Origin of the sequence: Streptomyces sp. NPDC057702 (assembly GCF_042799315.1) — a bacterium.
Lineage (GTDB): Bacteria > Actinomycetota > Actinomycetes > Streptomycetales > Streptomycetaceae > Streptomyces.
This window is the reverse complement of the sequence record NZ_JBHVJC010000042.1, coordinates 1-57,671: the sequence shown is the minus strand read 5'-3', so window position 1 is coordinate 57,671 and position 57,671 is coordinate 1. Positions and strand designations below refer to the sequence as shown.

Genomic DNA, 57,671 nt, shown 5'->3' with positions numbered 1-57,671 from the left:
ACTGCCGGCCGCCGTCGCGCGGGCCCACCGGGGGCTGACGGCGGCGCGGGACGGCGGCCGGGTCGAGGCGTACACCTACCCGACCGCGAACGCCGAGCTGGACAACGTCGCCGACATCCTGCGCCGCGCGCACCTGGAGGACGGGGTGCCGTGGAGCGAGATGGCGGTCCTCGTGCGCGCGGGCGCGCGGGGGCTGCCGGGCGTGCGGCGCGCGCTGACCACCGCCGGGGTGCCGGTGGAGGTGGACGGCGACGACATCCCGTTGCGTACCGAACCCGCCGTGGCCCCGCTGCTGACCGCCCTGCGCGCGACGGCGAGCGCCGCCCTGGCCCGCCACCCGGACCAGCCCGCCCGCGTGCCCCACCCCCGCCCGGCACCGACAACCGAGCCCGCCGACGCGACCGACCACACCCCCCCGGCCCACGCCACGGACCCCGAGGCGCGGACCCCCACCGACGGAGCCGACGCCGGCACGCCGGCCGGTGACGGCCCGGGCGGGGCCGCCGGCTGGCTCTCCGTGGAGACCGCGCTCACCCTGCTCGGCTCGCCGCTGGGCGGCATGGACGCGGCCGACCTGCGACGCCTGGGCCGGGCGCTGCGCGACGAGGAACGGGCCGCCGGCAACGCCGTGCCCCGCCCCTCGGACGTGCTGATCGCCGAGGCACTGGCCGAGCCGCAGCGGCTGGTCGCGCACGACCCCGCGTACGCGCGGGGCGTGCGACAGCTCGGCCTGCTGCTGCGCTCGGCGCGCGAACTGCTGGCCGGCGGCGGCACCGCCGAGGAGGCGTTGTGGTGCCTGTGGGAGGGCACGACCTGGCCGCGCCGCCTGGAGCGGGCCGCCTGGCGCGGTGGCGCCGCCGGGCGGCACGCGGACCGGGACCTGGACGCGGTGTGCGCCCTGTTCGAGACGGCCGCGCGCGCGGAGGAGCGCACCGGCGGCCGGGGCGCGCTCAACTTCCTTGAGGAACTCGACGCCCAGGACATCGCCGCCGACACGCTGACCCGGCGCGCGGTACGGCCCGACGCCGTGCGGCTGCTGACCGCGCACCGCTCCAAGGGCCTGCGCTGGCGCCTGGTGGTCGTCGCGGGCGTCCAGGAGGGCCTGTGGCCCGACCTGCGGCGGCGGGGTTCGCTCCTGGAGGCGGACCGCATCGGCCGCGACGGCATCGCCGAGCCCCTGCCGCCGGGCGCGCTGCTCGCCGAGGAGCGGCGGCTGTTCTACGTGGCGACGACGCGGGCCAGTGAGCGGCTGGTGGTCACCGCCGTACGGGCGCCCGCCGACGACGGCGACCAGCCGTCGCGGTTCCTGACCGAGCTGGGCGTGGACGTGGTGGACGTCCTCCACCGCCCGCGCCGCCCGCTGTCGGTGCCCGCGCTCGTCGCCGAACTGCGCGCCACCACCGTCGATCCGACCGCCTCCGACGCGCTGCGCGACGCCGCCGCCCAGCGGCTCGCCCGCCTGGCCGCCCTGCGCGACGAGGAGGGGAGCCCGCTGGTGCCCGCCGCGCACCCGTACCGCTGGTGGGGCCTGGCCGAGCGCACCCGTGGCCAGGTCCCGCTCCGCGACCGCGAGACCCCGGTGACCCTGTCGGGCAGCGCGCTCGACCAGTTGGTCAACACCTGCGCGCTCCAGTGGTTCCTGGGCCGGGAGGTGAAGGCGGAGCCGCCGTCGACCGCCGCGCAGGGCTTTGGCAACGTCGTGCACGTGCTCGCCGACGAGGTGGCCTCCGGCCGCACACCCGCCGACCTCGCGGTGCTCATGGAGCGGCTCGACTCGGTGTGGGACGCGCTCGCCTTCGACGCGCCCTGGAAGTCACGGCAGGAGAAGGAGAACGCGCGCGCCGCCCTGGAACGCTTCCTGCGCTGGCACGTCATGGAGCGCGGCGGGCGCACCGTCGTCGGCAGCGAGCACGCCTTCGACGTGACCCTGGACGTGGCGGCGTACCAGGTGCGCATCCGGGGCTCCATGGACCGGGTGGAGACGGACGCCGACGGGCGCGCGTACGTGGTCGACTTCAAGACCGGCAAGCAGACGGTCACCCGCGACGCGGTGGCCCACCACCCGCAGCTCGCCGTCTACCAGCTCGCGGTGCGCGAGGGCGCCGTGGACGACCTGTTCGACGGCGTCCGTCCCCGGCCCGGGGGCGCGGAACTGGTCCAGCTACGCCAGGGGGCGCCCCGCAAGGAGGGCGGCGAGAGCCTGCCGAAGGTGCAGGCACAGGAGCCGCTGCCGGCCCGCCCCGCCCCACGGGCCCCGGAGACCGGCCCCGCCGAGGCCGCGCCCGACCCGACTGACCCGGCGTCGGGCGCGGCGCACGGCGAGGCTGTCGACGAGGCGCACGACGGGGCGACCGACGGGGCGGGCTGGGTCGGCGAACTGCTCGCCACGGCCGCCGGGCGCGTGCTCGACGAGCGCTTCGCCCCGACGACCGGCGAGCACTGCGACCGCTGCGCCTTCCGCGCCTCCTGCGGCGCCCGCCCCGAGGGCCGCCACGTCGTGGACTGACCCCCGGCTCCGACCGGCCCGGACGCGGCCCCGGCCGGTTGCGGCCCGGCCCGACCTGGCCCCGGCCCAGGGGTGTAGGCATAGACGTAGGGCTCGTGTCCGGCGCGACGAGGGCGATCCGACCGCCCGCCCCGACGAGGCCGCCTCGGGCGTCCGCTCCCACCGGCCCGGCCGGTCACGGCTGACCGCGTGCGCCCGCGCCCCGACCGTAGGCGGCGCCGCGCCCCCGTGCGGCTCCCGGGCGGGCGGATGGAAGGGCGCACGCGTCCCACGGTGTCCCGGGGGGCTCCCCGGCGTCTTCGCGCGTATGGCCCAGGAGCGCGGTCGGCGCACGAGCGGTCCGCACAGGACACGGGCCCGATGGCCGCCGCACGGGCAACCCCGCGCCCGCCCCCGCGTGGGCGCGGCCAGCCCCTCTCGTACGACGCCGGTGCGACGCCCGCCCCCGCGGGCTCCCGGCACGAGGCCCGTGCGGCGGGTCGGCCTTCGGGGTGGCACTGGTCACGCCGGCGGGCCCGAGGGGCGACGGCCCGCCGCTCCACCGCTGGGCGGGGTGTGGGGCGGGGGAGCGGGGCGGTCTCGCGGGCGGCGGGCGCTGTCGGTGCGGGGCGTTAGCCTCACTGGGGTGTCAGCACACCTCACCGACCCCGCGCAGCTCAAGGAGTTGCTCGGCATCCCGTTCACGCCGGAGCAGATGGCCTGCGTCACCGCGCCGCTCGCCCCGCAGGTGATCGTGGCCGGCGCCGGCTCGGGCAAGACGACGGTGATGGCCGCGCGCGTGGTCTGGCTGGTCGGTACCGGCCAGGTCGCGCCCGAGCAGGTGCTGGGCCTGACGTTCACCAACAAGGCGGCCGGCGAACTCGCCGAGCGGGTGCGCAGGGCGCTGCTGCGCGCCGGCGTCGGCGACGGGGCGGCGGGCGCCCAGGCCGGGGCGGGCGATGTGCGGGACGAGGTTCCGGGGGAGCCGAGGATCTCCACGTACCACGCGTTCGCGGGCCAGCTGCTGAAGGACCACGGGCTGCGGATCGGTGTCGAGCCCGGCGCGCGCCTGCTCGCCGACGCCACCCGCTTCCAGCTCGCCGCGCGCGTGCTGCGCACCGCGCCCGGCCCCTATCCGGCGCTCACCCGCTCCTTCGCCGACCTGGTGACCGACCTCCTCGCCCTCGACGGCGAGCTGGCCGAGCACCTCGTCCCGGTCGAACGCCTGCGGGAGCACGACACCGCGCTGCTGACCACCCTCGACGGCGTCCGGCTCAGCAACGAGGACCTGCGCAAGGTGCCCGACGCCGCCCGGGCCCGGCTCGAACTCCTCGACCTGGTCGAGCGCTACCGGGCGGAGAAGCGCCGACTGGACCTGCTCGACTTCGGCGACCAGATCGCCCTGTCCGCGACCCTGGCCCGTCGCCACCCCGAGGTCGGCCGGGCGCTGCGCGCGGAGTTCGCGGTAGTGCTCCTCGACGAGTACCAGGACACCTCGGTGGCCCAGCGCCTCCTGCTGTCGAGCCTGTTCGGAGCGGGTGAGGCGGACCCGGACGACCCGACCGCCGGCCCGTCGGCCGACCGCGCGGCGGGAGGCGGCACGGGCCACGCCGTGACCGCCGTCGGCGACCCCTGCCAGGCGATCTACGGCTGGCGCGGCGCGTCCGTGGCCAACCTGGACGACTTCCCCGAGCACTTCCCCCGCGCGGCCAGCCACCCTGACACCCACCCCGAAACCAGCCCCGAAACCAGCCCTGACACCCACCCTGACACGCACCCCGAGGCCGTCCGGCCGGCCTCTGACCCGCAGGCCGTCGGGGTCGCCCGGGGCGGCCCGGCCGAGCGGTTCGCGCTCAGCGAGAACCGGCGCAGCGGCGGCCGGCTGCTGGCGCTCGCCAACCGGCTGGCCGCCCCGCTGCGCGCCCGGCACGCGGGCGTGGAGGCGCTGCGTCCCGCGCCCGGCGCCGACCGGGACGGCCTAGTGCGCTGCGCGCTGCTGCCCACCCACGCCGAGGAACTGGCCTGGCTCGCCGACTCGCTCGCCCACCTGGTGCGCACGGGCACCCCGCCGGGCGAGATCGCGGTGCTGTGCCGGACGGCCGTGGACTTCGCCGGGATCCAGGGCGCGCTGGTGGACCGGGGCGTGCCCGTCGAGGTGGTGGGCCTGTCCGGGCTGCTGCACCTGCCCGAGATCGCCGACCTGGTCGCCGTGTGCGAGGTGCTCCAGGACCCGACGGCCAACGCGGCCCTGGTCCGCCTGCTGACCGGCCCGCGCTGGCGCATCGGCGCGCGTGACCTGGCGCTGCTCGGCCGCCGCGCACGCGCCCTGGTGCGCCGCGACCACCCGGACGCCGACGGGGACGCCGACCGCCGTCTCGCCGAGGCCGTGGCGGGCGTGGACCCGGCCGAGGCCATCTCGCTGGCCGACGCCCTCGACACCTTCGTCCTCGACCCCGCGTACACCGCGGACCTCGCGCCCGCCCCGCACGCCGTGGACCCCGCGTACGTCCCCGCCCCCGCGCACGCCCCCGAGGCCGACCCCGAGCCGGCCCCCCACACCGACCACCCCGCGTCGGGGGACGACCCCGCGTCGGAGAGCGGTCCGGAGCCCGGTGCGCCCGGCGGCCCGGAGACCGCCCCGGACCCGGACCTGCCGTTCTCGCCGCAGGCCCGGGTCCGCTTCGCGCGGCTGGCCGCCGAGCTGCGCGAGCTGCGCCGCTCCCTCGGCGATCCGCTGATGGACGTACTGCACCGCGTCCTCACGGTCACCGGGCTTGAGGTCGAACTGTCCGCGTCACCCCACGCGCTGGCCGCCCGGCGCCGCGAGACGCTCGGCAACTTCCTGGACGTGGCCGCCGGGTTCGCCACCCGCCAGGGCGGCGCCTCGGCCCTGGACGGCGAACCCACCCTGCCGGCCTTCCTCGGCTTCCTGCGCACGGCCGCCCGGTACGAGAAGGGCCTGGACAACGCGCTGCCGGGCGGCGAGAACACGGTCAAGGTGCTCACCGCGCACAAGTCCAAGGGCCTGGAGTGGGACGTGGTCGCGGTGCCGGGGCTGGTCACCAAGACGTTCCCGAGCGAGCAGTCCCGCGAGTCGTGGACGGCGACCGCGCGGGTGCTGCCGCACGCGCTGCGCGGCGACGCCGACACCCTGCCCGACGTGTCGGACTGGGACGCGAAGGGGCTCAGCGCGTTCAAGGCCGCGATGAGGGAGCACCAGCGGACGGAGGAACTCCGCCTGGGCTACGTGACCTTCACCCGCCCGCGCTCGCTGCTGCTCGGTTCCGGCCACTGGTGGGGCCCGTCCCAGAAGCGGCCCCGTGGCCCGTCGGACTTCCTGACGGCGCTGCGGGAGCACTGCGAGGCGGGCGACGGCGAGATCGAGGCGTGGGCCCCCGAGCCGGCCCCCGGCGAGGAGAACCCGGCCCTGCGCGACCCGGACCCGCACCGCGCCGACCGCGCGTGGCCGCTGCCGCTGGACCCCACGGCCCTGACCCACCGCCGCCGCGCGGCCGACGCCGTCCGCGCCCACCTCGACCACCAGCCCACCCCCACCGCGCCGCCGCCCCACCAGCCCGCCCCGAACGCCCCGCACACCCTGTACGCCGAACCCCCCGAGGACCCGTACGACGATCCGTACGCCGACGCGTACGCCGACACCGATCCGTACGCCGACCCACCCGCCACCCCCGACGCCGCCCCGTACGCGAACCCGTACACCGCCCCCGACGACGACCCGTACCCCGACCCGTACGGCGACCCGACCGACGCGGCCCCGCCCACCGGCGCGCCCGCCGCCGCGCCCGGCCCCGACCCCGTGGACCCGTCCCGCCGCCCCCCCTCCGCGTCGTCCGCGCCGCGCCGCGCGCCGCGCGAGGCGTTGCCGCCCGAGGAGGCCCGGCTCGCCGCGTCCTGGGACCGGGATCTCGACGCGCTCACCGAGGAGCTGCGCCGGGCGCGGGCGACCGTGCGCGACGTGCTCATACCTCCCGCGCTCAGCGCGACGCAACTGCTGCGGCTGGCCGCCGACCCCGACGGCTTCGCCCGCGAACTGGCCCGCCCCATGCCGCGCCCGCCCCGGCCCGCCGCCCGCCGGGGCACCCGGTTCCACGCCTGGGTCGAGTCGCGGTTCGAGGCCCTGCCGCTGCCCCTGCTCGGCCCGGACGAACTGCCGGGCGCCGACGAGTACGGCACCGAACCGGACGAGGACGGGGAGGACCTGGAGGCGCTCAAGGAGGCGTTCCGCCGCACCCCCTACGCCCGGCGCACGCCGTACCGCGTCGAGGCGCCCTTCCAACTCACCCTCGCCGGCCGCGTGGTGCGTGGCCGGATCGACGCGGTCTACCGCCGGCCGCGCGCCCCCGGGCCCGACACCGGAAGCGGGCCCGCCTCCGGTGTCGCGGAGGTCGCGCACCCGTACGCGTACGAGATCGTCGACTGGAAGACCAACCGCGCCCAGGACGCCGACCCGCTCCAGCTCGCCGTCTACCGGCTGGCCTGGGCCGAACAGCACGGCCTGCCGCCGTCCGCCGTCACGGCCACCTTCCTCTACGTGCGCACCGGCGAGATCGTCCGCCCCGACCCGCTGCCCGACCGGGCCGCCATTGAACGCGTCCTGCTCGGCGAGGAGCCGCCCGCGCCGGACCGCGCGTAGCCCGGCCCCACCGGGAGCGCGGCCCGGCCCGACGGCCACACCCGAGGGCCGCGCCCCCTCGACCACTTCCGAAGGCCGCGCCAGCCCGCGCCGACCGTCGCCGCGAGGACGCCCACGCCGGCGGGCGAAACGGCACGCTCGGGCCCGCGACCAGGGGCGCGGCCGATCCCTGGCGAGGGCCCGCGACCCTGGCGAAGCGGGCCGCCGCAGGCGGATAGGCTCGACGTCATGAGCACCACCCCGGACGACGCTGTCCGCGCCTACGTCGAAGCCCACCGTGCCGCGTTCCTGGACGACCTGACCGCGTGGCTGCGCATCCCCTCCGTGTCGGCCGACCCCGACCGCGCCGGCGACGTGCGGCGCAGCGCCGAGTGGCTGGCGGACAAGCTGGCCGCCACGGGATTCACGACGACGGAGATCTGGGAGACGGCCGGCGCTCCCGCGGTCTTCGCCGAGTGGCCCTCCGACGACCCCGAGGCCCCCACCGTCCTGGTCTACGGCCACCACGACGTGCAGCCCGCCGCACTCGCGGACGGCTGGCACAGCGACCCGTTCGAGCCGCGGACCCACGACGGCAAGCTGTACGCCCGGGGCGCGGCCGACGACAAGGGCCAGGTGCTCTTCCACACGCTCGGCGTCCGCGCGCACCTGGCCGCGACCGGCCGCAGCGCGCCCGCCGTCAACCTCAAGCTGCTCGTCGAGGGCGAGGAGGAGTCCGGTTCGCCGAACTTCCCCGACCTGATCCGCTCCCGCGCCGACCGGCTGCGCTGCGACGCGGTCGTCGTCTCCGACACCGGCATGTGGGACGCCGACACCCCGACGGTCTGCACCGGGATGCGCGGCCTGGCCGACTGCCAGATCGACCTGTACGGGCCCGACCAGGACATCCACTCGGGTTCGTTCGGCGGGGCCGTGCCCAACCCGGCCATGGAGGCGGCCCGCCTCGCCGCGGGGCTGTACGACGCCGACCTGCGGGTCGCGATCCCCGGCTTCTACGACGGCGTGGTCGAGCTCACCGACCGCGAGCGCGAACTCTTCGCCGAGCTGCCCTTCGACGAGGCCCGGTGGCTGCGTACGGCACACTCGCACGCCACCTCGGGCGAGGCCGGGTTCACCACCCTGGAGCGCGTCTGGGCCCGGCCGACCGCCGAGGTCAACGGCATCGGCGGCGGGTACCAGGGGCCGGGCGGCAAGACCATCGTGCCCGCCACCGCCCAGCTGAAGCTGTCGTTCCGGCTCGTGGAGGGCCAGGACGCGGACAAGATCCAGCAGGCCGTCCGGGAGTGGGTGGCCCACCGGCTGCCCGCCGGCATCCGGCACGAGATCACCTTCTGGGGCGCCACCCGCCCCTGTCTGACCCCGCTCGACCACCCGGCCCTGCGCTCGGTCGTCCGCGCCATGGGCCGCGCCTTCGAGCGGCCCGTGCGCTTCACCCGCGAGGGCGGCTCGGGCCCGGCGGCCGACCTGCGTGACGTGCTGGGCGCGCCGGTCCTGTTCCTGGGCATCTCGGTGCCGTCCGACGGCTGGCACGCCCCGAACGAGAAGGTCGAACTCGACCTCCTCATGAAGGGTGTGGAGAGCGCCGCGTACCTGTGGGGCGACCTCGCCGAGAATTGGCAGGTACCGGTGGCGGGATAGCGAGAGAAACCACCGCCCGCCTCCCGGCGCACGCCGGGCGTGCGCTCGCGGCGCCGGCCGAGACGCCGACCGCCGGGCGCGTACGACACGGGGCGGGCTGGCCGGGGCGCCACCCGGACGCGGGGCGGACGCCAGCCGACGCGCCGGGCGCACGCGCGGAGCCGACACCCCGGCCCGAAGCCCCACCCGCCGCACCGGGCTCACCGGCCACGCGCGATCGCGGGCCACGCGCGGGCCCGGCAGCCGGGGGAGGCCCGCCCGCGTGGGGAGGAGAGCACAGCCATGAACCGTTCACATAGGGGGAGTTGGAAGTAACGTGACCACCTGGACCGAACGACCCAACGGCCACTCGATCCCGCTCACCGCCCCGAGCGGTGTGGACCGCGCGGCGCACCACCGACTCGACGAGGCGTGGCTGGCCGCCGCCTGGAGCCACCCGACCACCCGCGTCTTCGTGGTCTCCGGAGGCCAGGCCCTGGTGGACGACACCCCCGACGGCCGCACGGAACTGGTGATGACACCGGCCTTCGAGGCGCCCCTCACCGAGACCCACCGGTACTTCCTGGGCACCGACGCCGACGGCGTGCGCTACTTCGCGCTCCAGAAGGACACCCTGCCCGGCCGCATCGACCAGTCGGCGCGCCCGGCCGGACTCCGCGAGGCGGGCTCGCTGCTCTCCGAACGGGACGCCGGCCTGCTGGTGCACGCCGTGGCGCTGGAGAACTGGCAGCGACTCCACCGCTTCTGTTCGCGCTGCGGCGAGCGCACCGTGATCGCCGCGGCCGGCCACATCCGCCGCTGTCAGGCCTGCGGCGCCGAGCACTACCCGCGCACCGACCCCGCGGTCATCATGCTGGTCACCGACGACCAGGACCGGGCGCTGCTCGGCCGCCAGGTGCACTGGCCCGAGGGCCGCTTCTCCACCCTGGCGGGCTTCGTCGAACCGGGCGAGTCCATCGAACAGGCCGTCGTCCGCGAGGTGGCGGAGGAGGTCGGCGTCCAGGTCGGCAGCGTCGCGTACGTCGGCAGCCAGCCCTGGCCCTTCCCCTCCAGCCTCATGCTCGGCTTCATGGCCCGCGCCACCACCTCGGAGATCCAGGTGGACGGCGAGGAGATCCACGAGGCCCGCTGGTTCTCCCGTGAGGAACTCCGCGCGGCCTACGACTCCGGCGAGATGCTCCCGCCCTACGGCATCTCCATCGCCGGCCGCCTCATCGAACTCTGGTACGGCGAACCCCTCACCCCCTGACCCCGCCCCCGCTTCCTCGGCGAGCGCGGCGGTCGCGGAGTGCGGGGCGGCGTGGGGCGCCCGGATTCCTGATGCGGGTCGCAGGCGCGGGCCCCGGGTGCGGTCACGGCGTGGCCTGCCGGCCAGGGCGAACGTCAGGCGCCGGGCCCGCGCGAGGAGGCCGACCCGCGCTCATCGCCGCCGCTGTGCCGGCTGACCGCCGCGCCGCTGTACCGACCGCGGTCGCGGTCGCGGTGAAGTGGCCTCGGGCCTGGTCGGGCTGGCACGGCGCGCGAGTGGGATCGCGGTGGTGGCGTGACTCTGCCTGTTGGGCTGAGGCGGCGTGCGAGCGGGGTCGCGGTGCTGGGTGCTGGGTGCTGGGTGCTGGCCCGAGCGCGTCGGGTGGGTGGCGGTGTCGGCCCGCTTCGCGGTGGTGGCGGGGTGCGCCTGACCGTGGTGCTGGTGCTGGTGCTGGTGCTGGTGCTGGTGCTCGCGCTGGGGCTGGTGCTGGGGCTGGGCTCGGGCAGCGGCGTCGAACGTTGACGTGAGCGGGTCGGCTTCGGTCGCGGTAGGGCGCCGACGCTCGCTGGCTGGGGGTGAGGTGGGCTCGGGGCAGCGGTACGAGTGCTGGCCCGAGCGCGTCGACCTCGGTCGCGGTGGTGCGCTGCTTCCGCCCGGGTTGTCGTCTGTTTCGACCCTGTGCGCGGCGGCGAGGCGACCGGCACCGGCCAATCTGGGCCGATATCGGGTCCCGTGCAGCGGTGGGCGCTGACACCGTCGAGTCGGGTGGCTCCCCGCCGGGGCCCAGCCCGGAGTGCGGTGCTGGGCGTCACCTCGCGCATGCCGGTTCGGCTCTCTCACCAGCGGGGGACCGTGGTGGGTGTGCTGCCGACTCCCCGCCAAGCCACCGTGTCGGCTGCGGTCGCGGTGCTGACGGGGCACGCCGGTCTGGTTGGGCTGAGGCGGCGTGGGAGCGGGGTCGCGGCGGTGGGTGCTGGCCCGAGCGCGTCGGGTGGGGCGTTGTTGGCCCGGTTGGGGTGGTGGGGGCCTCTGTCTGTGGCGCGGGGGCGGCGCGTGGGCTCGGGTCGTGGTGGCGAGTGTGCTGGCGCGCGTCTTTTGGGGCGGGTGCTGTGTCGGCTTCGCGGGTGCGGCTCAACGCGGGTCGCCGTCGGGCCTGGGGCGCGGGAGCTGACCTTCGCTGCCGGGCCGGCCCAGAGCTCGGGGCGCGGCCGGCCAGGCTGCCGCCGTCGGGTCGGGCCGGGCTGTCGCTCGTTCGGGCCGCGTTGGCAAAAGTGGCCCGTGCGGGGCGGGGGCGCGGCTCGCGATACGGGCGGACCGGCGCACGCTGGTCGGCTGGGGCCGTGACCTGCGAGGGGGCTGTGGCCCCGGCGGTCGGTGTGATCGAGGCTGGCTCGGTCTCCGCTGGCCGCAGTGGACGCGCTGGCGTGGGCGCGGGCTGCCGCGACCAAGGCCGGCGCGCGCCGAACGGCACCCGCCCGCGCTGGCCGACAGGGGGCCCGCCGTGACTCGACGCGCGCTGATACCGGTGGCCCGGCTCGCGTCGACGGGGCTCACGGCGGGTCGGCGCACGCTGGAGTGAGCCCGCTCGTGTCGCGGAGAAGCCCCCGGCGTCCACCGACGACCCGGCCAGCGCGAACTGCGCTCAGCACGCGCCGGAGGCGATTCGACCCGGCGTAGCGAACGCTGCCCCCGGCCGCGCCGGAACCGAGCGGATCACGTGCGAGGCGGCCCGTGTCGGCGCTGGCCTGACGGGGACTGCCCGGGTGATCGTCCTCCGAGCCGAGCCGAGCCGAGCCGAGCCGAGCCGATCCGGCTTCGGGCTGCGGTCGACGCGGCGCGGCGCCTCGGGTACGGGACGAAGCGGCCATGCCAGGCAGGCTCCCGACCAGGGCGACGCGAGCGCGCCCGCCGCAGAACGCGTACGCCACCCGCCCCTGACCAACGCGGCGCACCCCTGGCCGGAGCATGACAGGCGACGGCGCCAAACGGTGACACATCAGCGCTCCGACCCGCTCCGCAGGGCCTCGCCGGGGGAGGCGGACAGTCAGTCCACGCGGCGCGCGGCGTACGCCACGGCGCCCCGTTGCCGGGTCGCCCGACAACGGGGAACGCGCGGGGCCGACACGAGCGTCAGGCCGGTACGGCCGTCCGTGCCACCCGTGTCAGGCCAGTGCGGCCACGAGCACCCGCGTCAGACGCTGAGCTTCTCCTTCACCTGCGCCAGCGACGGGTTGGGGAGGGCCGAGCCGTCCGGGAAGAGCACGGTCGGAACGAGCTGGTTGCCGTTGTTCACCTGCTCCACGAACTTCGCCGACTGCGGGTCTTGCTCGATGTTGATCTCGGTGTACGCGATTCCCTCACGGTCCATCTGACCCTTGAGGCGGCGGCAGTAGCCGCACCAGCTCGTGCTGTACATCGTCACGGTGCCCGACATCGATCCTCGCGCTCCTTTGGCTTGGCGTCGCGTGATTACGGTCGTACAACGCGCACTCACCCTCCGCCATTCCCGACTCCCGCCCCACCTCCCGCGCCCCCTTCCCGCAAGGCCGACACCAGGGATCACCGAGGCGTCGGCCAGCCGCCACGCGCACGTCGGCCAGCGCCCCGCGAACGGCCATCCGCGATTCATACGACCGCAACCCCCGCGCTGTGGACAACGGAGACGCCCCCGCCCACACACCTGGCAGCATGGCGGGGTGACAGCAAGCAACGCACCCTTCGCCTCCGGCGGCGGCCAGCCCACCGCGCTCTTCCCGAGCGCCCCGGACTCCGCCGACGCGGTGCTCGACGGCCTGGACGCCGAGCAGCGCGAGGTCGCCACGGCCCTGCACGGCCCGGTGTGCGTGCTCGCGGGCGCCGGCACGGGCAAGACCCGGGCCATCACCCACCGGATCGCGTACGGGGTGCGTGCGGGCATCCTCCAGCCCGCCAGCGTCCTCGCGGTGACCTTCACCAACCGCGCGGCCGGCGAGATGCGCGGCCGACTGCGCCAGCTGGGCGCGGGCGGCGTGCAGGCGCGCACGTTCCACTCGGCGGCCCTGCGCCAGCTCCACTACTTCTGGCCCCGGGCGGTCGGCGGCGAGATGCCGCGGATCGTGGAGCGCAAGGCCCAGCTCGTCGCGGAGGCCGCCGCGCGCTGCACGATCCGCCTCGACCGCAACGAGCTGCGGGACGTCACCAGCGAGATCGAGTGGTCCAAGGTCACCCAGACCGTCCCCGAGGAGTACCCCGCGGCCATCGCCAAGTCCCCGCGCGAGGCTCCCCGCGACCCCGCCGAGACCAGCCGGATCTACGCGATGTACGAGCAGCTCAAGCGCGATCGCGGGGTCATCGACTTCGAGGACGTGCTGCTGCTGACCGTCGGCGTCCTCCAGGACCGGCTCGACATCGCCGACCAGGTGCGCGGCCAGTACCAGCACTTCGTGGTCGACGAGTACCAGGACGTCAGCCCGCTCCAGCAGCGCCTGCTCGACCTGTGGCTCGGCGACCGCGACAGCCTGTGCGTGGTCGGCGACGCCAGCCAGACCATCTACTCCTTCACCGGCGCCACCCCCGACCACCTCCTGCACTTCCGCACCCGCCACCCCTCGGCCACCGTCGTCAAGCTGGTCCGCGACTACCGCTCCACGCCCCAGGTCGTCCACCTGGCCAACGGCCTGCTGGCCTCCGCGCGCGGGCGGGCCGCCGAGCACCGCCTGGAGCTGATCTCCCAGCGCGACCCGGGCCCCGAGCCCGGTTACGCGGAGTACGCCGACGAACCCGCCGAAGCCGAAGGCACCGCCCGCCGCGTCCGCGAGCTCCTCGACGCGGGCGTCGCCGCCAGCGAGATCGCCGTGCTCTACCGCATCAACGCCCAGTCGGAGGTCTACGAGCAGGCGCTGGCCGACCAGGGCATCCCGTATCAGCTGCGGGGCGCCGAGCGGTTCTTCGAGCGGGCCGAGGTGCGCGAGGCGGGGTTGCTCCTGCGCGGCGCCGCCCGCGCGGGAGGGGCCGCCCCCGGCCTGGAGGACGCCGACATAGCCTCCCAGGTGCGCGCCGTGCTGGGCACCCGTGGCTGGACCCCCCAGGCCCCGGCGGGGGCCGGCGCCGTCCGGGACCGCTGGGAGTCGCTGGCCGCCCTCGTCCGGCTCGCCGAGGAGTTCACGCGGGCCAGGCCCCAGGCCACGCTGCGCGACCTCGTGACGGAGCTGGACGAGCGGGCCGCCGCCCAGCACGCCCCGACGGTCGAGGGCGTGACGTTGGCCTCGCTGCACGCCGCCAAGGGGCTGGAGTGGGACGCGGTGTTCCTCGTCGGCCTCACCGAGGGGATGATGCCGATCACCCACGCCCGCAGCGACGAGCAGATCGAGGAAGAGCGACGCCTGCTCTACGTCGGGGTCACCCGGGCCCGCCGCCACCTCACCCTCTCGTGGGCGCTGTCCCGGTCGCCGGGGGGCCGCCCCGCCCGCCGCCCCAGTCGCTTCCTGGACGGCCTGCGCCCCGGCTCCGCGACGGCCACCGCCCGTCGCACCGCCGCCACGGGCGCCACCGCGACCGGAGGTGTCGAGCGCGGTGCCAGCCCCCGTCGCCGGCCCCGGGGCCCGGTGCGCTGCCGGGTGTGCGGTCGGTCACTGACGGACGCGGGCGAGATGAAGCTGATGCGGTGCGAGGACTGCCCCTCCGACCTCGACGAGGGTCTGCACGACCGGCTTCTCGACTGGCGGGCGGAGCAGGCGGCCCGACTGGGTCAACCCGCGTTCTGCGTCTTCACCGACAAGACCCTGCTCGCTATCGCCGAAGCGGTGCCGGACTCCGAGGCCCAGCTCTCCGCCATCCCGGGAGTCGTCGCGCGCAAGCTCCGTAAGTACGGCTCTGACGTGCTCGCACTGTGCGCCGGAGACGACCTCGCGGGCCTGGAGGAGCCCGAAAAAAACTCGTCGAAAAAATAGTTTGCGCGTGCGGAGGGCATACCCATAGCCTTCCGAACACGGAGACAGCGGGCCTTCCGAGAACCGATGGATTCGTGTTGTACTGACCTTCATGGGCTGGTCCTGCCGGACTGACCCCGAGACGCCGAGAGGAGGCGAAGACCAAATGATCACTCTGATGAACGCCAAAATGACCGATCGCCCGGTCCTCGCCACGTGCTCCCTCGGCTTCTCCTCGCAGGGCACCGGTGTGTCCGGCCTCGGCGTCTCCCAGTTTGGTATCGCCGCCGTGCGCCCGGAATCCCTGACGTCCCTCTCGGTTCTGGCGCTCCACGGTGAGCGACCGATCCAGGCACCTGCAGTAGCAGCGGTGGCACAGGCCAAGACCTACGCCATGGCGGCGGCCAATGGTGCCGAAAACCAGACCAAGCACCACCAGATGTGGGCCTCTCGCGGGCTTGAACCCTGGAGTGATCCAACCTGATCGGCGATCAGGTCGGCACCTTCCAGGGCCGCGAAACCCACACCGGGTTTCGCGGCCCTTTTGATTTGCCCTCCTGGCCCGCCCAGGGGGAAACGCACAGCCCGGCCACCAGCCGGGCCGACACAGACGAGGAACTCACCACCGTGCAACTCAAGGCGCACACCCCGTCCGTAGCGACCGACCTGATCCCCCCGCCCGACCTCTCGGAGGACTCCTTGACCCCGGCCCCGCTCACCGCTCTGACCGAGCTGGATGACGCCATCGAAAGCCTCGGCGAAGCCGTGCCCTGTCGTTCGTACGACCCGGAGGTCTTCTTCGCCGAGTCGCCCGCCGACGTCGAGTACGCCAAGTCGCTGTGCCAGACCTGCCCGCTGCGCGCTGCCTGCCTCGCCGGCGCCAAGGACCGCCGCGAGCCCTGGGGCGTCTGGGGTGGCGAGCTCTTCGTCCAGGGCGTTGTCGTGGCCCGCAAGCGGCCCCGTGGTCGCCCGCGCAAGAACCCGGTCGTGGCATGAGCACCCCGGGAACCATCGACCGCCCCGCGACGCACGACCCCAAGAAGCAGGACCCGACGATGCCAACCACCGACGAACCCACACTGGTTCACCCCCCGCGTAACACCACCGGCGCACCCGAGTCGCGCCAGAACAGGACCCGCGAAATGCAACTCATCCCAGAAGCCCTGGCTCGTGCCCATATGCACGAGCGGCTGCACGAGGCCGAGTCCGAACGCAGGGCCGTACGCCTTGCCACCGCTCGCCGCATGCAGCGCCGGGCCGAGCGTGCGTCACTGCGCGCCCGCCGCGCCCTGGCCATGGCGGTCATGAACTGAAGGACCACCGGTCGGTCAACGACCGACATCACGCGACAGACGTCCATGGCCCGACTGGTCGGAGCGACCCTCCTACACCACGCCAAGCCCGTGGATAAGTGATCGCCAACCTGTATCACCACTGAAGTGCCGACATCTGGGGGCGGGTCCGCAAGGACCGGCCCCCAGCGCACGTTCGACGCCCGCCCGGGGCGCGTTGCTCACCTCGCACACCACAGGCGGGGATATCGTCGCCGAGTGGACCAGACGTCACATGAACCGATGCCCTCGGACGACGACCCCCGCACCTGTGCCCGCTGCGGCACCGTCACCACCGGCACGCCACCGACATGGACCTACTCCGTCGAGAACGGTCACAACCGTTACTACTGCGAACCATGTGCTCGCGAGAACATCAGAGCCATCGAAGGGCGACTCGACTCGGCCTGGTGGTAGCCACCCGATCCACACCGGTTGTTCCAGACCGTGTCGGGCAGCGCCAGAGCATGTCGCATGCACGGCTCCGAACGGCGACGGGAGATCGGGGGCGTACGGAAGCCCGTGGTGTTACCGAGTGCCCCCCAGCGGGATGATGCGCGAAAGCGAAGTCACAGGGGAGACGCAGGCACAACCAATCGCCTTCCCCCCGCCCCCTCCCCCTCTTCCACCGCGGGTCGTGAGCCGTGATCCTGCCGCCGCCGTCCCGGCCGCTCGACAGCACGCGCGCGACGAGGCGGCGTGAGCCCGCGCAGTCGGTCGGCGAGGCCGGGCAGGGCCGGGCAGGCAAAGCAGAGCAGGCACAGCAGGGCAGCGAGGGGAGTTGGTTGGCTGTGCCCGAGTGGGGGCGACGAGTTCGCACCCGGTGAGCCTGATACCTGGCTGGCTGGCCGGGTGGCTGACTGGTTGGCCGAGGGGGTGGGTTAGCCGAGGCAGGCTGGCTGTTGGGTTGCCGGGTCGGCAGGATTCCGTAAGCCGACCAGTGGGTGGGAAGGCCGCTGGGTGGGCTGCTTCGGGAGGTGGCCGCCCTCGGGGGTGGGACGACGTGTGGGGTCGGTCGTCGCTGGGCTGGCCTGGCCGATCGGGTCGGTCGCCCGGTGGGTTACGTGGGTTGGTCGGTCGGCAGCTTGCCTGGTCTAGGTCGACGTGGGTCGCTGGGATCGCTGTGGGTTCGTTGACTGGCTGGTCGGCTGGTCGGCTGGTCGGCTGGTCGGCTGGCCCGGGGGCGGGGGACCCGGGCCGGGGCACTCAGGCCGAGGTCTCCTCCGCGACGGCGTCCTGCGTGGCGGTCCTCTCCAGCGCCACGGGAGCGCTGTCGGGCGTCTCGGTCTCCTCCGGCTCCTCCCATTCGTCCGCGAACGCGAACCCGGGTACCCACTCCTCGATCTCGTCCCGCATGCGCACCGTGGCGCCGAGCTGTGAAAGCACTCCGATGGTGCTCATGCTGACGCGGTGGATCAGCAGATAGGACGGCGGCAGGTTGAGCTGTCGGCCGAGGTCGTAGGCGGGGGAGCGGCGGTCGGCCAGGGTGGTGGCCTGGCCGCGTATCCACTCTCGGGTGAACGTGAACTCCTCCTGCTGTGCTGGTTCGATGATGGGCAGCAGGTAGTCCATGAGAGCCTCCGAGTCCAGCTGGAGGTCCGGCTTGATGAACCCCTGCTCGCGCAGGAGTTCCTGCACCTCGTCGCCCTCGCCGTCCAGCAGCATGCGCAGCGTGACGCCGATGTGCGGCGGCAGGCCGTCAGGCAGTCGGTCCACCGTGCCGAAGTCCATGACACCCAGCTTCCACTTCTCCGGCGGCCCGTCCTGCGCGTCCCCGACGACCAGGCGGAAGTTGCCCGGATGCGGATCAGCGTGGAGCAACCCGGTGCGCGCCACACCCGAGAAGAGGAACAGGGTCAACAACTGGCCGGCCCGGTCGCGCTGCTCCCGCGTGCCGTTCGCGATCACCTCGGAGAGCGGTATGCCTTCCATCCACTCCGTGATCAGCACCTGGTCGGACTGGTGGACCACACCCGGCACGGTGAAGTCCGGATCGTCCTCGAACTCCTCCGCGTAAGTGCGCTGCGCCTGTGCCTCCAGCTCGTAGTCCAGCTCCTCGGACACGCGGTCGCGCAGCTCGGCGATCAACGGCTTGACCTCGATACCCGGCACGAGGGGGCCGAGCAGTCGGGACAGCCGGCCCAGCTGGGTGAGGTCGGAGAGCAACGCCTCGCCCGCGCCCGGGTACTGCACCTTGACCGCCACGGTGCGGCCGTCGTGCCATATCGCCCGGTGCACCTGGCCGATGGAGGCCGCCGCGGCCGGCTTGTCGTCGAACTCCTGGAACAGCTCGCGCCAGTCGTCCCCGAGCCGGCTCGCCAACGCCGCGTGCACCGAGCGGGTGGGCATCGGAGGCGCGGCCTCCTGGAGCTTCGTGAGCGCGGCCCGATAGGGCTTGGCGATCTCCTCGGGAAGGGCGGACTCGAACACCGACATCGCCTGCCCGAGCTTCATGGCGCCGCCCTTGAGCTCTCCGAGCACCTTGAACAGCTGCTCAGCCGTGCGCTGTTGCAGCTCGCGCGCGACGATCTCCGCCGGCCGGCCACCGATCCGTTTGCCCAGGCCCCAGGTGGCTCGACCCGCGAAACCCAGAGGCAGTGCGGCCAACTTGGCGGTGCGGGTGACCGCCTTGCGGGGTAGATCAGACATGCGCCCCTCCAACTCCAACCGAGTTCCCCAGGGCGGACCCCGGGCCCCCGTCGCCCACCCAGCGGACGCCGGTCTACCCGGACATTGTCGCCTGCGCCTCTTCACTGCTCGATGAATACCCCGTAACCGAAGCGGTCATCGCGCCGCACACGCAGTCCGGATGCGGCTCGATGGGCCGCATGTCCCAGGCTAGTCCCGGCAGGGTGAGCTCCAACCGGGCCCCCATGCTGGGCGGCGTCCCACCGTCGAGGAAGGCCAGTGCCTGGGTCGCGGTCAGCCCGGCCACGGTGGTCGCCAGCGCCGCGTCACAGGCCGGGGCGGGCGCCCGCCGTCCCGACTGCCACTGGGCCAGCATCCGGGGCCAGCCGGGCTCGCGCTCCGCGCGTCGCATGGCCATGCACGCCGCGCAACACGTCACGCCCGGCACCACCAGCGGGCCCACCACTCCGGTGCCCTCCAGCACGCTCGCGTACAGATGCGGGGTTCCCGTGGTGATCAGCGGCTCGGCGTCAGCCGGCTCCGGGGCATAGCCGGACAGCCCGTCGCGCGGGGCCAGCACCACCAGGCTCAACCCCCGAGGTTCGGCCGAGAGGCGGGGCGAGCGGCGCGCGGGGGAGGCGGCGCGCACCAGACGACGGCCCGCCGCGTCCCGACGCTCGCCGACCTGGTCCGCCGCGAGCCCGGCCGGCAGCGTGTCCCACGGCTCGACACAGCCCCCGTCCCACACGTCCACCTGGCCCACACCGGAGGCCGACAGCAGCGCCGCCACCGCCGCCCCCACGCGCCCGGCCCCCCGCACCTGCACACGCGCCGCCCGCCGGGCACCCATGAGCCTCGGCCCGGCGTCCGGCTCCGGATGCAGCACCGACAGTGCCGCCAGGTCGGCCCGCGACCGCTCCATCGCCTCCGGGTCGTCCCGGACCAGGGCGGCGCTGCCCTCACTCACCCACGGATCGTCGATCAGCCCCGCCGCGACGAGCCGCGCCACGACGGCGTCGGCCCTGTCCTCCGTCAGCCCCATCGCCCGCGCCTGCTCGCGCAGCAGCGGGAGCCCGCGCGTGCCGTCGAGCAGGGCGAGGAAGCTGCCGGTCGCCGTGTCCAGCGGCCCGACCGCCACCGCGTGGGCCAGGGTGATCCCGAACTGCACGGTGTCCCGACTGCGCCACGCCCGGCGCAGGGCGGGCTTGAGCCGGGGATGCGAGGGCAGCACCGCCGCCCGGTCGACGGGGGCCCTGACCTCGGACACCGGCCGCCTCCCGCCCGGAGTCCGTCGCGGCACGCGACCGCGCGGCGCGAGCCCGGGAGCGACGCCGCCGTCGCCGGACGGCTGACCGCTGCTCGGAGGCTGGCGGGGCACGGCCTCGGGTGCCGCCGTGGCCACACGCGCGCTCGGTGCCGACGGCGGCGCGGCGAGATCCGGAGACCGCGGCGGGCCCGACCGGTGTCGGGGCGGGGTCACGGGATGTGGCGTGGCGGCCCGGGGCGCGGGGGGACGCGACGGGGGTGGCGATCCCGGTAGGCGACGGGAGCCGGTGGTCTGTCGTGGCGTCGGACGCGTGGAGCGCATCGTTCCCCTTTCTTGGTGCCGACGGTGTGGGCTGCGGCCGGATGGCGTGCCGGGTGTTTCCTCGTGGCCTCAGCATGGGCGCTTCGGTCGACGGCTGCCGAGAGTTATCCACAGGCGCCCGCGATAGTCGTACAAGCTGTTCGGGTGGGTGGGCGGTTCGTTCGTCCTCCGCGTGCGGGGCGGGACTTCACGTACCGCTAGCGGGTAACGTCGGGGCGTGCCCGCCGATCCATCCCCTCGCTTTTCTTCGAGAACCCGCCCGGGTGAGGGTTCCTCCAGCGAAAGCTGGGGGAGTGCCGCCGGGGAGGCCCCGTTGCAGAGCGTCCCCAGAGCCCAGCGCCTCCCCGCCGCCCCCCAGCGTCGAGACCTTCAGGCGAGTGCCGTCGAGATCAGGCGCAGCAGCCGCCGGCGCCGTACGGTCCACGCCTACCGCGAGGGCGACCGCACCATCGTCCTGCTCCCGGCCCGGATGTCGGAGGCGGAGGAGCAGCGCTGGGTGAGCGTGATGCTCGACAAGCTCGCGGCGCAGGAGAGCAAGCGGATGCTGGGCGACGCCGACCTGGCGGCGCGCGCGCGAACGCTCTCCGAGCAGTACCTGGCCGGGCGGGCCACGCCGAACACCGTCCGCTGGGTCACCAACCAGAACACCCGCTGGGGCTCCTGCACCCCGGCCGAGGGCAGCATCCGGCTCTCGCACCGGTTGCAGGGCATGCCGGAGTACGTGCTGGACTACGTGTTGCTGCACGAACTGGCCCACCTCCTGGTGCCGGGCCACGGGCCCCGCTTCTGGCGGCTGCTCGACGCCTATCCGCGTACGGAGCGAGCACGCGGCTACCTGGAGGGCGTCGTGGCGGCGAGCCGGCTGCCGCACCTGCCCGAAGCGCGCGGCGAGTAACGCGCCCCCGCCGCCCACCACGCGCCGCGAACCCGGCCCCGCGCGCCACGCGTCCCGCCGCCCCCGGCCTCCGAACCGGTCCGGAGCGCTCCGAGCCCGGCCCACGCGCCGCGAACCGAGCCGCCCCGCGCCCCCGGCCGGCCCACCACGCCCCACACCCGGCCCCGCCCTCACGTGTCCCCGACACCCCTCCACCACGCCCCGCGACCCCGTCGCCCCGCGCCCGCCGCGGACCGCCGTCGTCCCCGCCCGCCGCGCCCCGCGCCCGTGGACGCGGGCGTACGCACGGGGCGGGGGGCCCGCTCGCCCCGGTATCCCCCATCCGCGCTGCCAGCGGTTAGCCTGACGCGCAACGCACTCACGGTTTCGGGATGGGGGACGGTCGTTACGTATGGCCAGGGAATTCCAGCGCGGCCACAAGGCCAAGATCAGTGATCTGACGGCAGGGAGGGACCTGTACGTCGGCGTGCAGATCGCCGGGTCCGGGCTGTCCTTCGACATCAGTTGCTTCGGCCTCGACGCCGACGAGCGGCTCTCCGACGACCGCTACTTCATCTTCTTCAACCAGCCCAAGTCGCCCGAGGAGGCGATCCAGCAGCTCGGCGCGCAGGCCGGGGACACCGAGTCCTTCCGGGTCACGCTGGACAGCGTCCCGGAGCGCATCCAGAAGCTGTCGTTCACCGCGACCATCGACGGCGCCGGCCAGATGTCGCAGGTCGGGCCCGGGTACATCCGCATCGTGGCCGGCGGGGAAGAGGTCGCGCGGTACGCGTTCACCGGTGCGGAGTTCAGCACCGAGCGCGCCGTGATGCTCGGCGACTTCTATCTCAAGGACGTCTGGCGGTTCGCCGCCGTCGGCCAGGGTTTCGACGGCGGGCTCGAAGCGCTGCTCAAGAACTTCGGCGGCGAGGTCGCGGAGGAGGAGCCCGCACCGGCCCCCGCACCCGCCCAGGGCGCGGCCCCCGGCTTCGCCCCGCCCGGTGGCGGCCAGGCCGCCCCGGCCCCCGCACCCGCCCCGCCCCCCGCCTTCGGCGCGCCCGCCGCCGGCCCGCCGCAGGCCCCCGCCCCGCACGTCCCCGCGCCCCAGGCCCCGGCCCCGCAGGCCCCCGCCCCGCACCAGCCCCAGGCGCCAGCACCCGCACCGGCGCCCCTGCACTCGGCCCCGACCGTGGTCGCGCCCCTCGCGCCCCTCGCGCCCCCCGGCGGCCCCGTGCCGCCCCCGGGCCAGCCCGGCCAGCCGCAGGGCTACCCCGGACAGCCCGCGCCGTACAGCACGCCCGGTGGCGGCCAGAGCGCACCCGGCCAGTTCACCCCCGGCCAGCCCGCGCCGCCACAGGCCCCCTACGGCCAGCCGCAGGGCCAGCCGGCACCCTTCCCCGGTCAGCCCTTCCCCGGCCAGCCCGGCGCGCCCGGGTACCCGGGCCAGCCCGCCCCGTACGGCCAGCCACACCCCGGCCAGCCCCAGGGCTACCCGGGTCAGCAGCCGGGCCAGGTCACCCCGTACGGACAGCCCGTCCCGGGCCAGGGTGGGCCGGGAGCCGCCGGCGTGCAGGCGGCGCTCGCCAAGTACCGCGAGGCGCCCACCGGCCAGCGCTGGACGCCGCAGAACCCCCGTCTGATCCGCGTGGACCTGGGCGTGGGCGGCCAGCCCGTGCTCGCCAAGCAGGGCACGATGGTGCTCTACCAGGGCAAGGTCGACTTCAGCTACAAGGGCGCCGGGTTCCGGGGCCGCGTGGTGGGCAACGCGACCGGCCAGGAGATGCAGCTCATGCGCTGTACGGGCCAGGGCCAGGTGTTCTTCGCGGAGAACGCGGCCGAGGTCCACCCCGTCGAACTCCAGGGCGACGCGATCTGCGTGTCCGCCGAGAACGTGCTGGCCTTCGACGAGTCGCTCCAGCACGAGGTCCGTCGTATCGAGGGCCACGGCATCCCCGGCGGCGCCCTGTTCACCATGCAGTTCCAGGGCACCGGCACCGTCGTCGTCAAGACCCAGGGCACCCCCGTGGTGCTGCCCGTCACGCCCACGACGTTCGCCGACAGCAACGCCATCGTCGCCTGGTCCGCCGCCGCCCAGGTGATCATCTCCAGCCAGGTGCGCCTGCGCCGCAACGCCTTCCCCGGCCACAGCGGAGAAGCCGTGAACCTCCAGTTCCGGGGCGCACCCGGCAACTTCATCGTCGTCCAGCCCTACGAGGTCTGAGGGAGCCCGTCATGAACCAGCACCTCCTTTCGGGCTACGCCCCGACCCCGGTCACCGCGCGCATGGAGAACCACGGCAGCAGCATGCTCAAGGTCGCCATGCAAAGCGGCCAGGACCTGTTCGCCCGCACCGGCTCGATGGTGGCCTACGAGGGCTTCGTCCAGTACGAGCCCAACCCGCCCGCCGTGCGCCAGATGGCCTCCCAGTGGCTCACCGGTGAGGGCGCGCCGCTGATGAAGTGCAGCGGCGACGGGCTGCTCTACCTCGCCGACTACGGCGCGGACGTGGTGTGCATCAACCTGGCCGGCGACTCGCTCTCGGTCAACGGCACCAACCTGCTCGCCTTCGACGCACACCTCCAGTGGGGCGTGCAGCGCGTCAAGGGCATGGCCAAGTTCGCCGGCCAGGGCCTGTTCAACGTCGGCGTCTCGGGAACCGGCTGGGTCGCCCTCACCTCGCGCGGCACGCCCATCGTGGTGGACTGCGGGCGCGGCGAGGACGAGACGTACGTCGACCCGGACGCCCTCGTGGCCTGGTCGACCAACCTCAAGATGAAGGGGAAGCGCAGCTTCAAGGCTTCCTCGATGATCGGCCGGGGCAGCGGCGAGGCGTACCAGCTCGGCTTCTCCGGCCAGGGCTTCGTCGTGGTCCAGCCCAGCGAGGACAGCACCGACCGGCTCCGGGCACGGGGCTGAGGGGAGAAGACGACATGCACAGTCCGCTGTTCGGCCTCACCGAGGCGCAGACGCAGGACCGGTACGCGATGCAGAACGCCCAACTGCTGCGGGTCTCCCTGACCGGCCACGACGACGTGCTCGCCCGCAAGGGCTCGATGGTCGCCTACCAGGGGCTCATCGAGTTCGACGGGGAGTACCAGACGCAGGGCCAGCGCCGTGCGCGCGCCCAGACCGGCGAGGGCCTGGACCTGATGCGCTGCTCGGGGCAGGGCGTCGTCTACTTCGCCAACCTGGCGCAGTACGTGCACGTGGTGGACGTCGACCACGACGGGCTCACCGTCGACAGCGCGTACGTCCTGGCGCTCGACTCCGGGCTGCACTGGGAGACCATCGCGGTCGACAGCCAGTACGGCGTCTCCGGCTCGGGCAAGTACAACCTCAACATCTCCGGCCAGGGCAAGGTCGCGCTGATGACCTCCGGGCAGCCGCTGATGCTCCAGGTCACGCCCGACAAGTACGTCAACGCCGACGCCGACGCCATCGTGGCGTGGTCCAGCTCGCTACGCGTCCAGATGCAGGCCCAGACCCACTCCTCGGGCGTGTGGCGCCGGCGCGGCAACACCGGCGAGGGCTGGGAGCTGAGCTTCCTCGGCCAGGGGTACGCTCTCGTCCAGCCCAGCGAGCTGCTGCCACCGCAGAACGCGGTGGTCGGGCAGGGCGTCGCGGCCCAGTTCGGCATGGGCCAGCAGGGCGCGCACGGGCAGAACCAGGGCAACATCTGGTCCAACAACCGCTGACCAGGTACGACGCCCAGGCGGGCCGGGATGGTGGTGTCCATCCCGGCCCGCCGGTCTCCTCTCCCCGTGCTGTGTGCGGCCGGCGCGGACGCGGCGGACCGCGTTCGCCCGGCGCGCGCCGGGCTCACAGCAGCGTGCGCGTACGCTCCACCAGACGGACCACCGAGTCGTCCGCCACCGCCGCCACCTCCGCGTAGCCGAACCAGCGCACGTCCAGCGACTCGTCACTGACCGTGGCCCGCGCGTCGGCCGGCGCCAGCGCCGCGTACTGCACGTCCAGGTGCCAGGCACAGGGTGTGTGGTGCCGGTCCAGGCGCACCGGGCCGCCCGGCAGCAGGGTCAGCCCCGCGATGCCCGACTCCTCCTCCGCCTCACGCAACGCCGCCTCCGCCAGCGTGGCGTCCGCCGGCTCGCAGTGGCCGCCCATCTGGAGCCACATCCGCAGCTTGCGGTGCAGGGTGAGCAACACCCGCTCCCCAAAGGGGTCGACGATCAGCGCACTGGCCGTCAGATGCCCCTGCTGACACGCCTTCCACATGCCGTCCGGATACGCGGCCAGGTGCTCCGTGTACGCCTGACGCAGCCGCTCCTGCTCCGCGTCGGGCGCGGGCCACTCCGCCAGCACCCGCGCGGCCCGCTCGCGCAGCGTCGCCGCCTCCGTCACCGGCCGCGCTCGCCGCCGGCGTCGCCCTCGCCGCCCTGGTCACCCTCGTCCCGGCGGTCACCCGGGGCGCCACCCGGCTGGTCGGGGGAGACGTCGCCGGCGGCCGGGTCGTCGTCCTTGCGCAGACTCGGGCCGTTCGCCGCCTCGCCCAGCATCTTGTCCAGCTCGGAGAAGTCGAGCTGCTCGCGGTGGACGAAACCGTCCGGGTCGTCCAGGTCGGCGGCGGTGGGCAGCATGTCCGGGTGCTCCCACAGGGCGTCCCGGCCGTCCAGGCCACGGGCGTCGGTGAGCGAGGCCCACAGCCGCGCCGCGTCGCGCAGCCGCCGGGGCCGCAGCTCCAGACCGATCAGGGTGGCGAAGGTCTGCTCGGCGGGCCCACCGCTGGCGCGGCGGCGGCGCAGCGTCTCGCGCAGCGCGTCGGCGGACGGCAGGTGCGGTGCCGCCGCAGCGTGCACGACCGCGTCCACCCAGCCCTCGACCAGCGCCAACGCCGTCTCCAGCCGGGCCAGGGCGGCCTTTTGCTCCGGAGTGTCCTCGGGCTGGAACATGCCCTGCTGGAGCGCCTCCTGAAGCTGCTCGGGGTGGGTCGGGTCGAGCTGACCCACCGCGTCCTCCAGCTTGGCGGTGTCCACCTTGATGCCCCGCGCGTACCCCTCGACCGCGCCGAACAGGTGCGAGCGCAGCCACGGCACGTGCGCGAACAACCGCTGGTGGGCCGCCTCGCGCAGCGCCAGGTACAGCCGCACCTCCTCCTGGCGCACGCCCAGGCCCGAACCGAACGCCTCGACGTTCGCCGGCAGCAGCGCGGCCTTGCCCGCGGGCCCCAGCGGCAGCCCGACGTCGGTGGAGCCGACCACCTCACCGGCCAGCACACCCAGGGCCTGCCCGATCTGCGTGCCGAACATCGCGCCGCCCATGGAACGCATCATGCCGAGCAGCGGGCCGGCCATGGCCTGCATCTCCTCCGGCAACACGTTGCCCATCGCCGAACCGACCTGCTCGGCGACCGGGTCCACCAGGTCCTTCCAGACCGGCAGGGTCGCCTCGACCCACTCGGCCCGACTCCAGGCCACCGCCGACGCGGCGCCCGAGGGCAGCGACGTCACGCCGTCCAGCCACAGGTCGGCCAGGCGCACGGCCTCCTCGACCGCGGCCCGCTCCTTGGGACCGACGCTCACGTCCTTGCTCTGGCCCTCGCCCTGCCCGGCCGCGCCGCCCTGCGCCACGGTCTGGCGGGCGATGTCCTTGGCCATGTCCCAGTTCACCGGGCCGCCCTCGTACGAGAGCATCTGGCCGAGCTGCTGGAAGGCGGCGCCCAGGTCGTTCGGGTTCAGCGAACCGAACATCGCGGCGAACGGGTTGTCCGCGCCGCTGCCCCCGCCGAAGCCGAACGGATTCGCGGGCCCCGGGCCACCGCCCTGGTTGCCCTTCTTCTTGCCGTCGTCGCCGTCCTCCGGCTCCTCCGGCGGAAGGCCAAATCCAAATGGGGTGTCACTCACGGGTTTCCTCGGCTCGTAGGGCCGTCGGCTCGGGGCCGGCGGCGACTGCCCGACAACACCACCAGCGTAGACACCCAGCCGCTATCCGGGCTCGGTGCTTCGCCGACCGGATGCCTGCGGCAGGATGGACAGCGCCTGGTACGTACGCGTCAGTTCTCTTACGTACAGAAGACAACCGCTGGAGCCGCCCGGTGAGTTCCCCAGATCCGACCGTTCGCGCAGCGCGAAACGATCCGCCCTCCGAGCCTTCGGCCCGGGAGGAGCCGTCCTCCGCGCCCCCGCGCCGCCCCGTCGTCGCCGTCACGGGGGCCGCCTCGGGCGTCGGCGCGCTGCTGACCCGCAGACTCACCGAGTCCGACGAGGTCAAGCGGGTGCTGGCCATCGACGAACGGCGGGGCGAGGTGGAGGAGGCGCGCTGGCACGTCCTCGACGTACGCGACCCGCTCATCGCCGACCGGCTGCGCGGCGCCGACGTCGTGGTCCACCTCGCCACCGACCTGGACCTGGAGACCGACGCCGAGGCCAGGACGGCGTACAACGTGCGCGGCACCCAGACCGTGCTCACCGCCGCCGCGGCGGCCGGGGTGCGCCGCGTGGTGCTGTGCACCTCGGCCATGGTCTACGGAGCGCTGGCCGACAACGACGTACCGCTCTCCGAGGACGCCGAGCTGCGCGCCACCGCCGAGGCCACCGGCGTCGGCGACCTGCTGGAGATCGAGGAGCTCGCCCGGCGCGCGCCTCGCGCGCACCCCGGCCTGAACGTCACGGTGCTACGCCCCGCACTGCTGGTCGGCGGCACCGACACCGCCCTGACCCGCTACTTCGAGTCGCCCCGGCTGCTCGTGGTCGCCGGCTCGCGCCCCACCTGGCAGTTCTGCCATGTGGAAGACCTGGTCAGCGCCCTGGAGTACGCGGTACTCGAAAGGGTCGAGGGCGAGCTGGCCGTGGGCTGCGACGGCTGGCTGGAGCAGGAGGAGGTCGAGGAGCTGACCGGCATCCGGCGCATGGAGCTGCCCTCGGCCGTGGCCCTGGGCGCCGCCTCCCGGCTGCACCGGCTCGGCCTCACCCCCTCCCCGGCCGGCGACCTCGCGTACACCATGCACCCCTGGGTGGTCAGCGGCAGCCGGCTGCACGACGCCGGCTGGCGACCCCGGTGGACCAACGAGGACGTGCTGGCCGAGCTCCTGGAGGAGGTCGCGGGCCGTCGCACGGTGGCCGGGCGCCGGCTCGGCCGCAAGGACGCGACGACGCTCGGCGCGGCCGGCGCCACCGTCGCCCTGGTCGGCACCGCCGCGCTGGTCCGCCGCGCGCGCAAGGCCCGCAGACGGCTCTAGCCCCCCGCCCGCGACGACCGGGGCCGCACCCCGACGCGAGGCCGGGCCGAGGGGGCCGGGCGGGCGAAGCGGGGCGCGACCGGCGAGGGGGCCGTGCCGCTGCCGCCGGGCCCGCCGCGTGCGGCACGATGGACGCCATGGCACACACGGACGATTCACACACGGACGCGCGCGCGGCGGCCGACCCCATCAGGCTGCTGGCCATCCGTGAGACACCGCTCTCCGTGGACGAGGTGTTCGCCGCGGTGGGCGACGCCGCCGCGGGCGGCACCGCGCTCTTCGTCGGCACCGTACGCGACCACGACGGCCCACGGGACGCGCCGGTCACCGGGCTCGGCTACTCGGCCCACCCCAGCGTCGCGGCCGAGCTGCGCCGGGTGGCGGAGAAGGTCGTCGCCGACTTCCCCGTCCGCGCGCTGGCCGCCGTGCACCGGGTCGGCGACCTGGTCGTGGGAGACCTGGCCGTGGTGGTCGCGGTCTCCTGCCCGCACCGCGCGGAGGCGTTCGCGGCCTGCCGTCGGCTGATCGACGACCTCAAGGCCGAGGTCCCGATCTGGAAGCACCAGACCTTCGGCGACGGCGACCAGGAATGGGTCGGTGTGTGAGGCATCCTCCGGGCCCCGAGGCGCGTCTAGGAGGACAGCGGCGCTCCAGGGGCGTGGGACGGGACGCGAAAACCCGTGCGGTTGCGTAACCCCGCCCCTGCCGTGAGCGTTGTGCTGGCAGACGATTAATCTGCTCATCTGCCAGTCGCGGGTGTGTAAGGGGATTGGAACCGCTGTGGGTGTGCTCGTGTGGTTGGTCATTCCGCTCATCGCCGCCGGCGCGGCCGTCGTCTACACCACCTGGGCCGCGCGCGACCGCAGGGCCGGGGACGTCGCCGAGGTCGCGGGGTACGAGCGCTTCCGCGAGGCGATGCAGCGCTCGCATTCCAGTTCCGGCTCCGCCTGACCCCGACGCCGCCCACGCCCGCCGTTCGCGTGCGCGATCGCGGCTCCCGCCACGGCCCACCGCGCCCGGAGCCGCACCCGGACCCGGCGTCACACCAGCGCCCCGTGCGGGCCCTCCTCCGACGGCGGATGCCTGTCCGGGGCCGTCCGTCCGGGCACCGGGCGAGCCGGCCCCCGGACGGACGGCCCCGGAGGTGAACTCACAGGCCCGTCCCGTACTGTCGTTCCATGCCACGCCGCACCGCCACGCTGCTCGCCTCGCTCCTGACGCTCATCGCGTTGCTCTGCGCGGGGGTGCTGATACCCGTGCCGTACGCGGAGATGAGCCCCGGCCTGACGGTCAACACGCTCGGGAAGCACAAGGGCGAGACGGTACTCCAGATCAACGGGGAGAAGACCTATCCCACCCGCGGTCACCTCAACATGACCACGGTGCAGGTCACCAACTCGGAGTACAAGATGAACCTCGTCGAGGCGATGTACGGCTGGTTCTCGCACGACCGGCTGGTGGTGCCGCACAAGACGCTCTACCCGGACGACAAGTCCGCGGACGAGGTCAACCAGGAGAACGCCGAGGAGTTCAGCCAGTCCCAGGAGGCCGCCAAGGTCGCCGCGCTGCGCGAGCTGAAGAAGCGTGACCTGCTCGACGTCAAGCTCGGGTCGCACATCGTGGTGGGCAGCGTCGCCAAGGGCAGCCCCGCCGAGGGCAACCTGCACGCCGGTGACGCGATCAAGGCCGTGGACGGCACGGCGGTGCACAGCCCCTCCGACGTGGTCAGGCTCGTCAGCCAGCACAAGCCGGGCGACAAGACGGTCTTCACGGTGATCCCGGCGCAGCGTGTGGCCGCCGCCGAGAAGCAGCACAAGGAACCGAAGGGCGCCCAGAACGTCACCCTCACCACGGTGAAGGCCCCGGAGGAGGAGCGGGCGATGATCGGCATCCAGGCCGCCGTCGACTACACGTTCCCCTTCGACATCGACATCCGGGTCAGCGACGTCGGCGGCCCCAGCGCCGGGCTGATGTTCTCGCTCGGCATCATCGACAAGCTCACCCCCGGCGACCTGAACGGCGGCGAGTTCGTCGCCGGCACCGGAACCATCGACGAGACCGGCAAGGTCGGCCCCATCGGCGGCATCGCGATGAAGACCGTCGGCGCCCGCAACAAGGGCGCCACCTACTTCCTCACCCCGGAGGCCAACTGCGCCACCGCCTCCCGCGACATCCCCGACGGGCTCACGCTCGTCAAGGTGAGCGACCTGGACGACGCGATGGACTCGCTGGCCAAGATCCGCGAGAAGAAGACGGACCAGCTCCCGAGCTGCCCGACGAGCTGACCGCCGCAGGCCACGGCGGGCCGCGAGCCGGAGCGGGGCGAGACCTGGAGCGGGGCGGGCCGCGAGCCGGAGCGGGGCGAGACCTGGAGCGGGGCGGGCCGCGAGCCGGGGCGTGGCGTGGGCCCCGAGGCGGCGCGTTCCCCGCGCCGCTCCCCGGGGGCCCGGCGCCCCGTCGACCCGAAAGCCCTCAGACCTCGAACGTGGCGGCCAGCGCCTCCGCGAGGCCGGGCACCAGATCGGCCCCGGTCAGCACCTCGGTGGGGCTGTCCTTCTCGCGCAGCCGCAGCGCCGACTCGCGCGCCCCGTCACGCAGCACCGCGACCGTCATCCGGACCTCCTGCCGCCCGGGCTGCCGGGCCACCCAGCTCGCCAGCTCTCGCTCGTCCAGCCCCTCGGGCATGGTCGCCTCGGCCGCCGCAGGCAGCATCAGCCGCTCCACGACCAGCGCGCAGCCGGCGACGGCGTCAGGCCAGGCGATGGTGCCGAGGAACTCGTCCAGCGCGGCGCCAGCGGGCAGCTCGTCCTGCTCAATGGGGGTCAGGGAGCCGGCGGAACCATCGGTTTCGAGGCCGAGCTGCTGGGCGAGCTGGGGTTCGTCGGCGCGCAGCCGGGCCGTGTCGACCAGGGCGAACAGCCGCGCGGGCTGGTCCCAGCCGAGACCGGCCGCGTACTCGTCGAGTTCCAGTACGGCACGGGTGAGGGGGCTCGCCGCCATCGGAGGCGCGGGCGTGGAATCCGGGGGAAGGTTGGACATGGTCAATATCGTGCCTTGAACGGACCCGAAAACGGGAACTGAGTAAAGCCTGAGTAAGTTGCATCAGTGGGCCCTAGTATCTCGGGGCTGCTTTACCACGCTTCATCGACACCGAACTTCGAGGTGCGCACCTTGGCTTTCCAGATGCCGGACCGCGGCGGAGGCCCGACCGGGCCACGGATCAGAGTCGGGCGACCGTCCCGGCGGGTCCGGACCCTGCTCATGACGTTGGGCGTGTTGGCCGTGCTGGCCATGGGCTTCGTCATGTTCGCGGGGTTCTGGACGGACTGGCTGTGGTACCGGTCAGTGCACTACTCGTCGGTCTTCAGGACCACCCTGGTGACCAAGATCGGACTCTTCTTCGTCTTCGGCCTGCTCATGGCCGTCGCCGTTGGGGTGAACATCTGGCTGGCACACCGGCTGCGTCCGCCGCTCAGCGCGATGTCGTTGGAGCAGCAGTCCCTCGACCGCTACCGGATGGGCATCGACCCGTACAAGAAGTGGCTGCTGATCGGCGTCACCGCGCTGGTCGGGCTCATCTCGGGCGCCTCCGCGTCGGGCCAGTGGCGCACCTGGCTGCTGTGGGTCAACGGGGTCTCGTTCGGCCAGAAGGACGCGCAGTTTCACAAGGACGTGTCCTTCTACGCGTTCGATCTGCCCTGGTACCGCTTCCTGCTGAGCTTCGGCTTCGCGGCCACCGTCCTGTCGCTGATCGCCGCCACGCTGGTGCACTACCTGTACGGCGGGCTGCGCATCACCAGCCCCGGCGCCCGCGCCACGGGAGCGGCCACCGGCCATCTGTCGGTGCTGCTCGGCGTCTTCGTCGCGCTCAAGGCCGTCGCGTACTGGCTGGACCGGTACGGCCTCGCGGTGAAGTCGAGCGACCTGAAGGAGACCGGCAACTGGACCGGTCTGAAGTACGTCGACGCCAACGCCTACCTGCCGGCGAAGACCATCCTCTTCTGCATCGCCGTGATCTGCGCGCTGCTGTTCTTCGCGACGCTGTGGCGGCGCACCTGGCAGCTTCCGGTGATCGGCTTCGGCCTGATGGTGCTCTCGGCGATCCTGATCGGCGGGCTCTACCCGGCGATCGTGCAGAAGTTCCAGGTCCAGCCGAACGAGCAGGCCAAGGAAGCGCCGTACATCAAGAAGAACATCGAGGCCACGCGCAAGGCGTACGACATCGCTGACACGGACGTCAGGGACTACCGGGGCGAGAGCGACAAGGACCCGAAGACGCTGCGCGCCAAGGTCGACTCGACGGCCAGCCTGCGACTGCTCGACCCGAACGTGGTCTCGCCCACCGTCCAGCAGCTCCAGCAGGTCCGCGGTTACTACCAGTTCCCGCAGACCCTGGACGTGGACCGGTACAAGACCGCGGACGGCAAGGACCAGGACACCGTCATCGGCCTGCGCGAGATCAACACCAAGGGCATCCCCGAGCGCAACTGGATCAACGACCACTTCAAGTACACCCACGGCTACGGCGCCGTGACCGCCAAGGGCACCGAGACCACCGGGACCGGCGCCCCCTCCTTCATGGAGCGCAACCTCCCCTCGCAGGGCCAGTTCGGCACCTACGAGCAGCGCATCTACTACGGCGAGAAGACCACGCAGTACTCGATCGTCGGCGGCCCGCAGGAGGAGCTGGACTACTCCGGCGACAAGGGCGAGGAGAAGACGACCACGTACAAGGGCGACAGCGGGGTCAAGCTCGACAACCCGCTCAACCGCGCGGCGTACGCGGTCTCCTTCAACGAGCCGCAGATCCTCTACTCCGGGGCCATCGGCGAGGGCTCGCGCATCCTGTACAACCGCACGCCCAAGGAGCGGGTGGAGGCCGTCGCCCCGTGGCTGACCATCGACGGCGACGCCTACCCGGCGATCATCAAGGGCCGTATCCAGTGGATCGTGGACGCCTACACCACGACCAACGGCTACCCGTACGCCTCGCGCACCACCCTGGGCGACACCACGGCGGACTCGCTGACCGACGGCCAGCGCGAGGTCGTCGCGCAGGAGAACAAGGTCAACTACATCCGCAACTCGGTCAAGGCGACGGTCGACGCGTACGACGGGTCCGTCAACCTGTACGAGTGGGACACCAAGGACCCGGTTCTCAAGACGTGGCGCAAGGCGTTCCCCGGCACGGTCAAGGACTACGACCAGATCAGCCAGGACCTGAAGGACCACCTGCGCTACCCGCAGGACCTCTTCAAGGTGCAGCGCGAGCTGCTGACCCGCTACCACGTCACCGACCCGGAGCAGTTCTACAGCGGCAGTGAGGTCTGGCAGGTCCCCGACGACCCGACCAACAAGGGCAACTCGGTCCCGCCGTACTACCTGAGCATGCAGATGCCGGACCAGGACGCGAAGAAGTTCTCGCTGACGACCACCTTCACGCCGAACGACCGCGACAACCTGAGCGCGTTCATGGCGGTGGACGCGGACGCGCAGAGCAAGGGCTACGGCAAGATCAGAATCCTGAAGCTACGGCCGAACAACCCGGTCTCCGGACCCCAACAGGTGCAGAGCAAGTTCAACTCCGATCCCAAGATCGCCGAGAGCATCAGACTGCTCAAGGGCGGCGACTCGACGGTGGAGTACGGCAACCTGCTGACGGTCCCGCTCGACGAGGGACTGCTCTACGTGGAGCCGGTCTACGTCCGGGGCGCGGGGACGAACTACCCGCTGCTCAAGAAGGTCCTGGTGACCTACGGGGACGAGACGGCCTTCGAGGACTCGCTGGACAAGGCGCTCGACGTCGTCTTCGGCGAGAAGAAGGCCACCGACCCGACGAAGCCACCGGGCGACGGCGGTGAGCCCGACAAACCGTCGGCCGACCCGACCGTGCGCGAGGCCCTGAAGGACGCGCAGGACGCCATCACCGCGGGCCAGGAAGCGTTGCAGAAGCAGCCCCAGGACTGGGAGGCGTTCGGCAAGGCCCAGAAGGACCTGCAAGACGCCCTGGGCCGGGCCGAAAAGGCCGAGAAGGCCGCGGCCGACAAGGCCAAGGGCGGCGACAAGAACGCCGACAAGGACGCCGAGAAGAACGACGCCGACAAGGGCGGTGACAAGGGCGACGGGGACGGCGGCGCCGAACAGGCGTCGGCCCCCGGCGGCCAAGGGGCCGACCAGCCCGAGCGCACACCGGCCAGAGCCGACGGGTGAAGGAGCCCACCCCGCGTCGTGATACCTTAAGGGCACACCGACGCGGGGTGGAGCAGCTCGGTAGCTCGCTGGGCTCATAACCCAGAGGTCGCAGGTTCAAATCCTGTCCCCGCTACTCGAAAGACAAGGCCCGAATCCTCTTCAGGGGATTCGGGCCTTGTCGTGTGTGCGGGCCCAGATGGCCGACACGGGGCGCGGCACTCCGCGTCAGCAAGCGGCGCGGGACGCGACGCGCCGTGGGCATCGCGGGGAAACGGCCTCAACTGCGGTTTCGGAAGTCGTTCTGTCGGGAAGTCGATAAAACGCCGAATTGACCTCACCGCTGCGGTATACCAGGTGTACGCCGGTTGTGGGTGGTGCAACGATGGAACACATGGGGGACAGGGCGAGGTTGTTGGAGAAGGAGCGGCTTGTGCCGGCGCCCGACGACGGGCGCGCCGACAGCATGCCGGGACTCGCGCTGGACACCGCGGACATCGCGGGCAGTGCGGACGGAACCGACGTCGAGTTTGAGACAGCGCACCGTCGGGCCGCCGAGGCCGGCGACACGGCCGCCATGAGCGTGCTCGGTGCCCTGCTGCTGCGCCGCGGCGACCTCGACCGGGCCGAACCCCACCTGCGCGCGGCCAGCGTCGCGGGCGACCGCGCCGCCGCCAACAACCTCGGCGTCCTCCTGCACCAGCGCGGCTACGCCGACGAGGCCGCAGGCTGGTGGCGCACCGCCGCCGTCGCCGGTTCGGCCGCCGCCGCCCACGCCCTGGGCCGCCACCACCGCGAGCGGGGCGACGAGCCGGCCGCCGAGTACTGGCTGCGGCAGTCCGCCGAGTCGGGCCACGCCCTTGGCGCGTACGCCCTGGCCGACCTGCTGGAGCACCGCAGCGACGTCGGCGCCGAGCGGTGGTTTCGCGCCGCCGCCGAGCACGGGCACCGGGAGGCCGCCTACCGGCTCGCGCAGATCCTGCACAAGCGCGAGCGCGACCAGCACCACCCGGACGGCCGGGGCAGCACCGCACGGGCCGACGGCGAGCAGAGCGAGGCCGAGCGCTGGTACCGGCAGGCGGCGGCACGCGGGCACCGGCGCGCCGCGCTGCACCTCGGCACGCTCCTGGAGGAGCGCGGCGAGGCCAAGGAGGCCGGCCGCTGGTACCTGATGTCGGCCGAGGACGGCGAGTCGCGCGCCGCCTGCGCCCTGGCCTTCCTGCTGCGCGACGCAGGCGACCTGGACAGCGCCGCCGTGTGGTGGCACCGGGCCGCCCAGGACGGCGACGGCAACGCCGCCAACGCGCTGGGCGCCCTGCACGCCGACCGGGGCGAGCCGCAGACCGCCGAGCGGTGGTACCGCGCGGCGCTGGACGCGGGCGACATCAACGGCGCGTACAACCTCGGCCTGCTGTGCGCCGCCCAGGGGCGTACCGCGCAGGCCGAGCAGTGGTACCGACGCGCCGCCTACGCCGGGCACCGCGAGGCCGCCAACGCGCTGGCCGTACTGCTGCTCCAGCGCTCGGACGCGGCGGGGGCCGAGCCGTGGTTCTCCAAGGCCGCCGAGGCGGGCAGCGTGGACGCCGCCTTCAACCTCGGCATCCTGCACGCGGGCCGGGGCGCGGAGCGCGCGGCGCACGAGTGGTACGTACGGGCGGCGGCCGGCGGGCACACCGAGGCCGCTCTCCAGGTCGCCATCGCGCTGCTGCGCGAGGGCGACGAGGAGGCGGCCGAAAAGCATCTGCGCTGCGCGGCCGAGGGCGGCAGCGCCGAAGCCGCCTTCCGGCTCGGCGCGCTCATGGACCGGCCGGCCGCCGCCGACCCGAGCGCGGGCCTGGGCGGCGCGGTGGAGGCCGAGCCACGGCAGGTGGAGTGCGAGGAGTGGTACGAGCGGGCGGCCCGGCAGGGGCACCGGCGCGCGCAGGTGCGCGTCGGCATGCTCGCCTCCGCCCGGGGCGATGTGGTGAAGGCGGCGCACTGGTACCGCACGGCGGCCAAGGCGGGCAGTCGCAACGGGGCCTTCAACCTGGGCCTGCTGCTCGCCCGCGAGGGCAGCGAGCCGGAGGCGGCCCTGTGGTGGACCCGGGCCGCCAACGCCGGGCACGGCCGGGCCGCGCTGCGGCTGGCCCTGCTCGCGGCCCGGCGCGGGGCGCTCAGCGAGGGCCAGCGCTGGTGTGCCCGCGCCGTCGAGCTCGGCCCGGCCCAGGTCGCCGAGCGCGCGGCCCGGCTCGCGGACGCGCTCCAGCAGGAGCAGACGGCGTAGGGACGCCGGTCCCGCGCCGCGCGGGGCGGAGTGTGGCCTGGGGCGGTCCGGAGCAGCGGGGGCGGTCGTGGTGGTCGGGCGCTGTGGCGTTCGCCTGGCGTCGTGCTCGGGGGCTGGCCGGAGCGTTGGTCGCGGGGCCGACGGCGGTGGGGCCGGGAGGGCGGGCGAGTGGCCCGGCGGCGCCAGGGTCGGGATTTGCCCTGGTCGTCGGGGTGGGGTTACAGTAAGTACACACCGACGCGGGGTGGAGCAGCTCGGTAGCTCGCTGGGCTCATAACCCAGAGGTCGCAGGTTCAAATCCTGTCCCCGCTACTCATCACCGAAGGCCCGAATCCTCATCCAGGATTCGGGCCTTCGGCATGTGCTGGGACGGTCCGCGCGGCGGTGTGGGTGGTGTGTGAGCTGGGAGCGCGAGGACGGGGTGCGCGGCGTCGGTGAGGTGCCCGCCCCGTACGGGCGCCCGGTCGCACCCCGTACGGGGCGGGTCAGGACCCCTCACCGCGGTCCGCCTGCCCCTGGGCGGGGAGTCCGGGCGCAAACCTCTGGGCGCCGTGTTCACATCTTCCGGTGATATGCCGCGAAGCGAATCGTTCCTGCTGAATCAGCCCCCCTGACGCTGGGCGCAGAGGCATTCGCCGCGCCTCCGGGCTGTCGCCACCGCGCTCTTACCGCGCCGACGGCGCCCGCAGGGCGGCACCCACGAAAGGTGCGCCATGCAGGATCTGGGATCAGGCCGGTCGGGCTCGCGGGACGCGCCCCGTCGGCCGTCGGCCATCACCACGGCGGCGACGTCGCCGCACGTCGCGCTCCCGCCCTACCCCGACGGCTGGTTCGCCCTGGCGACCAGTGACGAGCTGAAGCCCGGCAAGGTCATCACCCGCCGGCTGGCCGACGAGGACGTGGTCGTGTACCGCACGGCCAGCGGAGTGGTGCGTGCCGTGCGGCCCTACTGCCCGCACCTCGGGGCGCACCTGGGGCACGGTGGGACGGTGCGCGGCGAGAACCTCGTCTGCCCCTTCCACCACTTCCAGTTCGGCCCCACCGGTGAGTGCGTGCGCACCGGGTACGACACCGCCCCGCCCAAGGCCAGTCTGGGCACGCTGGAGCACCGGGAGATCGATGGTCTCGTCTTCGTCTGGCGGCACGCCCAGGGGCTGGCGCCCACCTGGGAGATAGAGGTGCCGCCCGCGGACGACTTCCCGAAGCCGCACCGGCGCATCCGCATCCTGGCGGCCCACCCGCAGGACTTCATGGAGAACGCCATCGACTTCGGGCACTTCGCCGCACTGCACCGACTCGTTGTCGACATCACGGACCCGCCGCACTTCGAGGGGCCGCGCATGGAGACGGCGTACCGACTCGGCCGGGCTTCCGGGCAGCGCAACGGCATGTACTCCTTCGGGCCCTCGGTGCGCACGGTCGTACAGGGGCTCGGCGTGCTGTACGGGGAGGCGGAGAAGTACGGGTTCCGGCTGCGGCTGTGGTTCTGCGTCACGCCCGTGGACGCCCAGCACGTGCGGATGTGCCTGACGGCCGCCGTGCGGCACACCCGCCCCAGCCGCACCGGCGCCGCCCGGCTGGTGGCCGCGCTGCTGCCCAGGGCGGTGACGTACGCCTCCGGCCTGGAGACCGACAAGGACGTCCCCATCTGGAAGCACAACACCCATCTGGCGCGGCCCCGGCTGGCCGAGGGGGACGGGCCGATCGTCAGGTTCCGGCGCTGGGCGCGGCAGTTCTACAGCGAGCCGCTGCCCTGACGGGCCGGGCCTCGCGAGGGTGGACGCGGGGCGTGCGGATCGCGTGCTGTCGCGCCGCGCGCCGCCCGTGGGTCCGACGGCCTACGGCCGTGCTGTCAGGGGCCCGTACAGGAGGGGCAGGTACCGCGGTAGGTGACCTCGACGCCCGTGACGGCGAAGCCGAAACGCTCCTCCGTGGGCAGGTCGGTGAGCGGGTTGCCCGCGGGGTGCACGTCGCGGATGGTGCCGCAGCGGCTGCACACCAGGTGGTGGTGGTCGTGGTGGGCGTTGGGGTCGTACCGCTTGGCGCGCCCGTCCGTGCTCACCTCAAGGATCTCGCCGAGTGACACCAGCTCGCCGAGGGTGTTGTAGACGGTCGCCCGGGAGATCTCGGGCAGCCGCTCGGTCGCTCGCGCGTGCACCTCGTCGGCGGTGTAGTGCACATGGTCCCCGTCGAGCACCTCGGCCACGACGCGTCGCTGGGCGGTGAGTCGCCAGCCGCGCCCCCGGAGTCGTTCTAGCAGGTCACTCATGCCATTCACCTATCAGTCAGATAGGACCAGAGTAGCAGCGTAGGTCCATGAACAGACTTTGTACGTCTCTCCATCGCTTCTTGACTTAGACATTGTCCAATGTAGGATCGGTTACGGCTCAGGCCAAGGGACAGGACGAGTACGCAGGAGGCGCACGTGACGGTTCAGGGCGAGACGACGCAGTCGGCGGGGCCGCTGACCACGGAGGCCGGTGCGCCGGTCGCCGACAACCAGAACAGTGAGGCCGCTGGCGTCGGTGGCCCGGTGCTGGTGCAGGACCAGTCGCTGCTGGAGAAGCTCGCGCACTTCAACCGCGAGCGCATCCCGGAGCGCGTGGTGCACGCGCGTGGCGCGGGCGCGTACGGCACCTTCACGGTGACCGCGGACGTGACCCGGTACACCCGCGCGAAGTTCCTCTCCGAGGTGGGCAAGGAGACCGAGACCTTCCTGCGCTTCTCCACCGTGGCCGGCAACCTGGGCGCGGCCGACGCGGTCCGGGACCCGCGGGGCTTCGCGCTGAAGTTCTACACCGAGGAGGGCAACTACGACCTCGTCGGCAACAACACCCCGGTGTTCTTCATCCGGGACGCCATCAAGTTCCCCGACTTCATCCACACCCAGAAGCGCGACCCGTACACCGGCTCGCAGGAGGCGGACAACGTCTTCGACTTCTGGGGGCTGTCGCCCGAGTCCACGCACCAGGTGACGTGGCTCTTCGGTGACCGGGGCATCCCCGCCTCGTACCGCCACATGGACGGCTTCGGCTCGCACACCTACCAGTGGAACAACGCGGCGGGCGAGACCTTCTGGGTCAAGTACCACTTCAAGACCGACCAGGGCATCAAGAACCTGACGGCCGAGGACGCCGCGGTGCTCGCCGGGACGGACCCCGACAGCCACCAGCGTGACCTGCGGCAGGCCATCGAGCGGGGTGAGTTCCCGAGCTGGACCGTGTCGGTGCAGGTCATGCCGGCGGCGGAGGCGGCGAACTACCGCTTCAACCCGTTCGACCTGACCAAGGTGTGGCCGCACGCGGACTACCCGCTGATCGAGTTCGGCAAGCTGGAGCTCAACCGCAACCCGCAGAACATCTTCGCCGAGGTCGAGCAGTCGATCTTCTCGCCCGCGCACTTCGTGCCCGGCATCGGCCCCTCCCCGGACAAGATGCTCCAGGGGCGTCTGTTCGGCTACGGCGACGCGCACCGCTACCGGGTGGGCATCAACGCCGACCACCTGCCGGTCAACCGGCCGCACGCCACCGAGGCGCGTACCTACGGTCGCGACGGTTACGCGTACGACGGGCGGCACGGCGCCGCGAAGAACTACGAGCCCAACAGCTTCGGCGGCCCGGCCCAGACCAACGTCCCGCTGTGGCAGCCGATCGAGGTCGGCGGCGTCACGGGGAACGAGGCCACGCCTTCGCACGCCGAGGACAACGACTTCGTGCAGGCCGGCAACCTCTACCGGCTGCTGTCCGAGGAGGAGAAGGGCCGCCTGATCGCCAACCTGGCGGGCGCCATCGCCGGGGTATCGCGCGAGGACATCATCGAGCGCGCCATCGGAAACTTCCGCAAGGCGGACGCGGACTACGGCAAGCGGCTGGAGGCCGCGGTCCAGGCCCTCCGCGGCTGAGTCGTTCGCGTGCGGGCCTCACCGGCCCACCCCCGTGGTCGGTGGGGCCCCGCGTGAGCGGTGAGTCAGTCGCTTGCCGTATCAACCGAAGAGGCCGGACGCCGTAGGGCTCCGGCCTCTTCGCGTGCCCGGCCGGCGCCCAGGCGGCGCCGGCCGGGCCGTCGCGTGTCAGGTGGCGAGCGCGCCACTGACCTCCTCGGCGCGGGACCAGCACCGGATGATGTCGCGCACGGAGACCAGTCCGACCGGTTCCCGCTCGTCGAGCACGATCAGGTGCCGGAAGCCGCCACGGGTCATGGCCTGGGCCGCCTCCGTCAGGGTCCACTCGGGGGCGGCGTAGACGACGTCGGTCGTGGTGTGGGCCTGGGCCCGCTCGTGGTCGGGGTCCTGGCCGGCCCCCACCGAGTTGAGGACGTCGCGCTCGGTGAGGATGCCGAGCCCGCTGGTGTCGGTGTCCAGCACGACGGCGGCGCCGACCCGCCGCGCGGACATCAGTCGGGCGGCCTGGCGCAGGGTGTGGGCGGGGCCGATGGTGAGGACGACCGTGGTCATGGCGTCGCGAACGAGCGTGGGCATGGTCAGAGCCACCTCCGTGGAGCCCGCTCGGCCGACAGGGGCAGGCACATCGAGAAGGGATTCACAAGCGCACAAGCGGGCGGATTCTCATGTTCACATGGGGTCGGTGGCGCGACAAGAGGGCGGTGGGAGCGCCCGGAGCAGCCGCGCGGGCGCGCATGGCGCGCTCCCGTCAGCGCGCCACGCCACCGGTGGGGCGCCGACGTGCGGCGTCGCGGCGTCACGGACAAGGGCGCACGCCCGCGCGGCGCGTGATGCCGGACACCCCGTCGGAGCCCGGCCGACACGGGCCGGGGCGGGCGGAGCGGGCGGGCGTACGCCGGGCGCGGTGCGCGCGAGCGACGGACCTCACCCGTACGGGTCGCGAGGCCGGCCGGGTCGGGGTGCCGCGGCCGACGACGGGCGGCCGAGGCGGCGCCGAGGCCGGCGCGTGGTTACTGGAGGTGGCGCAGCAACTCGTCGTGGAGCAGGCCGTTGGAGGCGGCGGCGTCGCCACTGTGCGGGCCGGGCTCGCCGTCCAGGCCGGTGAACCGCCCGCCCGCCTCCTGCACGATGACCGCGTTGGCGGCCATGTCCCACAGCGAGAGCTCCGGCTCGGCGCACAGGTCGACCGAGCCCTCGGCCACCATCATGTACGGCCAGAAGTCGCCGTAGCCACGCGTACGCCAGCAGGCGCGGGTCAGGTCGAGGAAGCCGTTCAGCTTGCCGCGCTCCTCCCAGCCGCTGAGCGAGGCGTACCCGAACGAGGCGTCGGCGAGCGTGTCGACCTTCGACACCGAGATCCTCGTCGCCGAGGAGAGGTTGCGCCCGGTGTACGCGCCCAGCCCCTCCGCCGCCCACCAACGGCGGCCCAGCGCGGGCGCCGAGACCATGCCGACCACCGGCCGGTCACCGCCCGCGCCGCGCTCCATCAGGGCGATCAGGGTGGCCCACACCGGCACCCCGCGCACGTAGTTCTTGGTGCCGTCGATGGGGTCGATGATCCAGCGACGCGGGCCCGAGCCCTCGCTGCCGAACTCCTCGCCCAGCACCGCGTCCCGGGGCCGGGCGCGCTGCAGCGAGGAACGGATCAGCTCCTCGGCGGCCTTGTCCGCCTCGCTGACGGGCGTCATGTCGGGCTTGGTCTCGACCTTGAGGTCCAGCGCCTTGAAGCGCTCCATGGTGGCGGAGTCGGCCGCGTCCGCCAGCACCTGGGCCAGCCGCAGATCATCGTGGTAGTCGGGCATGCTCGCACACTACCTTGGCGAAGCGGGACGATTCGGCGCTCGCGGGGGCTCTTGACAGGGTCTGTCGGCGCGTCAATTCTGTGCCGCACGGCAGCCAGGTGAGCTGTCCGGGCCTGGGAGGCAATGGTGCCTACAGCGCGTGAAGCCTTACTGAACGCGGCGTTCCTCGCCGTGCACCGCCGCCCGTGGGGCGTGGTGCGGATGGTGGATGTGGCCGCCGCGGCCGGAGTGTCGCGGCAGACCCTCTACAACGAGTTCGGCAACAAGGACGGCCTGGCCAGAGCCCTCGTGCGGCGGGAGGCCGAGGCGTATCTCCAGGGTGTGGAACGGGCACTGGCGCCCGCCACCGACGCGAGCGGGCCCGCCGACCGGCTGGCCGCCGTGGCCGCCTGGACCGTACGGACGGCGCGCGGCAACGCGCTCGTCCGGGCGGCGCTGACCGGCTGTTGGAACGACCGGCTCCCGGCCCCGGCGCCCGGACCCCGCGCGTGTCCCGGTCAGCGACACCCGAACGGCGGCCCCGCACTGGTCCACGTGGGCCGCGAGCCGCTCGCGCGCCCCGGCGGCCCGGCCGGTGGCGTCGACGTCCTGCCGACCCCGGCGGACCTGGTGCGTCAGGTCACCGACCGCTCGCGCGCGGCCCTCAGCTCTCACTGGCCGACGGACGCGACGGCGGAGCTGGTCCGGGTGTGCGAGGCGGCGGCGCGACTGGCCGTGTCGTACGTCAGCGTCCCCGGCGGGCCCGACGAGGTGGCCGTTCTGGTCCGCCAGGTGCTCGGCCCGTGGCGAGTGGTGAACCAGGGGGACCAGGCGCACCAGGTGGAACGGGAGCCCCAGGGGGAGGACGCGGACCGGCCGGGTCGGACGGGCGGGGCGGACCTCCCGGGCCGCCCGGAGCGGGTCGTGCCCGGCTGGCCGTGAGACACGGCAGCCGACGCGTGGGGCCGGGCCGGTGGCGTACGCGTCGGGCGTCACGGACATCCGGGCGCGGGCGTGCGGTGTGGGGGTGTCCGGGTGCGGGCCGCCGGCGCCGGTGGGCGTCCCGCGCGGGGCGCTCTCAGTGGGCCGAGCCGGAGAGTTGGAGGCCGATGACGCCCACGACGACCAGGGAGATCGAGACGATCTTGAGGGTGGAGACCAGATCACCCAGGAAGACCATGCCGTAGATCGCCGTACCGGCCGCGCCGATGCCGGTCCACACCGCGTACGCCGGACCCACGTCCAGCTTCTTGAGCGCGAGCGTGAGCAGGCCGAAGCTGCCGAGCGCGAAGACGCAGAAGGCGATGGTCGGCCACAGCCGGGTGAAGCCGTGGGAGAGCTTGAGGCAGACGGCGAAGCCGGTCTCCAGGAGACCGGCGACCACCACCAGCAGCCATGCCATCAGTTTGCCTCCCGTGTTCGGTCCGCGTGCGATGAAGCATGTACCTCGGAGATCAACGGGCAAACGTCGTACGCGCGTTCCCCTCGCCCCGGTGGTCGCCCCCGGTGGCCGGATCAGTCACCCTCGCGGCGCTCACGGGTGGCGAGCAGCCGGCGCAGCGAGTAGAGCCGGTCCGCGTCGGCGTGCCCTTCGGCCACCCAGGCGTCCAGCGCGCAGTCCGGCTCGTCGTGGCTGCACGCGCGCGGACACTGGGCCGTGCCCGCCTCCAGGTCGGGGAAGGCGTGGATGACGCGGGCCGGGTCCACGTGGTGCAGCCCGAAGGAGCGCACGCCGGGGGTGTCGATCACCCAGCCGCTGCCGGTGGGCAGCGGCAGCGCGAGCGCCGAGGTCGTGGTGTGCCGGCCGCGTCCCGTCACCGCGTTCACCTGTCCCGTCGCCCGCTTGCGCGCCGGGACCAGCGCGTTGACCAGCGTCGTCTTGCCGACCCCGGAGTGCCCGACGAAGGCGGTGACCCGCCCGGTCAGGTGCTCCCGGACCCGGTCGGCGGCGGCGCCGTCGGCCAGCTCGTCGCGGTTGGTCACCACGTGCGGCACGTCGAGCAGTTCGTAGGTGGCCAACAGGGCCTTGGCCGGGGCCAGATCCGACTTGGTGAGGACGAGCAGCGGTTCCAGGCCCGCGTCGAAGGCGGCCACCAGGCAGCGGTCGATGAGCCGGGGGCGCGGTTCTGGGTCGGCCAGCGCGGTGACGATGGCGAGCTGGTCGGCGTTGGCGACCACCACCCGCTCGTACGGGTCGTCGTCGTCCGCCGTCCTGCGGAGCACGGAGCTGCGCGGCTCGACCCGCACGATGCGGGCCAGGGTGTCCTTGTCGCCGGACAGGTCGCCGACCACCGCGACCTGGTCGCCGACCACCACGCCCTTGCGGCCCAGTTCGCGGGCCTTCATGGCGTGGACGCTGCGACCGTCGACCAGGCAGGTGATCCGGCCCCGGTCGACGGTGAGCACGAAGCCGGGCGCGGCGTCCTCGTGCTTGGGCCGGATGCTGGAGCGGGGCCGGCTGCCCCGGCGACCGGGGCGGACGCGGACATCGTCCTCGTCGGTGTGCTTTCCGTAGCGGCGCATGTCGAACGTTCAGCCTCTCGGCATCGGGGCCGCCCCGGTTGTCTGGTCGAGCATCCCCGTCCACAGGCCGGGGAAGTCGGGGAGGGTCTTGGCGGTGGTGGCGACGTTCTCCACCTGGACACCGCTGACGGTCAGGCCCAGCACGGCCGCGGCGGTGGCCAGCCGGTGGTCCTCGTAGGTGTGGAAGACGCCGCCGTGCAGCGGGCGCGGGCGGATGCGCAGCCCGTCCTCGGTCTCGGTGACGTCGCCGCCCAGCCCGTTCAGCTCCTTGGCCAGCGCGGCCAGTCGGTCTGTCTCGTGCAGGCGCAGGTGGGCGATGCCACGCAGGACCGACTCGGAGTCGGCGAGCGCGGCGACGGCGGCGATCACCGGGCTCAGCTCGCCCACCTCGTGCAGGTCCACGTCGATGCCCCGGACACGGCCGGTGCCGGCGAAGGTCAGCGCGGTGCCGTCGGCGGTGGTGGTCAGCTCGCAGGAGCCGCCCATCGCGGTGAAGATCTCCCGCAGCGCGTCACCGGGCTGGGTGGTGTGCTCGGGCCAGTCGGGGATGGTCACCCGCCCACCGGTGACCAGGGCGGCGGCCAGGAAGGGGGCCGCGTTGGACAGGTCGGGCTCCACCACCAGGTCGCGGCCGAGCAGCGCGCTCGGCGCCACCCGCCACACGTCGGGCTCGCCGCCCGCCTCCGGGGTGTCCACGGCCGCGCCCGCGCCGCGCAGCATGTCCACGGTCATCCGGATGTGCGGCATGGAGGGCAGCGCGGAACCCACGTGCCGCACCTCGACGCCCTGGTTGAAGCGCGCGCCGGAGAGCAGCAGCGCGCTGACGAACTGCGAGGAGGAGGAGGCGTCGATACGGACCGGGCCGCCCTCGATGCTGCCGTTGCCGTGCACGGTCAGCGGGAGCGCGCCCCGGCCGTCGTCGTCGATCCGGGCGCCGAGGGCACGCAGCGCGTCGATCACGCCGTGCAGCGGTCGCTCGTGGGAACGGGCGTCGCCGTCGAAGCGGACCGGCCCGTCGGCGAGGGCGGCGACCGGCGGCAGGAAGCGCATGACCGTACCGGCGTTCCCCACGTCCACGGTGGCCGGGCCGTGCAGCCCGGCGGGGATCACACGCCACGCCTCGCCGCCGGCGGGGGAGCCGGGCTCGTCGGAGGCGGCGGAGTTGGAGGCGATGGTCTCCTCGACGCCGACGCCCATGGCACGCAGCGCCTCGGCCATCAGCAGGGTGTCGCGGGAGCGGAGCGGGCGGCGCAGCCAGCCGGGCTCGGCGGCCAGCGCGGCGAGGACCAGGCCACGGTTGGTGACGGACTTGGAACCGGGCACGGTGACGGTCGCGTCGACCGCTCCGTGCGCGAGCGGAGCGGGCCAGAGAGCGAGGGCGTCATCCGGGAATGTCTCAGTGCCGGTCATGAGCCTTACTTTAGTGGCTCCGCCGGAGGGCGATTCTCGATCAAAAGCGGTGAAACCCCTCCGTAACACGGCACTGATAGGAGGCGGTCGGGACCCAGGGCGCTCACAGGTCGAGCAGCCAGCGCCCGCCGCCGATCAGCGAGCACAGCGTGACGGTGTGGAAGAGGCCCATCCACAGCGCCGCCGGTACGTGGGTCAGCCGCGCGAGCTGGTCCGGGTCGGAGTCCCTGGCCTGCCCGTACCGGCGCTTGCGCTGGAGCTCGAACGGCGGCCTGACCCCGCCGAGCAGCAGGAACCACACCACTCCGTACGCGAACGCCGCCTGCACCTCCGGTTCGGTGAGCCAGGTGACCAGGAGGAAGATCGCGCCGGTGACCACGACCGACAGCACCCCGTAGGCATTGCGGATCATCAGCAGCATCGCGACCAGCAGCGCACTCGCCCCCCACAGCAGCGCCGTGATGTGGCCGGCGGCCAGCAGCCAGGCCCCGCCGAGGCCGAGCAGCGAGGGCGCGGTGTAGCCGGCGGCGGCGGTCAGGATCATGCCCAGACCGGTCGGCCTGCCACGCGAGACGGTCAACCCCGAGGTGTCCGAGTGCAGGCGTATGCCGTCCAGCCGGCGTCCGCTGAGGAGTGCGACGATCCCGTGCCCGCCCTCGTGGGCGATGGTGATGGCGTTGCGGGCCACGCGCCAGGACAGCCGTGAGGTCACGGTGGCGAGCGCGACCAGGCCGGTGATCGCCACCAGCCACGAGGAGGGGTCGGGTTGGGTGCCAAGGACGCGGTCCCACAGCTCGGTTGCGCTGGTGCTGTCCATGCGGGGGCGACTCCTTGGTCCCGGTCGGTGCGGGGTGGCGCGGGCGGTGCTCGGCGGGGCGGGCCGGTGGTCGGCGGTGACGGTCGGGTGTGAGCGGTCGGCGGTGACCGGTCGGGATGGCGCGGTCAGGGTCGATCAGACGGGGTTCGTCCTCGACCGGGTGGCCGGGGCGGGGCCCGGTCGCGGTGGTGACGCAGTCTGGCACTCCGGTCGGGCGGTAGGAAAAACGCCCCCGGGCGCACTCCGGTTCCGACGGCACGGGCCGCCCGCGGGAGATGCGGCGGTTCGTCCGCAATCCGCGCGGCCCGGCCCCGGCCCCGGGCGCTCGCCCGGGCGCTCGCCGTGGGGAACGCGGGCCGGGTGCGGCAGCATGGGTGGGGCAGACGGTGCGGTCGGAGGGGTTGTAGCGAGATGTGCGGACGGTACGCGGCGAGCCGAAAGCCGGAGGACCTGGTCGACCTGTTCGACGTGGGCACGTGGGAGCCGACCGAGGCGCTGGCCCCGGACTGGAACGTGGCCCCGACCAAGAGCGTCTACGCCGTGCTGGAGCGGCCCCTCAAGCACTCCGCCGACCGCACGCCGGTCCGCCAGCTCCGCGCGCTGCGCTGGGGGCTGGTGCCCTCGTGGGCGAAGTCGCCGGAGGGCGCGGCGAAGATGATCAACGCGCGGGCGGAGACCGTGCACGAGAAGCCGTCCTACCGCCGCGCCTTCGAGGCACGCCGCTGCCTGGTGCCGGCGGACGGCTACTACGAGTGGGTGACCAGCGCCGACGAGCGGCAACTGGAGGAGCGGGGCCGCAAGAAGCGGACCCGCAAGCAGCCGTACTTCGTCACGCCGGCCGACGGCTCGGTGATGGCCCTGGCCGGGCTGTACGAGTTCTGGCGGGACCGCACGCTGCCCGACGACCACCCGCGGGCGTGGTGGGCCACCTGCACGGTGATCACGACCGAGGCGGAGACCACGCCGCTGGCGGGCCGGGCGGCGGACGCGTCCGGGCCCGCGTCGCTGGCGGAGATCCACCCCCGCATGCCGCTGATGCTCACCCCCGACCGCTGGGCCGACTGGCTCGACCCGGCCCGCGCCGACCAGGAGTCCCTGCGCGCGCTGCTCGCGCCGCCGCCGGGCGGACTGCTGCGGGCCTACCCGGTGACCACGGAGGTGAGCAACGTGCGCAACAACGGCCCGGAGCTGCTGAAGGAGCTGGCGGCGCCGGAGGAGGAGACGCTGTTCTGAGCGCCGCTCCGGCGCCCTTCCGGCGGGTGTCCGCCGACTGTCCGCCGGAGCGGGCCCGGCGTCGGGCCCGGCGCCCGGGGGCTCGCTCGTCCCCACCGGCCGCCGCCCACGCTGTCGGCGGCTGTCCCGCCGGCTGGCTGAACCGCCTGGTGGCCGGCCCGCCCGTCCCGGCCAGCGGGCGCCCGTCCGGTTCGGTCGGCCGCTGACCGCTCCCGGGGTGGTGGCCGGGTGCGAGGTGCTCGCTTGGGCCCGGGCGGATCGGGTGGCGGCCGGCGGGTGGCGTAGGGCCGGGTCGGGGCGCGCGGCAGGATGGGCGGATGCGGACGAGAGCGAACGAGGCGGGAGGCGGGGCCGACCCCGCCGCGCGGAGCGAGACCGTGGCCACCCCGGCCGGGGACGCGCGCGTCACCTGGCACCGGGCGTCACGGGCCCGCGCCGTGTTGGCCCTGGGGCACGGGGCGGGCGGTGGCATCGAGGCGCGCGACCTGGCGGCGCTGGCGGCGGCCCTGCCCCCGCGCGGTGTGAGCGTCGCGCTGGTGGAGCAGCCCTGGCGGGTGGCCGGGAAGAAGGTGGCGCCCGCGCCGAAGACGTTGGACGTCGGCTGGCGGGCGGTGTGGCCGGCGCTGGCCGCGCCGGGGCTGCCGGTGATCGCCGGCGGGCGTAGCGCGGGCGCCCGGGTGGCCTGTCGCACCGGGCGGGAGCTGGGAGCCGAGGCCGTGCTCGCCCTCTCCTTTCCGCTCCACCCGCCCGGCAAGCCGGCCTCCTCGCGGGCCGGCGAACTGCTGGACGCCGGGCTGCCGACCCTGGTGGTGCAGGGGGGACGTGACCCGTTCGGACGACCGGAGGAGTTCCCCACGGACACGGAGATCGTGACCGTTCCGGAGGCCGACCACGGCTTCGCGGTGCCCAAGCGGGCGGCTCGTACCCAGGAGGAGACGCTGACGGTGATCACCGAAGCCGTCGCGGAATGGCTCGATCGAATCGGTGGCTGAGCCGGGAATGCGGACCCGGGTGCGGGCGTTGTGCGGGGCGTAGGGATCGATACGTAGCGGCATCAGCACGAGGAATGGGAGTTCCCCGCATGGGTTCGCTTGCTTGCCCGTCCCGTCCGCAGACCGCCGACCTGGCGTGGTCACAGCTTCGGGTCGACCAGTCGACGCTGGCTGGAGCGGCGGGCGGACCGGATCGTCGTCTATTCTCCGATTCAAGCGGGTCCACACCGGGCTTCGCCACGGTGTTGGAGGAGGTGGGTTCGGTCACTGGGACGGACGCGGGGACCGACGGCACGACGAACGGCTCGACCGACGCGGCGCAGTACGGGGCCGCGGCCCAGGTCAGCCACGCCGAGGACGAGACCGCCCAGGCCGACGCGGCAGCGGGCGCGAACGAGACCGTGGCCGAGCGGAACGCCCGTTTCGAGCGGGATGCCCTCACCTTCCTGGACCAGATGTATTCGGCCGCGCTGCGCATGACGCGTAACCCGGCGGACGCCGAGGACCTCGTGCAGGAGACCTACGCGAAGGCGTACGCGTCCTTCCACCAGTTCCGCGAGGGCACCAACCTCAAGGCGTGGCTGTACCGCATCCTGACCAACACCTTCATCAACTCCTATCGCAAAAAGCAGCGCGAACCACAGCGCAGCGCCGCCGAGGAGATCGAGGACTGGCAGCTCGCGCGCGCCGAGTCGCACATGTCCACCGGACTGCGCTCCGCCGAGTCCCAGGCGCTCGACCACCTGCCGGACTCCGACGTGAAGGCCGCCCTGCAGGCGATCCCCGAGGAATTCCGCATCGCGGTGTATCTCGCCGACGTTGAGGGCTTTGCCTACAAGGAGATCGCGGACATCATGGGGACACCCATCGGTACGGTGATGTCCCGACTGCACCGTGGGCGCCGCCAACTGCGCGGTCTGCTGGAGGACTACGCCCGGGGTCGCGGGCTGGTGCCGGCGGGCGCGGGGGCTGTGTCGAGTGGGGTCTCCCCGGCACCGTCAGGGGAAGAGTCGCACGATCGGAAAGGCTCGGGCTCATGAGCTGCGGAGACCCGCACGAGACGGACTGCTCTGAGGTCCTCGACCACCTGTACGAGTTCCTCGACCACGAGATGCCCGACGGTGACTGCGCCAAGTTCGAGGTGCACATCGACGCGTGCTCGCCGTGCCTGGAGAAGTACGGCCTGGAGCAGGCGGTGAAGAAGCTCGTCAAGCGCTGCTGCGGCCACGACGACGTGCCCGCCGACCTGCGCTCGAAGGTCATGGGCCGGATCGAGCTGATAAGGGCCGGCGAGGTCGTGCCCGACCGGGCCGTGTTGGAGACGGGCCCCGGCCGTCCCATGCACCGCATCCCCGGAGCCTCCGAGCGGGGCGCGGTCGACCCGGCCTCGGCCGCCGGTTCCGCTTCGGCTGCCGGCACGGCTTCGGCGTCCGGTGCCGCGTCCGCCGCCGCGTCGACCCAGGCCGCCTCGGCCCAGCCGCTGCGCGCGGCGCCCGCCACCGGGACGGTCGACAGCGGTCCGGAGTCCGCCGCCCGCGACTGAACCACCCGAGTTCGTACTCATCGCCGGCGCCCATCGCCCCGGCCCTCACTCTCGCCTCACACGCCTCCCGTGTGCTGTCGGTGTCTCCGCGTCCGCGGTGCGCCGCGGTCACGGGAGTCGCGTCGTCGCTCACCCTCCTCACTCCTGCCCAGCCCGTCGGCCGTTGCAACTCCTCATAGTTGTCAGGTAGTTGCCGCCCGCATATGAGGGACGGCCGGCGCGGGGGCCGGTTCGAGGTGGCGTCCTCGGCGTCGGGGCGTGAGGGCGGCCGGGTGTGTGCCGGCGCACGGTCGCCCGGCGCGGGCCGCGTCGGCGGCGCGACGTGGTGTGCGCGGCCGTCTCCGGAGCCGGGTGGCGCGACGGGTGGCCGGGCTGCCCGGTGGACGGCCGTCGGGTGGGTGCCTGACGGCCCCGTCCCGCTCGCCGGCGGCGTACGGCCTGCCCGTGAGCACTCGCGGCCCCGCGTAGGTCGGTCGCGGTACGCCGTCGGGCTCGTCTCGAATACACGGCCGGGTGGCGTCCAGTGCGCCACCCCTGCGCCACCTGTCTTTCACTCGAAGGGGTGTATCTGTTCCCGCCGGGCGACTGATTCCACCCGAGTGGGCGTTTTTGTCGCGGAGCCGTCCTATCCTCCCCAACCTGACGTCGAGCCGTTACGAACGGGGGAGGTGGGGACCGTGCGGGCGCTTCCGCAAGCCGCGCGCCTCTATATCGTCGGCGCGGTCTGCGTGGCGGCCTTGTGCGCCGCTCCTGCCCTGGCCAGCGACCCGGCCGCCACCCTTGGCCTCGATCCCGCCGAGCCTCCAGCGCGCCCCGGCGCGCCCGGCTGGCTGTCGGTGGCGCTGCTCGCGCTCGGATACGCGGGCTGTCAGGCCGCGATCCGTCGCGCCCCGCGCGAGACCCCCGCCGCCCCGACCAGCGGCCCGCCCTTCGACTGGGGTGGCCCCGCGCTCCTGGCCGGGGCCTTCCTGTTGCCACCCGCCACCGCGGCGCTGGCCACCCTCCCCGGCGCCCTCGTGGTCCGGGCCGGCCCGACGGCTTCCGGCGGGGGGTCGACGCCGACCGCTCGTGGCTGGCACCTCGCACGGCTCGCGCTCGCCGCGTACGCCAGCGCCACGGCCTTCGCCGCGACCGGCGGACCGACCGCCCTCGTGACCGCCGACCTGCCCCGCGCGCTGGCGCCCGCCGCCGGCGCGGTGCTCGCCTGCTGGTTGTCGCTGACCGGGCTGGAGCACGGGGCGCGGCGCGCGGCCGGCCGACGCGGTCGGCGGTGGGACCGGGAGAAACGTCGGGACCTGGGCTGTTCCGGGGCCGCGTATGTCGTGCACGGGCTGGTGGGGCTGGTGATGGCGGTGTTGTGGCACAGCCCGTACGGGCCGCCGGCCGCGCTGCTGGTGCTGGTGCCGATCGCCCTCGCCGGCCGGGCCCTGGGCGCCTGGCCCCGGGAGCGGGTCGCGCGGCAGCGGGCCGTGCACGCGCTCACGCAGGCCGTCGACCTCAAGGACCGTTACACGCGCGGGCACGGCGAACGCGTGGGAGAGGCGGCGGTGTTGATCGCCCGCGAGCTGGGCATGGGGGCGGAGCGGCTGGAGGTGCTGCGGGTGGCCGGGGTGCTGCACGACGTGGGCAAGCTCGGCGTACCGACCCGCGTGCTGTGCAAGAACGGCCCGCTGACCCCGGGGGAGCGGCGCGTGATCGAGCTGCACCCGGAGCACGGGGACGCGATGGTGCGGGGCATCGCGTGCCTGGACGAGGCCAGGACGGCGGTCCTGCACCACCACGAACGGCTGGACGGCAGCGGATATCCGCACGGCCTGGCCGGGCGGGACATTCCCGAGGTGGCGCGGGTGGTGGCGGTCGCGGACGCCTTCGACGCGATGACCTCGACGCGCAGCTACCGCCGCGCGCGCCCGGTGCCCGCCGCCGTCGAGGAGCTCCGGCGCTGCGCGGGCTCGCAGTTCGACCCCCGCATGGTGCGTGCCCTCGCTCGCGCGCTGGACCGACACGGCTGGGAGACCGAAGCCGCCGCGACGGCGGAGGTGGCCGAGGGCGCCGGCGCGACCTGCGCGAGGGTGGCGGCCGTCCAGGGCGCCGGACGCGCGGACGCGTGGGCCGCGACCGACCGGACGCGCGAGCGCGGCAGCCTGACCGGCGCCGCCGGTACCGGCACTGTCGCCGGCGTGGGTGCCGGCGGGGCCGAGTCGGGTGGGGGCCGTGGCCCCGGTGGCCCGCCCGCCGGCGGGCACTCGCGCGATCGCCAGGGCCGTGGCCGTTCTTACGAACACGGCGATCCGCGCGACCCCCGCGGCCCGTGCGAACCCCTGGACGGGTGCGTCGCCGTGGGAGCGGCCTATCCGGGCGCCGCGTACGGCCCCGCGTGCGAGGCGGCGTACGACAGGCCGTGCGGTACGGCGTGCCGGGACCGCGACGATGCGGCCCGCGCCGTCGACCCGCACGAGGAGAGCACTCAACTTGGCGAAGGCGTAAGGGAGTTGTGGGGTTCTGCCGTCGGGCTCGACGTCTGTGCGGGGTCGGCTCGCGGGCGGGTCGAGGGGTGGTCGGGCGAGGTGGGAAGCGAGGCGGCGGGTGAGTCGGATGCCTCCGGGCGGCCCGGCGCGAGGGCGTTGCCGTACGGCGGCGCCGCGCGGCCGGTGACCGCCGCGGCGCACGCGGCGCGTCGTGCCCGGCGGAGTGATGGGCGAGGTTGAGAGGCCCGCGCCGGGATCGGCGCGCGGGCCCGCGGCGTACGGGGCGGATGCGGCGGGGCGACCCGGGCGAGTGGTGCGCGGGGCTGTGCGTCGGGGGTGGTGGGGAGTTGGGCGTTACCCCGGTGGTGGCGTCGCGGTCGCCTACGGCGCCGCCGCCGCGCTCTCCGTCGCCGCGCTCGGCTGGACGGCCTGGTGTGGGGTGCACGGGCCGGGCGTGGCGCTCGGGTTCGGCCTGCTGGTCGCCGCCGGGGAGGCGGCCCGCCATTCCGTGGCGCCGCCGGCGCGCGGTCGGGAGGTGGCCCCGCTGGCCACGGCGGCGGCCCTCGGCTACGTGCTGCTCGGCCTGGTGGCGGGCGACGAAGGGGCCGTTGGGGGCGGGGCGTTCGAGCCCGGGGCGTTCGGTGGGGCGCAGGCCGTCGCGGTGGTCGTCGCCGGCAGCCTGCTCGGCCTCGTCCCGCCCCTCGCGCTCGGCCGTTCGGCCGACCCCGACCGCGTCGTGCGCCGCGTGTTGGCGACCGGTGTCGCCGCGTTCGGTGGCCAACTCCTGGACCGGGTCATCCCGTTGGGTTCGCGTACCGCGCACGAGCCCTTCGCCGTACCCTCCTTGCTCGTCCTCCTGGCGCTTGCCGTGCTCGCCGACGCGGGGCTGGCGGTCCTCCTCGCGCGGGCGCGCGCGGGCGGAGCGTACGCGCTGTCGGGGAGTGGGCACGCGCGGGTGCGGGTTGCGGTGTGTGTCACGGCGGTGGTGCTGGCGCTGGCCGTGGACGTGGCCGGCGCGTGGGCGGTGCCGGTCTGCGGGGTGCCGCCGCTGCTGGCGCAGTTGGCGGTGCGCCGGCGCGCGGCCGTGCGGGCCACCGGCCGGCAGACAGTCGCCGCGCTGGCCCGCGCCCCGGAGATCGCCGGCTACACCCCGGCCGGCCATGCGCGTCGGGTCGCCGCGCTCGGGCGTTCGGTGGGCCGGGAGTTGGGCCTGGTCGAGCCCGCCCTGGCCGTCATCGAGGATGCGGCCCTCCTGCACGACGTGGGTCAACTCTCGCTGATGGAGCCGTATCCGGGCGGTGCGACGGAGTCGCTGCCGGCCCCGGAGGCCCGGCGCCTCGCCCTGCTCGCGGGGGCCGTCGTGCGCCGCGTCGGCCTGCCCGTCGAGGTGGTGGACGCGGTGGAGCGACAGGCCGCCCCGTACCGCGAGCAGCCGCTGTCGGCGCGGGTGATCCGGGTGGTCAACGCGTACGCGGATCTCACGGGTGATCTTGGCGCGCCCCCGGCCGCACAGCCGGGTCGGGCGGGTGGTGGCCCATCGCGCGGGGCCCCGGGGCGCGTGAGCGCGTACGCCATGGCGGGGTCCGACGGGGGTGACGAGGTTCCCCGCGGGTCGCGGCGGGCGATGGAACGGCTGTGGCTGGGCACGGAGCGGGAGTACGACCCGACCGTGGTGGCGGCGCTGGCCCGGGTCCTACGGCACCCCCCGCACGCCTGATACCGCACAGCGAAATTCACCTTTCGTACCCCGGATGTCTCGCGGTAGTCGGGCCGCCGTACGGTCTCCGGGGACTCCGTGTGACAGGCCCTTGTCACAACCGGTGGGTAATGAGCGGGGCCCCGATTGGGCATGGTTGGATGCGGAGAAGGGGGTGTCGCGGCGCTGGCCAGCGGCAAGGAGAGAAGTAGCGCATGCTCCGCTCCGAGGCAATCGCAGGGGCCGGGCTGAGATGTCCGTGAAGATGTGGCAGGTTGTCGTCAGGGAGGGCGACGCCACCCGCAAGGGCACCGGCGCGAATGACGCAGCAATCGGCAGGCGGGAATCGTGAGGATCTTCGGCAAGGTGCGGCGCCGGCCATCCGCCTCCTGGCGGCAGGCCACCGACCGCGCGTTCACGCTCATCGGCGACGGCCGGTACGAGGACGCGGGCGCGCTGCTGACGCGCGCCGTCGATCTGGAGCCGTGGCTCTCCGAGTCCTGGTTCAACCTGGCCCTGCTGCACAAGTTCCGTCACGACTGGGAGCAGGCGCGCGCCGCCGGACTGCGTGCGGTCGCCCTCCTGGACCGCGACTCCGGGGCCCCCGACTGGTGGAACGTGGGCATCGCGGCCACCGCCCTCCAGGACTGGCCGCTGGCCCGTCGGGCCTGGCAGGCGTACGGGCTCAAGACGCGCGGTGACCAGGCGGTCACCTCCGGTCCGGCCAGCGCCCCGGTCGACATGGACCTGGGCAGCGCGGCGGTGCGGCTCTCGCCCGAGGGGGAGGCCGAGGTCGTCTGGGGCCGTCGGCTGGACCCGGCCCGGATCGAGGTGCTGAGCATCCCGCTGCCGTCCTCGGGCCGGCGCTGGGGCGAGGTCGTCCTGCACGACGGCGTCCCGCACGGGGAGCGCACCACCGCCGCCGGGCCCTCCTACCCGGTCTTCGACGAGATCGAGCTGTGGGCACCCTCGCCCGTGCCGACCTGGGTCGTGCTGATCGAGGCCGCCCGGGAGACCGACCGGGACGCGCTGGAGCGGCTGGCCGCCGACGCCGGGTTCGCGGCCGAGGACTGGTCCTCCTCGGTGCGGCTGCTGTGTCGCTCCTGTTCCGAGAGCCGCATGCCGAGCGACGAGGGCGACGGCGAGCACCTGGACCCGCACGACCACAGCGAACCGGGCCACCCCGGCCCGCTCGGCCACCGCACGGCGGGCTCCGGTTCGCTGTGGGTCCCCGAGCGCGAGTGCGGCATCGCGGCCCCGGCCGGGCTGGTGCGCGGGCTGCTGGACGGCTGGGTCGCGGACAGCCCGGACACCCGCGAGTGGCGGGACCTGGAAGAGGTCTGCTGACCCGGGCGTACGCCGGGCCGTCGGGCCCGCCCCGCCCTCCGCCTCGCCACCCCTCCCGTTCCCGACGCCGTGGCCCCGGCCGCGCACCCCCGCTCCCACCCGTCACACCACCCACCCGTCGCGCTTCGCCGCCCACCCCCGCACGGCCCCGGCCGAGGGGCGAGGCAGGTGATCACGGGCCGGGCGCTCGGCGATGCCCGTACCCTGTAGGGCGACGAAGCAGGGATTCCAGGAAGGCTTACGGCGGACCATGGCGCAGCAAGAGACCGACCAGCAGGTGAACGAGGGGTCCTCAGTGCCGGAGGTGGAGGACGGGTTCGTCGTCGACACCCAGGACTGTGCGGAGCGGGAGCAGGCGTACCGCGAGCGCGGCACGGCCCGGCCGATCACCGTCGTGGGCAACCCGGTGCTGCACCGGGAGTGCCAGGACGTCACCGCCTTCGACGACGAGCTGGCCGCGCTGGTGGACGACATGTTCGCCAGCCAGCGGGCGGCCGAGGGCGTGGGTCTGGCCGCGAACCAGATCGGCGTGGACCGCAAGGTCTTCGTCTACGACTGCATGGACGACGAGGGCGTGCGGCATGTCGGTGTCGTCTGCAACCCGGTCCTGGTCGAGCTGCCCGCCGAGCGTCGCAACCTGGACGACTCGAACGAGGGCTGCCTCTCGGTGCCCACCGCGTACGCGTCGCTGGCCCGCCCGGACTACGCCGAGGTGCGCGGCCAGGACGCCCAGGGCAACCCGATCAAGGTGCGGGGCACCGGCTACTTCGCGCGCTGCCTCCAGCACGAGACGGACCACCTCTACGGCTACCTCTACATCGACCGGCTCTCCAAGCGGGACCGCAAGGACGCCCTGCGACAGATGGAGGAGAACACGCCGCGCTACGAGACGGTGCCCAACGACTGAGCCCCTCGCGCGCCACAGCGGGCCGCCGCCCACCGGTACGCGACCGGTGGGCGGC

At 73.9% G+C, this 57,671-nt stretch carries 43 protein-coding genes, 2 tRNA genes and 1 pseudogene (1 of these 46 running past the window's edge); 33 read left to right on the top strand and 13 right to left on the bottom strand.

Features of this window, described 5'->3' with window-relative positions:
• The 5 genes from ACFVFR_RS27195 to ACFVFR_RS27175 all read left to right on the top strand — a co-directional run.
• Positions 1 to 2,506, top strand: the 3' portion of a protein-coding gene (locus ACFVFR_RS27195) for an ATP-dependent helicase (RefSeq protein WP_383706347.1). It extends 1,433 nt beyond the left edge of the window; the window shows 2,506 of its 3,939 coding nt (coding positions 1,434-3,939); its start codon lies off the left edge, out of view; it ends in the stop codon at positions 2,504 to 2,506.
• Between the two features lie 625 nt (positions 2,507 to 3,131).
• Positions 3,132 to 7,139: a UvrD-helicase domain-containing protein gene (locus tag ACFVFR_RS27190; RefSeq protein WP_383706334.1), complete on the top strand. Its 4,008-nt coding sequence runs from the start codon at positions 3,132 to 3,134 to the stop codon at positions 7,137 to 7,139.
• A 228-nt stretch (positions 7,140 to 7,367) separates the two neighbouring features.
• The gene (locus ACFVFR_RS27185) at positions 7,368 to 8,777 is read left to right on the top strand and encodes a dipeptidase (RefSeq protein ID WP_383706332.1); all 1,410 of its coding nucleotides are present in this window, start codon (positions 7,368 to 7,370) and stop codon (positions 8,775 to 8,777) included.
• Between the two features lie 316 nt (positions 8,778 to 9,093).
• Positions 9,094 to 10,026 (top strand): NAD(+) diphosphatase, encoded by a 933-nt coding sequence (gene nudC / locus ACFVFR_RS27180; protein WP_383706330.1) that lies wholly within the window; start codon positions 9,094 to 9,096, stop codon positions 10,024 to 10,026.
• Between the two features lie 294 nt (positions 10,027 to 10,320).
• Positions 10,321 to 10,548 (top strand): hypothetical protein, encoded by a 228-nt coding sequence (locus ACFVFR_RS27175; RefSeq protein ID WP_383706328.1) that lies wholly within the window; start codon positions 10,321 to 10,323, stop codon positions 10,546 to 10,548.
• Between the two features lie 1,669 nt (positions 10,549 to 12,217).
• On the opposite strand, the gene ACFVFR_RS27170 is transcribed toward ACFVFR_RS27175, so the two are convergent.
• Positions 12,218 to 12,460: a mycoredoxin gene (locus ACFVFR_RS27170; RefSeq protein ID WP_383706326.1), complete on the bottom strand. Its 243-nt coding sequence runs from the start codon at positions 12,458 to 12,460 to the stop codon at positions 12,218 to 12,220.
• Between the two features lie 262 nt (positions 12,461 to 12,722).
• On the opposite strand from ACFVFR_RS27170, the gene ACFVFR_RS27165 reads away from it, so the two are divergent.
• From ACFVFR_RS27165 to ACFVFR_RS27145, 5 genes are all read left to right on the top strand, one after another.
• Positions 12,723 to 14,954: an ATP-dependent DNA helicase UvrD2 gene (locus ACFVFR_RS27165; protein ID WP_383706324.1), complete on the top strand. Its 2,232-nt coding sequence runs from the start codon at positions 12,723 to 12,725 to the stop codon at positions 14,952 to 14,954.
• Between the two features lie 145 nt (positions 14,955 to 15,099).
• Positions 15,100 to 15,417, top strand: coding sequence for a hypothetical protein (locus ACFVFR_RS27160; protein ID WP_383706322.1), 318 nt, complete (start codon positions 15,100 to 15,102; stop codon positions 15,415 to 15,417).
• Between the two features lie 143 nt (positions 15,418 to 15,560).
• Complete coding sequence (locus ACFVFR_RS27155) at positions 15,561 to 15,929, top strand: WhiB family transcriptional regulator (protein WP_383706320.1); 369 nt, start codon at positions 15,561 to 15,563, stop codon at positions 15,927 to 15,929.
• The gene (locus ACFVFR_RS27150) at positions 15,926 to 16,246 is read left to right on the top strand and encodes a hypothetical protein (RefSeq protein ID WP_383706318.1); all 321 of its coding nucleotides are present in this window, start codon (positions 15,926 to 15,928) and stop codon (positions 16,244 to 16,246) included. Before ACFVFR_RS27155 ends, ACFVFR_RS27150 begins: the two co-directional genes overlap by 4 nt.
• A gap of 261 nt (positions 16,247 to 16,507) precedes the next feature.
• Positions 16,508 to 16,681 (top strand): hypothetical protein, encoded by a 174-nt coding sequence (locus ACFVFR_RS27145; RefSeq protein ID WP_383706316.1) that lies wholly within the window; start codon positions 16,508 to 16,510, stop codon positions 16,679 to 16,681.
• A gap of 789 nt (positions 16,682 to 17,470) precedes the next feature.
• Here the strand turns inward: ACFVFR_RS27145 and ACFVFR_RS27140 are convergent.
• Together ACFVFR_RS27140 and ACFVFR_RS27135 are read right to left on the bottom strand one after the other, a co-directional pair.
• Entirely contained in the window at positions 17,471 to 18,913 is a 1,443-nt protein-coding gene (locus ACFVFR_RS27140; RefSeq protein WP_383706314.1) for an ABC1 kinase family protein, read from the bottom strand.
• 73 nt (positions 18,914 to 18,986) lie between these two features.
• Positions 18,987 to 20,159 (bottom strand): TOMM precursor leader peptide-binding protein, encoded by a 1,173-nt coding sequence (locus tag ACFVFR_RS27135; RefSeq protein ID WP_383706312.1) that lies wholly within the window; start codon positions 20,157 to 20,159, stop codon positions 18,987 to 18,989.
• A gap of 538 nt (positions 20,160 to 20,697) precedes the next feature.
• On the opposite strand from ACFVFR_RS27135, the gene ACFVFR_RS27130 reads away from it, so the two are divergent.
• The 4 genes from ACFVFR_RS27130 to ACFVFR_RS27115 all read left to right on the top strand — a co-directional run bounded on the left by ACFVFR_RS27130 (position 20,698) and on the right by ACFVFR_RS27115 (position 25,049).
• Positions 20,698 to 21,375, top strand: a complete 678-nt coding sequence (locus ACFVFR_RS27130; protein ID WP_383706310.1) for a M48 family metallopeptidase — start codon at positions 20,698 to 20,700, stop codon at positions 21,373 to 21,375.
• A gap of 391 nt (positions 21,376 to 21,766) precedes the next feature.
• Positions 21,767 to 23,575 (top strand): TerD family protein, encoded by a 1,809-nt coding sequence (locus tag ACFVFR_RS27125; RefSeq protein ID WP_383706308.1) that lies wholly within the window; start codon positions 21,767 to 21,769, stop codon positions 23,573 to 23,575.
• Positions 23,576 to 23,586: 11 nt separating this feature from the next.
• Positions 23,587 to 24,270, top strand: coding sequence for an AIM24 family protein (locus tag ACFVFR_RS27120; RefSeq protein WP_383706306.1), 684 nt, complete (start codon positions 23,587 to 23,589; stop codon positions 24,268 to 24,270).
• Positions 24,271 to 24,284: 14 nt separating this feature from the next.
• Positions 24,285 to 25,049, top strand: a complete 765-nt coding sequence (locus ACFVFR_RS27115) for an AIM24 family protein (RefSeq protein WP_383706304.1) — start codon at positions 24,285 to 24,287, stop codon at positions 25,047 to 25,049.
• A 124-nt stretch (positions 25,050 to 25,173) separates the two neighbouring features.
• Here the strand turns inward: ACFVFR_RS27115 and ACFVFR_RS27110 are convergent, their stop codons facing one another.
• Together ACFVFR_RS27110 and ACFVFR_RS27105 are read right to left on the bottom strand one after the other, a co-directional pair.
• Positions 25,174 to 25,713 (bottom strand): NUDIX domain-containing protein, encoded by a 540-nt coding sequence (locus ACFVFR_RS27110; protein ID WP_383706302.1) that lies wholly within the window; start codon positions 25,711 to 25,713, stop codon positions 25,174 to 25,176.
• Positions 25,710 to 27,212, bottom strand: coding sequence for a zinc-dependent metalloprotease (locus ACFVFR_RS27105; protein WP_383706300.1), 1,503 nt, complete (start codon positions 27,210 to 27,212; stop codon positions 25,710 to 25,712). Before ACFVFR_RS27105 ends, ACFVFR_RS27110 begins: the two co-directional genes overlap by 4 nt.
• A gap of 191 nt (positions 27,213 to 27,403) precedes the next feature.
• Between ACFVFR_RS27105 and ACFVFR_RS27100 the strand changes: the two genes are divergently transcribed.
• The 4 genes from ACFVFR_RS27100 (at position 27,404) to ACFVFR_RS27085 (ending at position 30,831) form a co-directional block, all read left to right on the top strand.
• Complete coding sequence (locus tag ACFVFR_RS27100) at positions 27,404 to 28,546, top strand: SDR family oxidoreductase (protein ID WP_383706298.1); 1,143 nt, start codon at positions 27,404 to 27,406, stop codon at positions 28,544 to 28,546.
• Between the two features lie 128 nt (positions 28,547 to 28,674).
• Positions 28,675 to 29,151 carry a molybdenum cofactor biosynthesis protein MoaE gene (locus tag ACFVFR_RS27095; protein WP_383706296.1) on the top strand — a complete coding sequence of 159 codons (477 nt, stop codon included), beginning with the start codon at positions 28,675 to 28,677 and terminating at the stop codon, positions 29,149 to 29,151.
• A 175-nt stretch (positions 29,152 to 29,326) separates the two neighbouring features.
• Positions 29,327 to 29,497, top strand: coding sequence for a hypothetical protein (locus ACFVFR_RS27090; RefSeq protein ID WP_383706294.1), 171 nt, complete (start codon positions 29,327 to 29,329; stop codon positions 29,495 to 29,497).
• 227 nt (positions 29,498 to 29,724) lie between these two features.
• Complete coding sequence (locus ACFVFR_RS27085; RefSeq protein WP_383706292.1) at positions 29,725 to 30,831, top strand: PDZ domain-containing protein; 1,107 nt, start codon at positions 29,725 to 29,727, stop codon at positions 30,829 to 30,831.
• Positions 30,832 to 31,018: 187 nt separating this feature from the next.
• Here ACFVFR_RS27085 and ACFVFR_RS27080 read toward each other — a convergent pair whose 3' ends face one another.
• On the bottom strand, positions 31,019 to 31,585 hold the full coding sequence (locus ACFVFR_RS27080) for a PPA1309 family protein (RefSeq protein ID WP_383706290.1): 567 nt from the start codon (positions 31,583 to 31,585) through the stop codon (positions 31,019 to 31,021).
• Between the two features lie 144 nt (positions 31,586 to 31,729).
• Here ACFVFR_RS27080 and ACFVFR_RS27075 point away from each other — a divergent pair, with 144 nt between their 5' ends.
• From ACFVFR_RS27075 to ACFVFR_RS27055, 5 genes are all read left to right on the top strand, one after another.
• Positions 31,730 to 34,756, top strand: a complete 3,027-nt coding sequence (locus ACFVFR_RS27075; protein WP_383706345.1) for a UPF0182 family protein — start codon at positions 31,730 to 31,732, stop codon at positions 34,754 to 34,756.
• Positions 34,757 to 34,797: 41 nt separating this feature from the next.
• A tRNA-Met gene (locus ACFVFR_RS27070) sits at positions 34,798 to 34,871 on the top strand.
• A 249-nt stretch (positions 34,872 to 35,120) separates the two neighbouring features.
• On the top strand, positions 35,121 to 36,998 hold the full coding sequence (locus ACFVFR_RS27065; protein ID WP_383706288.1) for a tetratricopeptide repeat protein: 1,878 nt from the start codon (positions 35,121 to 35,123) through the stop codon (positions 36,996 to 36,998).
• A 238-nt stretch (positions 36,999 to 37,236) separates the two neighbouring features.
• Positions 37,237 to 37,310, top strand: a tRNA-Met gene (locus ACFVFR_RS27060).
• Positions 37,311 to 37,711: 401 nt separating this feature from the next.
• Positions 37,712 to 38,755 carry an aromatic ring-hydroxylating dioxygenase subunit alpha gene (locus tag ACFVFR_RS27055; RefSeq protein ID WP_383706286.1) on the top strand — a complete coding sequence of 348 codons (1,044 nt, stop codon included), beginning with the start codon at positions 37,712 to 37,714 and terminating at the stop codon, positions 38,753 to 38,755.
• 95 nt (positions 38,756 to 38,850) lie between these two features.
• Here the strand turns inward: ACFVFR_RS27055 and ACFVFR_RS27050 are convergent, their stop codons facing one another.
• Complete coding sequence (locus ACFVFR_RS27050; protein WP_383706284.1) at positions 38,851 to 39,267, bottom strand: Fur family transcriptional regulator; 417 nt, start codon at positions 39,265 to 39,267, stop codon at positions 38,851 to 38,853.
• A gap of 156 nt (positions 39,268 to 39,423) precedes the next feature.
• On the opposite strand from ACFVFR_RS27050, the gene ACFVFR_RS27045 reads away from it, so the two are divergent.
• Positions 39,424 to 40,899 (top strand): catalase, encoded by a 1,476-nt coding sequence (locus ACFVFR_RS27045; RefSeq protein WP_383706282.1) that lies wholly within the window; start codon positions 39,424 to 39,426, stop codon positions 40,897 to 40,899.
• A gap of 168 nt (positions 40,900 to 41,067) precedes the next feature.
• Here the strand turns inward: ACFVFR_RS27045 and ACFVFR_RS27040 are convergent, their stop codons facing one another.
• Entirely contained in the window at positions 41,068 to 41,475 is a 408-nt protein-coding gene (locus ACFVFR_RS27040; RefSeq protein ID WP_383706280.1) for a cyclic nucleotide-binding/CBS domain-containing protein, read from the bottom strand.
• A 434-nt stretch (positions 41,476 to 41,909) separates the two neighbouring features.
• Positions 41,910 to 42,701, bottom strand: a complete 792-nt coding sequence (gene hisN / locus ACFVFR_RS27035) for a histidinol-phosphatase (RefSeq protein WP_383706278.1) — start codon at positions 42,699 to 42,701, stop codon at positions 41,910 to 41,912.
• A gap of 126 nt (positions 42,702 to 42,827) precedes the next feature.
• Between hisN and ACFVFR_RS27030 the strand changes: the two genes are divergently transcribed.
• Positions 42,828 to 43,622, top strand: coding sequence for a TetR/AcrR family transcriptional regulator (locus tag ACFVFR_RS27030; protein ID WP_383706276.1), 795 nt, complete (start codon positions 42,828 to 42,830; stop codon positions 43,620 to 43,622).
• A gap of 136 nt (positions 43,623 to 43,758) precedes the next feature.
• Here ACFVFR_RS27030 and ACFVFR_RS27025 read toward each other — a convergent pair whose 3' ends face one another.
• The 4 genes from ACFVFR_RS27025 to ACFVFR_RS27010 form a co-directional block, all read right to left on the bottom strand.
• Positions 43,759 to 44,082 carry a DMT family transporter gene (locus ACFVFR_RS27025; protein WP_383706274.1) on the bottom strand — a complete coding sequence of 108 codons (324 nt, stop codon included), beginning with the start codon at positions 44,080 to 44,082 and terminating at the stop codon, positions 43,759 to 43,761.
• 113 nt (positions 44,083 to 44,195) lie between these two features.
• Entirely contained in the window at positions 44,196 to 45,203 is a 1,008-nt protein-coding gene (gene rsgA, locus ACFVFR_RS27020) for a ribosome small subunit-dependent GTPase A (protein WP_383706272.1), read from the bottom strand.
• Positions 45,204 to 45,212: 9 nt separating this feature from the next.
• Positions 45,213 to 46,613, bottom strand: coding sequence for a 3-phosphoshikimate 1-carboxyvinyltransferase (gene aroA / locus ACFVFR_RS27015; protein ID WP_383706270.1), 1,401 nt, complete (start codon positions 46,611 to 46,613; stop codon positions 45,213 to 45,215).
• A 103-nt stretch (positions 46,614 to 46,716) separates the two neighbouring features.
• Entirely contained in the window at positions 46,717 to 47,430 is a 714-nt protein-coding gene (locus ACFVFR_RS27010) for a M50 family metallopeptidase (protein WP_383706268.1), read from the bottom strand.
• A gap of 411 nt (positions 47,431 to 47,841) precedes the next feature.
• Here ACFVFR_RS27010 and ACFVFR_RS27005 point away from each other — a divergent pair, with 411 nt between their 5' ends.
• The 8 genes and pseudogenes from ACFVFR_RS27005 (at position 47,842) to def (ending at position 57,616) form a co-directional block, all read left to right on the top strand.
• Entirely contained in the window at positions 47,842 to 48,663 is an 822-nt protein-coding gene (locus tag ACFVFR_RS27005; RefSeq protein ID WP_383706266.1) for an SOS response-associated peptidase, read from the top strand.
• Between the two features lie 317 nt (positions 48,664 to 48,980).
• A complete protein-coding gene (locus tag ACFVFR_RS27000) occupies positions 48,981 to 49,655 on the top strand; it encodes an alpha/beta family hydrolase (RefSeq protein WP_383706264.1) in 675 nt (224 codons plus the stop codon).
• Positions 49,656 to 49,744: 89 nt separating this feature from the next.
• Positions 49,745 to 50,695 carry a sigma-70 family RNA polymerase sigma factor gene (locus tag ACFVFR_RS26995; protein ID WP_383706262.1) on the top strand — a complete coding sequence of 317 codons (951 nt, stop codon included), beginning with the start codon at positions 49,745 to 49,747 and terminating at the stop codon, positions 50,693 to 50,695.
• Positions 50,692 to 50,976: pseudogene (gene rsrA / locus ACFVFR_RS26990) on the top strand (mycothiol system anti-sigma-R factor); the annotation flags it as partial. The gene ACFVFR_RS26995 and the pseudogene rsrA, both read left to right, overlap by 4 nt.
• A gap of 899 nt (positions 50,977 to 51,875) precedes the next feature.
• Positions 51,876 to 53,906 carry an HD-GYP domain-containing protein gene (locus tag ACFVFR_RS26985; protein ID WP_383706261.1) on the top strand — a complete coding sequence of 677 codons (2,031 nt, stop codon included), beginning with the start codon at positions 51,876 to 51,878 and terminating at the stop codon, positions 53,904 to 53,906.
• An 85-nt stretch (positions 53,907 to 53,991) separates the two neighbouring features.
• A complete protein-coding gene (locus ACFVFR_RS26980; protein WP_383706259.1) occupies positions 53,992 to 55,383 on the top strand; it encodes a metal-dependent phosphohydrolase in 1,392 nt (463 codons plus the stop codon).
• A gap of 327 nt (positions 55,384 to 55,710) precedes the next feature.
• Positions 55,711 to 56,709, top strand: coding sequence for a tetratricopeptide repeat protein (locus ACFVFR_RS26975; protein WP_383706257.1), 999 nt, complete (start codon positions 55,711 to 55,713; stop codon positions 56,707 to 56,709).
• Between the two features lie 250 nt (positions 56,710 to 56,959).
• Complete coding sequence (gene def / locus ACFVFR_RS26970; protein WP_383706255.1) at positions 56,960 to 57,616, top strand: peptide deformylase; 657 nt, start codon at positions 56,960 to 56,962, stop codon at positions 57,614 to 57,616.
• The last annotated feature ends 55 nt before the right edge of the window (positions 57,617 to 57,671 follow it).

What these genes read in the sequence shown, in the direction of transcription:
- ACFVFR_RS27185 (WP_383706332.1), top strand. Translation starts at nt 7,368, where the DNA reads ATGAGCACCACCCCGGACGACGCTGTCCGCGCCTACGTCGAAGCCCAC.
- ACFVFR_RS27170 (WP_383706326.1), bottom strand. Translation starts at nt 12,460, where the DNA reads ATGTCGGGCACCGTGACGATGTACAGCACGAGCTGGTGCGGCTACTGC.
- ACFVFR_RS27160 (WP_383706322.1), top strand. Translation starts at nt 15,100, where the DNA reads ATGATCACTCTGATGAACGCCAAAATGACCGATCGCCCGGTCCTCGCC.
- ACFVFR_RS27150 (WP_383706318.1), top strand. Translation starts at nt 15,926, where the DNA reads ATGAGCACCCCGGGAACCATCGACCGCCCCGCGACGCACGACCCCAAG.
- ACFVFR_RS27145 (WP_383706316.1), top strand. Translation starts at nt 16,508, where the DNA reads ATGCCCTCGGACGACGACCCCCGCACCTGTGCCCGCTGCGGCACCGTC.
- ACFVFR_RS27140 (WP_383706314.1), bottom strand. Translation starts at nt 18,913, where the DNA reads ATGTCTGATCTACCCCGCAAGGCGGTCACCCGCACCGCCAAGTTGGCC.
- ACFVFR_RS27125 (WP_383706308.1), top strand. Translation starts at nt 21,767, where the DNA reads ATGGCCAGGGAATTCCAGCGCGGCCACAAGGCCAAGATCAGTGATCTG.
- ACFVFR_RS27120 (WP_383706306.1), top strand. Translation starts at nt 23,587, where the DNA reads ATGAACCAGCACCTCCTTTCGGGCTACGCCCCGACCCCGGTCACCGCG.
- ACFVFR_RS27115 (WP_383706304.1), top strand. Translation starts at nt 24,285, where the DNA reads ATGCACAGTCCGCTGTTCGGCCTCACCGAGGCGCAGACGCAGGACCGG.
- ACFVFR_RS27095 (WP_383706296.1), top strand. Translation starts at nt 28,675, where the DNA reads ATGGACGCCATGGCACACACGGACGATTCACACACGGACGCGCGCGCG.
- ACFVFR_RS27085 (WP_383706292.1), top strand. Translation starts at nt 29,725, where the DNA reads ATGCCACGCCGCACCGCCACGCTGCTCGCCTCGCTCCTGACGCTCATC.
- ACFVFR_RS27080 (WP_383706290.1), bottom strand. Translation starts at nt 31,585, where the DNA reads ATGTCCAACCTTCCCCCGGATTCCACGCCCGCGCCTCCGATGGCGGCG.
- ACFVFR_RS27075 (WP_383706345.1), top strand. Translation starts at nt 31,730, where the DNA reads ATGCCGGACCGCGGCGGAGGCCCGACCGGGCCACGGATCAGAGTCGGG.
- ACFVFR_RS27065 (WP_383706288.1), top strand. Translation starts at nt 35,121, where the DNA reads ATGGAACACATGGGGGACAGGGCGAGGTTGTTGGAGAAGGAGCGGCTT.
- ACFVFR_RS27055 (WP_383706286.1), top strand. Translation starts at nt 37,712, where the DNA reads ATGCAGGATCTGGGATCAGGCCGGTCGGGCTCGCGGGACGCGCCCCGT.
- ACFVFR_RS27050 (WP_383706284.1), bottom strand. Translation starts at nt 39,267, where the DNA reads ATGAGTGACCTGCTAGAACGACTCCGGGGGCGCGGCTGGCGACTCACC.
- ACFVFR_RS27040 (WP_383706280.1), bottom strand. Translation starts at nt 41,475, where the DNA reads ATGCCCACGCTCGTTCGCGACGCCATGACCACGGTCGTCCTCACCATC.
- hisN (WP_383706278.1), bottom strand. Translation starts at nt 42,701, where the DNA reads ATGCCCGACTACCACGATGATCTGCGGCTGGCCCAGGTGCTGGCGGAC.
- ACFVFR_RS27025 (WP_383706274.1), bottom strand. Translation starts at nt 44,082, where the DNA reads ATGGCATGGCTGCTGGTGGTGGTCGCCGGTCTCCTGGAGACCGGCTTC.
- rsgA (WP_383706272.1), bottom strand. Translation starts at nt 45,203, where the DNA reads ATGCGCCGCTACGGAAAGCACACCGACGAGGACGATGTCCGCGTCCGC.
- aroA (WP_383706270.1), bottom strand. Translation starts at nt 46,613, where the DNA reads ATGACCGGCACTGAGACATTCCCGGATGACGCCCTCGCTCTCTGGCCC.
- ACFVFR_RS27010 (WP_383706268.1), bottom strand. Translation starts at nt 47,430, where the DNA reads ATGGACAGCACCAGCGCAACCGAGCTGTGGGACCGCGTCCTTGGCACC.
- ACFVFR_RS27005 (WP_383706266.1), top strand. Translation starts at nt 47,842, where the DNA reads ATGTGCGGACGGTACGCGGCGAGCCGAAAGCCGGAGGACCTGGTCGAC.
- ACFVFR_RS27000 (WP_383706264.1), top strand. Translation starts at nt 48,981, where the DNA reads ATGCGGACGAGAGCGAACGAGGCGGGAGGCGGGGCCGACCCCGCCGCG.
- ACFVFR_RS26995 (WP_383706262.1), top strand. Translation starts at nt 49,745, where the DNA reads ATGGGTTCGCTTGCTTGCCCGTCCCGTCCGCAGACCGCCGACCTGGCG.
- def (WP_383706255.1), top strand. Translation starts at nt 56,960, where the DNA reads ATGGCGCAGCAAGAGACCGACCAGCAGGTGAACGAGGGGTCCTCAGTG.